Annotated in this window: 47 protein-coding genes and 1 tRNA gene; 21 read left to right on the plus strand and 27 right to left on the minus strand. The window is 54.5% G+C overall.

The window, feature by feature from the left end; translation table 11 throughout:
• The first annotated feature begins 364 nt into the window (after positions 1-364).
• The 5 genes from VNL73_05990 to VNL73_06010 are packed head-to-tail and all read left to right on the plus strand — an operon-like array spanning position 365 to position 8,414.
• Positions 365-1,369 (plus strand): patatin-like phospholipase family protein, encoded by a 1,005-nt coding sequence (locus VNL73_05990; GenBank protein HXF48958.1) that lies wholly within the window; start codon positions 365-367, stop codon positions 1,367-1,369.
• Positions 1,366-3,204: a long-chain fatty acid--CoA ligase gene (locus VNL73_05995; protein HXF48959.1), complete on the plus strand. Its 1,839-nt coding sequence runs from the start codon at positions 1,366-1,368 to the stop codon at positions 3,202-3,204. The genes VNL73_05990 and VNL73_05995 overlap by 4 nt, the downstream gene beginning before the upstream one ends.
• A complete protein-coding gene (locus tag VNL73_06000) occupies positions 3,201-5,456 on the plus strand; it encodes a 3-hydroxyacyl-CoA dehydrogenase/enoyl-CoA hydratase family protein (GenBank protein HXF48960.1) in 2,256 nt (751 codons plus the stop codon). Before VNL73_05995 ends, VNL73_06000 begins: the two co-directional genes overlap by 4 nt.
• Positions 5,456-6,637: an acetyl-CoA C-acyltransferase gene (locus VNL73_06005; GenBank protein ID HXF48961.1), complete on the plus strand. Its 1,182-nt coding sequence runs from the start codon at positions 5,456-5,458 to the stop codon at positions 6,635-6,637. The genes VNL73_06000 and VNL73_06005 overlap by 1 nt, the downstream gene beginning before the upstream one ends.
• A 1-nt stretch (position 6,638) precedes the next feature.
• Complete coding sequence (locus tag VNL73_06010) at positions 6,639-8,414, plus strand: acyl-CoA dehydrogenase family protein (GenBank protein HXF48962.1); 1,776 nt, start codon at positions 6,639-6,641, stop codon at positions 8,412-8,414.
• Between the two features lies 1 nt (position 8,415).
• Here VNL73_06010 and VNL73_06015 read toward each other — a convergent pair whose 3' ends face one another.
• From VNL73_06015 to pgsA, 8 genes are all read right to left on the minus strand, one after another.
• Positions 8,416-9,291, minus strand: a complete 876-nt coding sequence (locus VNL73_06015; GenBank protein ID HXF48963.1) for a decaprenyl-phosphate phosphoribosyltransferase — start codon at positions 9,289-9,291, stop codon at positions 8,416-8,418.
• Between the two features lie 30 nt (positions 9,292-9,321).
• On the minus strand, positions 9,322-10,041 hold the full coding sequence (locus VNL73_06020; protein ID HXF48964.1) for a sugar phosphate nucleotidyltransferase: 720 nt from the start codon (positions 10,039-10,041) through the stop codon (positions 9,322-9,324).
• The gene (locus tag VNL73_06025) at positions 10,038-11,024 is read right to left on the minus strand and encodes a GDP-mannose 4,6-dehydratase (protein ID HXF48965.1); all 987 of its coding nucleotides are present in this window, start codon (positions 11,022-11,024) and stop codon (positions 10,038-10,040) included. The genes VNL73_06020 and VNL73_06025 overlap by 4 nt, the downstream gene beginning before the upstream one ends.
• A 45-nt stretch (positions 11,025-11,069) precedes the next feature.
• The gene (locus VNL73_06030; GenBank protein ID HXF48966.1) at positions 11,070-12,542 is read right to left on the minus strand and encodes a potassium/proton antiporter; all 1,473 of its coding nucleotides are present in this window, start codon (positions 12,540-12,542) and stop codon (positions 11,070-11,072) included.
• Positions 12,543-12,642: 100 nt separating this feature from the next.
• Entirely contained in the window at positions 12,643-13,749 is a 1,107-nt protein-coding gene (recA, locus tag VNL73_06035; protein HXF48967.1) for a recombinase RecA, read from the minus strand.
• Between the two features lie 30 nt (positions 13,750-13,779).
• Positions 13,780-14,337, minus strand: coding sequence for an RNA 2',3'-cyclic phosphodiesterase (thpR, locus tag VNL73_06040; GenBank protein HXF48968.1), 558 nt, complete (start codon positions 14,335-14,337; stop codon positions 13,780-13,782).
• Positions 14,337-15,584 carry a competence/damage-inducible protein A gene (locus VNL73_06045; GenBank protein ID HXF48969.1) on the minus strand — a complete coding sequence of 416 codons (1,248 nt, stop codon included), beginning with the start codon at positions 15,582-15,584 and terminating at the stop codon, positions 14,337-14,339. The genes thpR and VNL73_06045 overlap by 1 nt, the downstream gene beginning before the upstream one ends.
• Positions 15,585-16,172 carry a CDP-diacylglycerol--glycerol-3-phosphate 3-phosphatidyltransferase gene (gene pgsA / locus VNL73_06050; protein ID HXF48970.1) on the minus strand — a complete coding sequence of 196 codons (588 nt, stop codon included), beginning with the start codon at positions 16,170-16,172 and terminating at the stop codon, positions 15,585-15,587.
• A 189-nt stretch (positions 16,173-16,361) separates the two neighbouring features.
• Between pgsA and VNL73_06055 the strand changes: the two genes are divergently transcribed.
• From VNL73_06055 to VNL73_06075, 5 genes are all read left to right on the plus strand, one after another.
• Positions 16,362-17,546, plus strand: coding sequence for a VCBS repeat-containing protein (locus VNL73_06055; protein ID HXF48971.1), 1,185 nt, complete (start codon positions 16,362-16,364; stop codon positions 17,544-17,546).
• A gap of 80 nt (positions 17,547-17,626) precedes the next feature.
• Positions 17,627-19,471, plus strand: coding sequence for a glutamate mutase L (locus VNL73_06060; GenBank protein ID HXF48972.1), 1,845 nt, complete (start codon positions 17,627-17,629; stop codon positions 19,469-19,471).
• Positions 19,472-19,540: 69 nt separating this feature from the next.
• Positions 19,541-21,199: an amidase gene (locus VNL73_06065; GenBank protein HXF48973.1), complete on the plus strand. Its 1,659-nt coding sequence runs from the start codon at positions 19,541-19,543 to the stop codon at positions 21,197-21,199.
• Positions 21,200-21,285: 86 nt separating this feature from the next.
• The gene (locus VNL73_06070) at positions 21,286-22,641 is read left to right on the plus strand and encodes a replication-associated recombination protein A (GenBank protein HXF48974.1); all 1,356 of its coding nucleotides are present in this window, start codon (positions 21,286-21,288) and stop codon (positions 22,639-22,641) included.
• Between the two features lie 31 nt (positions 22,642-22,672).
• Positions 22,673-22,846 carry a hypothetical protein gene (locus VNL73_06075; protein ID HXF48975.1) on the plus strand — a complete coding sequence of 58 codons (174 nt, stop codon included), beginning with the start codon at positions 22,673-22,675 and terminating at the stop codon, positions 22,844-22,846.
• A 6-nt stretch (positions 22,847-22,852) separates the two neighbouring features.
• On the opposite strand, the gene VNL73_06080 is transcribed toward VNL73_06075, so the two are convergent.
• The 7 genes from VNL73_06080 to VNL73_06110 all read right to left on the minus strand — a co-directional run bounded on the left by VNL73_06080 (position 22,853) and on the right by VNL73_06110 (position 27,572).
• A complete protein-coding gene (locus tag VNL73_06080; GenBank protein HXF48976.1) occupies positions 22,853-23,356 on the minus strand; it encodes a hypothetical protein in 504 nt (167 codons plus the stop codon).
• A 34-nt stretch (positions 23,357-23,390) separates the two neighbouring features.
• Positions 23,391-23,876 (minus strand): hypothetical protein, encoded by a 486-nt coding sequence (locus VNL73_06085; protein ID HXF48977.1) that lies wholly within the window; start codon positions 23,874-23,876, stop codon positions 23,391-23,393.
• Between the two features lie 5 nt (positions 23,877-23,881).
• Positions 23,882-24,226 (minus strand): DUF1801 domain-containing protein, encoded by a 345-nt coding sequence (locus VNL73_06090; GenBank protein ID HXF48978.1) that lies wholly within the window; start codon positions 24,224-24,226, stop codon positions 23,882-23,884.
• Positions 24,227-24,294: 68 nt separating this feature from the next.
• Positions 24,295-25,731, minus strand: a complete 1,437-nt coding sequence (locus VNL73_06095) for an NAD-dependent malic enzyme (protein ID HXF48979.1) — start codon at positions 25,729-25,731, stop codon at positions 24,295-24,297.
• A 156-nt stretch (positions 25,732-25,887) separates the two neighbouring features.
• Positions 25,888-26,301, minus strand: coding sequence for a ferritin-like domain-containing protein (locus VNL73_06100; protein ID HXF48980.1), 414 nt, complete (start codon positions 26,299-26,301; stop codon positions 25,888-25,890).
• Between the two features lie 104 nt (positions 26,302-26,405).
• Complete coding sequence (locus VNL73_06105) at positions 26,406-26,915, minus strand: cupin domain-containing protein (GenBank protein ID HXF48981.1); 510 nt, start codon at positions 26,913-26,915, stop codon at positions 26,406-26,408.
• 84 nt (positions 26,916-26,999) lie between these two features.
• Entirely contained in the window at positions 27,000-27,572 is a 573-nt protein-coding gene (locus VNL73_06110; protein HXF48982.1) for a GNAT family N-acetyltransferase, read from the minus strand.
• Between the two features lie 83 nt (positions 27,573-27,655).
• Here VNL73_06110 and VNL73_06115 point away from each other — a divergent pair, with 83 nt between their 5' ends.
• Complete coding sequence (locus VNL73_06115; protein HXF48983.1) at positions 27,656-28,000, plus strand: hypothetical protein; 345 nt, start codon at positions 27,656-27,658, stop codon at positions 27,998-28,000.
• 101 nt (positions 28,001-28,101) lie between these two features.
• Here the strand turns inward: VNL73_06115 and secA are convergent, their stop codons facing one another.
• The 5 genes from secA to VNL73_06140 form a co-directional block, all read right to left on the minus strand.
• Positions 28,102-31,110, minus strand: a complete 3,009-nt coding sequence (gene secA / locus VNL73_06120; protein ID HXF48984.1) for a preprotein translocase subunit SecA — start codon at positions 31,108-31,110, stop codon at positions 28,102-28,104.
• A gap of 104 nt (positions 31,111-31,214) precedes the next feature.
• Positions 31,215-31,670 carry a hypothetical protein gene (locus VNL73_06125; protein ID HXF48985.1) on the minus strand — a complete coding sequence of 152 codons (456 nt, stop codon included), beginning with the start codon at positions 31,668-31,670 and terminating at the stop codon, positions 31,215-31,217.
• Positions 31,671-31,705: 35 nt separating this feature from the next.
• The gene (locus VNL73_06130; protein ID HXF48986.1) at positions 31,706-32,539 is read right to left on the minus strand and encodes a hypothetical protein; all 834 of its coding nucleotides are present in this window, start codon (positions 32,537-32,539) and stop codon (positions 31,706-31,708) included.
• A gap of 258 nt (positions 32,540-32,797) precedes the next feature.
• Positions 32,798-33,322 carry a hypothetical protein gene (locus tag VNL73_06135; GenBank protein ID HXF48987.1) on the minus strand — a complete coding sequence of 175 codons (525 nt, stop codon included), beginning with the start codon at positions 33,320-33,322 and terminating at the stop codon, positions 32,798-32,800.
• A 172-nt stretch (positions 33,323-33,494) separates the two neighbouring features.
• Positions 33,495-33,567: transfer RNA gene (locus VNL73_06140), tRNA-Ala, on the minus strand.
• A gap of 115 nt (positions 33,568-33,682) precedes the next feature.
• Here VNL73_06140 and VNL73_06145 point away from each other — a divergent pair.
• A complete protein-coding gene (locus VNL73_06145; protein ID HXF48988.1) occupies positions 33,683-35,050 on the plus strand; it encodes a M20/M25/M40 family metallo-hydrolase in 1,368 nt (455 codons plus the stop codon).
• Between the two features lie 12 nt (positions 35,051-35,062).
• Here the strand turns inward: VNL73_06145 and VNL73_06150 are convergent, their stop codons facing one another.
• From VNL73_06150 to larE, 4 genes are read right to left on the minus strand one after another with little or no spacing between them, the layout of a single operon-like run.
• Positions 35,063-35,476, minus strand: a complete 414-nt coding sequence (locus VNL73_06150) for a hypothetical protein (protein ID HXF48989.1) — start codon at positions 35,474-35,476, stop codon at positions 35,063-35,065.
• Positions 35,466-35,879 carry a hypothetical protein gene (locus VNL73_06155; GenBank protein HXF48990.1) on the minus strand — a complete coding sequence of 138 codons (414 nt, stop codon included), beginning with the start codon at positions 35,877-35,879 and terminating at the stop codon, positions 35,466-35,468. The genes VNL73_06150 and VNL73_06155 overlap by 11 nt, the downstream gene beginning before the upstream one ends.
• Positions 35,880-35,885: 6 nt before the next feature.
• Complete coding sequence (locus VNL73_06160; GenBank protein ID HXF48991.1) at positions 35,886-36,098, minus strand: hypothetical protein; 213 nt, start codon at positions 36,096-36,098, stop codon at positions 35,886-35,888.
• Positions 36,088-36,954 (minus strand): ATP-dependent sacrificial sulfur transferase LarE, encoded by an 867-nt coding sequence (gene larE / locus VNL73_06165; GenBank protein ID HXF48992.1) that lies wholly within the window; start codon positions 36,952-36,954, stop codon positions 36,088-36,090. Before larE ends, VNL73_06160 begins: the two co-directional genes overlap by 11 nt.
• Before the next feature lie 88 nt (positions 36,955-37,042).
• On the opposite strand from larE, the gene truA reads away from it, so the two are divergent.
• Genes truA through pssA form a run of 4 tightly spaced genes read left to right on the plus strand, consistent with a single transcriptional unit; the run spans position 37,043 to position 39,896 of the window.
• A complete protein-coding gene (gene truA, locus VNL73_06170; GenBank protein HXF48993.1) occupies positions 37,043-37,753 on the plus strand; it encodes a tRNA pseudouridine(38-40) synthase TruA in 711 nt (236 codons plus the stop codon).
• Between the two features lie 19 nt (positions 37,754-37,772).
• Positions 37,773-38,423 (plus strand): fructose-6-phosphate aldolase, encoded by a 651-nt coding sequence (fsa, locus tag VNL73_06175; GenBank protein ID HXF48994.1) that lies wholly within the window; start codon positions 37,773-37,775, stop codon positions 38,421-38,423.
• 1 nt (position 38,424) lies between these two features.
• Positions 38,425-39,114 carry a phosphatidylserine decarboxylase family protein gene (locus tag VNL73_06180; GenBank protein HXF48995.1) on the plus strand — a complete coding sequence of 230 codons (690 nt, stop codon included), beginning with the start codon at positions 38,425-38,427 and terminating at the stop codon, positions 39,112-39,114.
• Entirely contained in the window at positions 39,114-39,896 is a 783-nt protein-coding gene (gene pssA / locus VNL73_06185; GenBank protein HXF48996.1) for a CDP-diacylglycerol--serine O-phosphatidyltransferase, read from the plus strand. The genes VNL73_06180 and pssA overlap by 1 nt, the downstream gene beginning before the upstream one ends.
• 19 nt (positions 39,897-39,915) lie before the next feature.
• Here pssA and VNL73_06190 read toward each other — a convergent pair whose 3' ends face one another.
• The 3 genes from VNL73_06190 to VNL73_06200 are packed head-to-tail and all read right to left on the minus strand — an operon-like array spanning position 39,916 to position 42,765.
• A complete protein-coding gene (locus VNL73_06190; protein HXF48997.1) occupies positions 39,916-40,950 on the minus strand; it encodes a hypothetical protein in 1,035 nt (344 codons plus the stop codon).
• On the minus strand, positions 40,947-42,059 hold the full coding sequence (locus VNL73_06195; GenBank protein ID HXF48998.1) for a three-Cys-motif partner protein TcmP: 1,113 nt from the start codon (positions 42,057-42,059) through the stop codon (positions 40,947-40,949). The genes VNL73_06190 and VNL73_06195 overlap by 4 nt, the downstream gene beginning before the upstream one ends.
• A 28-nt stretch (positions 42,060-42,087) precedes the next feature.
• Positions 42,088-42,765, minus strand: coding sequence for an XRE family transcriptional regulator (locus VNL73_06200; protein HXF48999.1), 678 nt, complete (start codon positions 42,763-42,765; stop codon positions 42,088-42,090).
• Positions 42,766-42,947: 182 nt separating this feature from the next.
• On the opposite strand from VNL73_06200, the gene VNL73_06205 reads away from it, so the two are divergent.
• The 5 genes from VNL73_06205 to VNL73_06225 all read left to right on the plus strand — a co-directional run bounded on the left by VNL73_06205 (position 42,948) and on the right by VNL73_06225 (position 47,620).
• Positions 42,948-44,252, plus strand: a complete 1,305-nt coding sequence (locus VNL73_06205) for a radical SAM protein (protein ID HXF49000.1) — start codon at positions 42,948-42,950, stop codon at positions 44,250-44,252.
• A 1-nt stretch (position 44,253) separates the two neighbouring features.
• The gene (umuD, locus tag VNL73_06210; GenBank protein HXF49001.1) at positions 44,254-44,670 is read left to right on the plus strand and encodes a translesion error-prone DNA polymerase V autoproteolytic subunit; all 417 of its coding nucleotides are present in this window, start codon (positions 44,254-44,256) and stop codon (positions 44,668-44,670) included.
• The gene (locus VNL73_06215) at positions 44,651-45,997 is read left to right on the plus strand and encodes a Y-family DNA polymerase (protein ID HXF49002.1); all 1,347 of its coding nucleotides are present in this window, start codon (positions 44,651-44,653) and stop codon (positions 45,995-45,997) included. Before umuD ends, VNL73_06215 begins: the two co-directional genes overlap by 20 nt.
• Before the next feature lie 362 nt (positions 45,998-46,359).
• On the plus strand, positions 46,360-47,100 hold the full coding sequence (locus VNL73_06220) for a hypothetical protein (GenBank protein HXF49003.1): 741 nt from the start codon (positions 46,360-46,362) through the stop codon (positions 47,098-47,100).
• A 151-nt stretch (positions 47,101-47,251) separates the two neighbouring features.
• The gene (locus VNL73_06225; GenBank protein ID HXF49004.1) at positions 47,252-47,620 is read left to right on the plus strand and encodes a hypothetical protein; all 369 of its coding nucleotides are present in this window, start codon (positions 47,252-47,254) and stop codon (positions 47,618-47,620) included.
• The last annotated feature ends 108 nt before the right edge of the window (positions 47,621-47,728 follow it).

Raw genomic sequence — 47,728 nt, forward strand, 5'->3', positions numbered from 1 at the left:
AAAGAAACAAAAAAAGGAAAGGCGTAGGGGCAGCCCCAACGGCCTGCCCCTCCCTCTCCTGCAATGACCTGACTTTCCCTGTTCCCCCTCTCCGTATCGGAGAGGGGGTCAGGGGGTGAGGTGTTTTAAAAATCCCCCCAAATTCACAACTTTTTTCCTCCCGTTTTTGCCAATCTCCAATCTCTAATCTCCAGTCTCCGCCTTATTTCCGCTCCGTTTTTGCCCCGCCGTAATTCCCGTCAAAAAGTGCGCTAAATCCCCGAATTTCCGATACATATAAGGGGGGTTTTGCTGTCCCTTTTTAGGCATCCATCAGAACCCCCGGCCTGATATATTGGGTTATAAATTTATGGAGATGGGAAAAATGGAACTCTTGCTCGGTAAACAGGAAATCCGGCTCGCCCTCCTCTTGGGCGGCGGCGGCGCAAGGGGCTTGGCGCATATCGGCGTATTGCGCGCTTTGGAAAATGCCGGCGTGCCGATAGCCGCCATAGCGGGGACATCGATAGGCGCCATCGTCGCCGCCGAGTTTTCCCGCAAGCAAAGCTCCGTTTGGTGCCAGAAGCTCTTCGAGCGGTTTGCCCGCTCCGATTCCTTCAAGGCCTTGGGGCTGGACAAGGTGAACAAGGATATGCAGCGCGGCCAGGGGTTCTGGAACACCATTCTCTCCGGCATTCGCGAAAACGTTTTGATCGCCATGGCTCTCCGCCGCGCCAGCATCGTTCCGCGCGAAAAAATCGACGCCGTGCTGACCGAATTTGTGGCGGATGGCCAGCTTTCCGAATTGCCGATACCCGTGCGCATCGCCGCCTCGGACTTGAAATCCTGCCGCACGGTCTGCTTCCGCTCCGGCTCAATTTTGGGAGCGGCAAGGGCGTCAACTTCGCTGGCCGGATACTTTCCGCCGATTCAGGAAAACGGGCATTTGCTGGTGGATGGGGAAGCCACCAGCATCATCCCGATTGACTGCCTCTCCGGTCTGGGAATCACCCACACCTTGGCAATTGACGTTTCAGGTTCGGTTTGGCCGGACTGGCAGATTACCACCGCCCTGCAGGCCTTGCTTCGCCAGCAGGAGCTGGAGCGGGCCTATTTTAGAAGTTATCTGCACCGGCTTTGCGACTTGGTGGTGCATCCGGAACTCCCCGGCGGCTTCTGGACCGACTTCGACCGGGTGGAAGAATTCGTGGAAGCCGGTTATAATGCGATGATGGCCGCCCTCCCCAAACTGAAAAACTTCCGCCCCCGCCAGCCCTTGCCCCATCTCGAAAACCCCCACCCGCCCCCCCTGTATCTCGAATTTCCGTTTTTAAAGGCCGGGGCGCTTCGGGAAGTTTCTCCCGGCAAGAAAGGGGAAAAGGCGGCATGAGCGAAAGACCGAAAAGTCTCCCCGCCCTTTTTTCCCAAACATTCACCCGCTTTTACCATCCCCGCCAGCTGGCGCGGAAATACCTGGGGCGCTGGGAGGCGGTAAGCACCACCGAACTGGCCGGGCAGGTTCGGCGTACCGCCTACGGCTTGGCCGACTGGGGAATTTACAAGGGGGAAAAGGTGGCCCTGCTTTCCGGAAGCCGCCCGGAATGGCTCATCGCCGATTTGGCGGTTCAATCCCTGGGCGCCGCCACCGTGCCGGTCTATCCGACGCAGACGCCGGAAATCGCCCGCTACATCGTGGAACACTGCCAGGCCCGGGCGATATTTGTCGAAAATTCCGAGCTCTGGCGAAAATTCGGCCCCGCCCTGGCCGATTTGAAAACCCTCGAGGTGGTGATTTTCTTCTCCAACGTGGTCCGCGAGCCGAAGGTCTTGGCCCTGCCGTCGCTGATGGAAATGGGGGATGAACTGGCGGAACGGCATCCCACTTTGTTTGCCGAAAGGCGGGATGCACTCTCCCCGGAGGATCTGGCCACCATCGTGTACACCAGTGGAACCACCGGCAATCCCAAGGGGGTGGAACTGACCCACGCCAATCTGCTCTCCAACCTCTTTGCCGTGGGGAAAAGGATGCCCCTCGATCCCGGTGAGGATATTGCCTTGAGCTATCTTCCCCTTTCCCACGCCTTCGAGCGGCTGGTGATTTATTACTACCTGGCCAGCGGCATCCGCATCTCCTTCGCCGGCGGCATTGAAACTTTGATGGCCGATTTGCGCGAAGTGCGGCCGACGATTATGACCACCGTGCCGCGCCTTTTGGAAAGAGTGTACGCCGCGACGGTGACCAAGGGGAATTCCGCCCCGTTTTTAAAGCGCTTTCTGTTCCAGCAGGCGATGTCGGTCGCCGGCAAATGGAAACCGGAAATGGAACAAAGCCGCCTCTCCCGGATGCGCCTCGGCCTGGCCCGCAGTCTGGTTTTCCGCAAATGGCACGAGGCGTTTGGCGGCCGCTTGCGCTATCTGTTCACCGGCGGCGCCGCCTTGGATGCCGAGCTGGCCCGGCTCTTTATGGGGGCCGGCATCCGGGTCTTTCAGGGGTACGGGTTGACCGAGGCCTCCCCGGCGGTTTCCACCAATTGCCCCGGGCTGAACAAAATCGGCACGGTCGGCAAACCGCTGGAAGGAATCGAAGTGAAAATCTCCGCCGACGGGGAGCTTTTGATTCGCGGCGAAAACGTGATGCAGGGGTATCACAAGGAGCCCGCCGCCACCGCGGAGATAAAATCCCCGGACGGCTGGCTTTCCACCGGCGATCTGGCCACGCTGGATGAAGAAGGGTATTTAATCATCAAGGGGCGCAAAAAGGAAAGCTTCAAAACCAACACCGGCGACTACGTCAACCCGTCCAAAATCGAGCAGGCCCTGAAGCAAAGCCCCTTTATCGAGGAGGCGGTGGTGGTTGGGGAATCCCGGTCTGCCCCGGCCGCCTTGTTGGTGCCGGACAAGAATTTTCTCAAGCAGTATCTCGAATTCAAGGGAAACGGCCAGACGGATCTGGAACAATTCATCCAGTCGCCGGAATTCAAGGCCCGTTTGATTCGCAGCATCCAGAAAATCAACCAGGGTTTTGCCCGCTGGGAAAAAGTGCGCTATTTTGCCCTCGTGCCGGAGCCGTTCTCCATTGAGGGGGGGCAGTTGACGCCGACCTTGAAGGTCCGCCGCAGCGTGGTGGAAGCCCGCTATAAAAATCTAATCGAGGCCGCCTACCGCGAAAAACCGCTGGAAATTGAGGCGGACGTGGCCGCCCCGGGCGAAAAAGTGACCCCATGAAATCCTTCCGCCTGGCCGCGGTATTGGGGGCGGGGGTGATGGGTTCGCAACTGGCCGCCCTTTTGGCCGGGAGCGGCGTAAAAGTCGAGTTGCTTGACATCCCCGGCCCTGACCCCAAGGAGCCGGAAGGAATCGCCCAACAGGCGCTAAAAAAACTTAAAGCCCAAAAACCCTCCCCTTACTTTCATCCTTCCCATCTGGACAACATCCGCCCCGGCAGTTTGGAGCATCATCTCGAGCGCTTGAAAGATGTTGAATGGGTGTTGGAGGCGGCGCCGGAAAATCTGAAAATCAAGCAGGAGCTTTACGCCAATGTTGCTCCGCTTCTGCCGGACGACTGCATCTTTTCTTCCAATACCAGCAGCTTGTCGGCATTTACACTTGGGAACGCACTGCCGGAGAAGTTCCGCAAACGTTTTTTCATCACCCATTTCTTCAACCCCCCGCGCTATCTGCGGCTTCTGGAACTGTTGCCTCATCCCCAAGCAGACATCAAGGCGAATTCGGCCTTCCTTTGGTTTTTGGACCGGCATTTGGGAAAAAGCATCGTGCCGGTTAAGGACACCCCGGCTTTCATCGCCAACCGGGTCGGCATTTTCGCCCTGTTGGATGCCCTGGCGCTGGCGGCCGAATTCAAATTCTCCCCGGCGCAGATTGATTTTCTCACCGGCCCGTTGATTGGCCGCCAGAAAAGCGCCACCTGTCGCACGGCCGATTTGGTCGGGCTGGATACGGTGATGGCGGTGGTCAAAATTGTGCGGGAAGGGGCGCCGGACGACCCGCGCCCCGACCGCTTCACCCCGCCGCCGATTTTGCAATCGCTCGTCGCCGCCGGAAAATTGGGGGAAAAGTCGGGCGGCGGCTTTTACCGCAAAGAGGGGGATGAAATTCAGGAAGCGGATGAAAACCTGAACTACACGAAACGGAGAAAAATGGAGTCGCCGCTTCTGGCCCAGGCCGGCGCCGAGGAGGATTTGGTAAAGCGGGTGCGTATGTTTTTTGCCGCGACGGACGACCTCGCCGGCGCTTTTGTTTCCCGTCACCTAATTTCTGTTGCCAGCTACGCTGCCGCCCTTTCCGGCAAAATCTGCGACCGGCCGGGGCGGATTGATGATGCCTTGCGCTGGGGTTTCGGCTGGCAAATGGGGCCTTTGGAGCTGGTCAAGGCAGTCGATTGCGACTTACTCGCGAAGGCCGCCGCCAAGTTTTCCATTCAAGCTCCGGCTCTGCCGGAAAAAATCGAATCCGGCGAACCCGGCCCGCTTTTGCTTCCCGCCAAGCCGGAACAAGTCGTGGCCGAGAATAAGGAAGCGACACTTTTGAATGCTGGCAACGGCATTGCCGTTCTGGTTTTTCATTCCAAGCTGAACGTCATCGGCGCGGGAATTCTGGGCCTCGCCCATAAAGCGTTGGAGATTGTTAAAAACGACTTCGACGCGTTGGTGCTTGCCAACGACCCGCAGGCGGAGGCCTTTTCGGCCGGCGCCAATCTGGGCTGGCTTTTGATGACCGCAAGCGAGGGGGATTTTGATGAAATTGCCCTGATGATTAAAAAGTTTCAAGCGGTGACGGAAGGAATGGCCAAAGCCCCTTTCCCGGTTGTGGCCGCTCCTTTTGGCATCACGTTGGGGGGGGGTTGTGAAATCTGTCTGGCCGCAACGAGGCGGGTAGCCCACCGCGAACTCTATATCGGCCTGGTGGAAACCGGCGTCGGCCTGCTTCCGGCTGGCGGCGGAACAACAAGAATGGCGGAAAAAATTGCTCTACGGGCCAAGGGGGGCATGCTTCTGCCTCATCTGAAAACCGTCTTTGAAAACGTCGGCCTTGCCAAGGTCAGCATGAGCGCCGATGAAGCGTTTGCGATGGGGTATCTCCAGCCGGAGGATTTGGTGGTTCCCAACCGCGGCCGCCTGACCGCAGCGGCGCTTTCCCAGGCCCGCCTTTTGGCCGATGCCGGAACCACCTCCAAACCGCCGGACAAGCTTCGCGTGGCCGGCAAAAATGGCTTGGCCGCCGTCGAGACCTTTTTGTATCTGATGCGTGAAAGTAAAATGATTACCGAGCACGATGCCACGGTCGGCCGCTCGCTGGCCAAGGTCCTCTGCGGCGGCGAACTTCCCGGCGAGCCGGAGGTGCCGCGGGAATATCTCTTGCGGCTCGAAGCGGAGGAGTTTCTGCGCCTGGTCGGAATGCGCAAAACGCAGGAGCGGATGGCGCACTTGCTTAAAACCGGAAAACCGTTGAGAAACTGATGAAGGAAGCCGTAGTCGTAGCCGCCAAACGAACGCCCGTCGGCAAGGGTTTCACCGGTTCGCTGGCCCAAGTCCATCCCGTCCAGCTCGGCGCCGTTCCCGTCAGGGCGGTCATACACAAGTTAAAGGGATTGGACCCCGGATTAATCGACGAGATCATCGTGGGATGCGCGATGCCGGAAGGGGAACAGGGGCTGAACGTCGCCCGGCTGGTCGGCTTGGCCGCCGGACTGCCGGACAGCGTTCCGGCGATGACCGTCAACCGCTTTTGCGCCTCCGGACTGGAAGTCATCAGCTTGGCCGCAAATCGAATCCGACTGGGCGAGGCGAATCTAATCCTCGCCGCCGGGATGGAATCGATGAGCGCCGTGCCGATGGGGGGAAACAAAATTGCGCCAGAATTGGATTTGGTGCGCGCCCGGCCGGAATCCTACATTTCGATGGGCCTGACGGCTGAAAACCTGGCCGAAAAATACAAAATCAGCCGCGAGGAGCAGGATAGATTTGCCTTGGAAAGCCACCGCAAAGCCATCGCCGCAATTGACAGCGGCGTGTTTGCCGGCCAGATAGCGCCGGTGGAAATACCCCGTCAGTCCCTGAACGAGCGAAACAAGGTTGAAACTTCCATGGCAACCTTCACAACCGACGAAGGCCCCCGCCGGGACACCAGCATGGAGGCGCTGGGCAAGCTTCAACCATCCTTCAAGAAGGAGGGCACGGTGACCGCCGGCAATTCCAGCCAGATTTCGGACGCCGCCGCCGCGGTGATTGTCGCCGAAGCGGAATTTGCCAAAAAGCAGGGCTGGAAGCCGCTGGCGCGCTTCGTCGGCTACGCCACCGCCGGTGTGGCGCCGGAAATTATGGGAATCGGGCCGGTGGAGGCCGTGCCCAAACTGCTCAAGCGAACCGGTCTTTCCCTTTCCGACCTCGACGTAATCCTTTTGAACGAGGCCTTTGCCGCCCAGAGTTTGGCAGTCATTCGCGAGCTTGGTTTGGACGCGAATAAAGTGAATCCTAACGGCGGCGCCATTGCCCTCGGGCATCCTTTGGGGGCCACCGGGACGAAGCTGACCGTTGAGTTGATGTATGAGTTGGAACGGTCGAAGAAGAAATATGGGATGTTGACGATGTGCGTGGGAGGCGGAATGGGTGCGGCCGGAATTTTTGAAAGGATTGCCTGAAATGTCAAACGAAAAGACGATGCTTGCTCCCGGTGGCGGTTTTTTAATCGGCCCGGCCAGCCCGGACTGCCTGATGACCCCGGAGCGCTTTTCCGACGAAGTCAAAACGATTGCCGAAACCGCCCGCGACTTTATGCTTAAGAAAGTGGTTCCCAAATCGGAGGCACTCGAGAAGAAAGAAGAGGGCTTGATGGTGGCGCTTTTCAAGGAGTGCGGCTCACTCGGGCTTTTGGGCATCGAAGTGCCGGAAGAATACGGCGGATTGGGAATGGGAAAAGTCGCCTCCGCAGCGGCTTCCGAAGAAATCGGCCGCCAGGCCTCCTTTGCCGTCACCTTCGGCGGGCATACCGGCATCGGCAGTCTGCCCATCGTTTATTTTGGAACATCCAAGCAGCGGGAAAAGTATCTTCCCAAACTCGCCACCGGCGAGTTGATGGCCGCTTATGCTTTGACCGAGGCGGGCAGCGGCTCGGACGCCCTTGCGGCGCGGACAAGAGCCGATTTAACGCCGGATGGAAAGTTCTACAAGCTTTCCGGCGGCAAGGTCTGGATTTCCAACGCCGGATGGGCTGATTTGTTTGTCATCTTTGCGCAAGTAGAGGGGAGCAAATTCACCGGCTTTATCATCGAGCGGAACACCCCCGGTTTTTCCATTGGCGCCGAGGAACGGAAGATGGGGCTGCACGGCTCATCCACCTGCGCCCTTTCCTTTTCGGATGCGACACTTCCGGCCGAAAACGTATTGGGGGAAATCGGGCAGGGGCATAAAATCGCCTTCAACGTCTTGAATGTCGGCCGCTTCAAGCTGGGGGCCGCCACGGTGGGGGCTTTGAAATATGTGTTGCAAATCGCCGCCGCCTACGCCGCCGGCCGCAAGCAGTTCGGCAAAACGATTGACAGTTTTCCCTTGGTGCAGGCGATGCTGGCCCGGATGGCGGTGCGCGCCGCGGTGGCGGAAAGCATCGTCTATCGCACCGCCGGGCTGATTGACGCCGCCGCCAAGGAGCGGGCAACCGGCAAGGACAAAATTGCGGCCGAGCTTTCCGCCGTGGAGGAATATGCCGTGGAATCCTCTATTCTGAAGGTCGCCTGTTCGGAGATGCTGGATCAAAGCGCGGATGACTGTGTGCAGATTCACGGGGGCTACGGCTATTCCGCCGAGTACCCGGCCGAGCGTTTTTATCGCGACAGCCGCATCAACCGGATTTTTGAAGGGACCAACGAAATCAACCGGATGCTGGTTACGGGGATGCTGTTGAAGCGGGCGATGAGCGGCCGGGTGCCGCTTTTGGCCGCGGCCCAGAAGGCCCAGCAGGCGCTTTTGGATTTGCCGTCCGGCGACGAAGCTCAAGGCCGGTTGGGAACTGAACTTGCTTTAGCCGAAGGCATTAAAAAAGCCGCTTTGCTTTTAGCCGGAGCCGCCGCCCAGAAATTTGGGGCGAAATTGGATGAACAACAGCAAATTCTGGCGGGCATTGCCGATTTGATAATCGCCGCCTACAGTTGTGAAAGTTTGACACTGCGCGCCTTGGCCGCAGGCGACGGGCCGGCCGGCATGTTTCTCTCAACAGCCGCCCGGTATCACGCCTCCGGCCTGCCGGAAAACCTGCTTTCCATCGGCCGTTCGGTTGCCGCCGCCACGGCGGAAGGGGACAACGCCATGCTTTTGGCCTCCGGCCTCAAACGTTTTCTGCGCTATCCGCTTTTCGACCGCTTCGCCCTCGAACGGGAACTGGCGGAGATGGTGAAAACTAAGGGCGGTTATCCGGTCTCTTAAGTTATTTGTAAATCAATAGAAACACCGAACCGGCCCACAAAATAATTCCCAAAACCAGCGGTAAATCGGAGAAAATCGTTTTGGTCGGGTCGCCTCCTTCGGTTTTCTGGTGAACCAAATAAAGATAACGAAAAATCCCGAAGAGCACAAAGGGGACGGTGAGGTAGAGATGGGTGGAGCCAAGCTTTTCCTTCACTTCCGGCGATAACGTATAGAAGGTGTAGGCCACCACGGTGGAGGCGGTCACCACGCCGATAAGCTGGTCCAATAAATAGGGGGAATAATGTTCCAAGCTGGCCCGGTGGCTTTTGGCTTCCCCCTCAAGCAGAACCATCTCCGCCCGGCGCTTGGAAAACCCAAGAAATAAGGAAAGCAGCAGGGTGCAGATGATCAGCCAGTCGGAAATCGGCGCGCCGATGAGCCAGCCCCCGGCGACGGCCCGCAACACAAAGCCGGTGGCCAGAAGCATGGCATCCAGAATCACGAACCGCTTGAAGAAAAACGAATAGGCGAAATTCACGGCGACATAAAGCCCGACGCCCAGCAGAAACTTCTCCTCGAGCGCATACGCCCAGGCCAGGGAAGCGGCCAACCCCAAAAAAGCAACCGCAAACGCGGCCGGGCGGGGAAGCTGGCCGGAGGCCACCGGCCGCTTGGATTTCAGGGGATGTTTGATGTCGGAAGAATAATCGATGGCGTCGTTCAAAATGTAAAGCGAGGAGGAGGCCAGACAGAAAACCAAAAACCCCCAGAAGTTTTTTATCAGCAAATCAAAATCGAAAAGATGCTTGGAAAAAATCAAAGCCGCAAACAAAAGGAAGTTCTTCGGCCACTGGTAGGGGCGGGCCGATTTCCAGAGGGCGGCAATGAATTTCATTTGGGAATCAACGCCAAAAAAGCTGAACGCTCATTTCGGCAGAAAGCGGGCGGGATGGGCCGTGAAAACCTGGGCGGCTCGGGCGTAATCTTCCGCCCGTCCGATATCCAGCCAGAAACCGGTGAACGGGAAGCTGGCCACTTTCTTTTTGGCCTTCAAAAGGGTCAAAACCAGCTGGGGAAAATCGAAACGCCGGTTTTTGGGAACGAAGCGCAAAACCTCCGGCGAGAACAGGTAAATCCCCATCGAAACCTGATAAGGGAGCGACGGTTTTTCGATGTAATTGGAGATGGCATGGTTGTGGTTGGTCACCACCACGCCGAAATCGACCCGCACCTCCCGGTGGTGGGTCGCCACCGTCGCCACAGCGCCGTTTTTTTGGTGAAAACCCCAGAGCCTGCGGTAATCCAAATCGGTCAAAACGTCCCCGTTCATCACCAGAAACGGCTCGGTCAAATCGGCCAGCATGGCCAGAGGCCCGGCCGTTCCCAAGGCCTTGGTTTCCACCAGATAATCGATGTAAAGCCCGTACTGCCGGCCGTCGCCAAAAAAGGTGCGGATAAGGTGCGAGAGATGTCCGGTGGCGATGGTCACCCGCCGGGTGCCGGCCTTTTTCAATTGGCGCAAAACGATTTCCAAAATCGGCATGTCCCCCACGGGCATCAGGGGTTTGGGGATGACCGCCGTATAGGGGGCCAGCCGCGTCCCCTTTCCTCCCGCCAGAATGACGGCCCGCTCCGGAAAGTTCATACTACATACTCTTTCGGAAAGAGGGAGCGGTTTCTTTTGTACCAGTCGATGGTTTTCAAAAGCCCCGTTCTGAAATCCAATTTCGGTTTCCAATCCAAAACCTCCTGTGCCAGCCGAGTGTCGGCCAGAAGCCGGTCCACCTCCGATTCAACCGGCCGCACCCGTTGTTTTTCCTTCTGCACGACCAGTTTTTTTCTAAGCAAAGAGCCAATCTGCTCCACCAGCTCGCCGACCGAAATTTCAGTCCCCATTCCGACGTTTACGACCTTCCCCAAAACCCCTTTGGCATGGGCGATGCGGACGAACCCTTCCACCGTATTGGCCACGTACGACAAATCCCGGGTGGGATAAAGCGAGCCGAGCCGGATTTTTTTCCCCGCCAACGCCTGGCTGATGATGGTCGGGATGATGGCCCGAACCGACTGCCGCGGCCCAAAGGTGTTGAAGGGGCGCAGAACCGTGACCGGCAGCCCGAAGGAGCGGTAGTAGCTCAAAGCGAGCTGGTCGGCTCCGATTTTGGAGGCGGCATAGGGGGACTGGCCGACTAAAGGATGCCCCTCGTCGATGGGAACATATTGCGCCGTGCCGTACACTTCGGAAGTGGAGGTGTGCACCACCCGCTCCGTTTTGTACTCCAAAGCGGCGTTCAATACGTTGGCCGTGCCGACCACGTTGGTATCCACGAATTCCCTGGGATTGATGTAGGAGTACGGGATGGCAATCAAGGCCCCCAAATGGAAAACGATTTCTTGCTCACGTACGGCTTTGCGCACGGCCTCCGGGTCGCGCAAATCCCCCAGAAAGATTCGCAAACGGGCCAGGTTTCCGTTGGAAAATGTGTCGATCCATCCTTTATGCCCCAGCGCGTTGTAGCGCAGAAAAACGGAAACCGCCGCCCCCTCCTCCAAAAGCCGTTCGGTCAAATGACTGCCGATGAATCCCCCCGCCCCGGTCACCAGAACTTTTGCGCCTTTCAAACTCATCGAGTCAGGAAAAGTAGGGGAAATCCGGAAAAGAGCAAGCGGTTGCTACCCGTCCGCCCCTTCGGGGGCCAGCATGGTCTCCACTTGAGGAAGATTCTTCTGCTCGGTCAAAAGATAGAGCAGGTCCCCCTCCTCCAAAACGGTCCGGCCGGATGGGGCGTTCATTTTTCCGTTGCGGGAAAGCAAAACCACCAAAGTACCCTCCGGAAAGCCGGCATCCACGATGCTGCGCCCGGCAATTTTGGAACCGTACGGAACCAAAAGCTCCAGCACGGAAAGCTCCTGGTCACCGGCGGTTGCCAGCTCCAGCGCGGTGGCCGCCGGATGCGGGACCGTGCGGGAAAGCCCCAAAAGCCGCGCGGCCAACCCCACCGTGGAGCCCTGCAAAAGGGCGGAAGTCAAAACCACGAAGAAAATCAAATTAAAAATCGCCGATGCACCGGAAAGCCCGGCCAAAAGCGGGTAAGTGGCCAAAACAATCGGCACAGCCCCCCTCAACCCGACCCAGGAGACGAAAAGTTTTTCCCGCCAGCCCATGTTTGCCAGCAGGAGGGAAAGAAAAACCGCCGCCGGGCGGGCAATAATCAAAAGAAAGGCCGCCAGCAAGAACCCTTTCGGAGTTACCGGCAAAAGCTGCGAGGGGAAAACCAAAAGCCCCAAGGTGACAAACATCCCGATTTGCGAAAGCCAGGCCAGCCCGTCATGAAAGCGCAAAAGTGTTTTCTTGACCGCCATCGGCTGGGAGGCCACGACCAGCCCGGCGGCATACACCGAAAGAAACCCGCTGCCGCCAAAAAGTTGGGTGGCCGAATAGCAAAAGAAAACGGCCGCCAGCGAAAGCACCGGATAAAGCCCTTCGTGGTCGAGCGAAAGCCGGTTCACGGCCCAAACCAAAACCCGCCCCACAAAGTAGCCGATGACGGCCCCCACCGCCATCTGCTGGATGAAAAGAAGCGTGAAATCCCAGAGGGTGAATTCCGGATGGAGGGCCCGCACCACCAAACCGATGACCAGAAAAACCGCCATCGGGTCGTTGGAGCCGGATTCCAATTCCAGAAGCGGCTTCAGTTCCCCTTTCAACCCCAGCTTTTTGGAACGCAAAACGGAGAAAACCGCCGCTGCATCGGTCGAGGAAATAATGGCCCCCAGAAGCAGGGCCTCGAGCGTGGAAAAACCCAGAACCGTGCGGGCAAAAAAACCGACCGCAAAGGCGGTCACCAGAACACCCAAACTGGAAAGGGAGAGCGCCTTTTTGAAAGAGGGTTTGACTTCGCTCCAGCGGGTATCCAGCCCGCCGGAAAACAAAATCAAGGCCAGCGCCAAATTGCCGACGGCCCGCGCCAGCCGGTAATCCTCAAAGGGGATCCCGCCCGGTCCTTCCGACCCGGCGAGGATGCCAACCAAAAGAAAAAGCACGAGGTAGGGAACACCAAGGTTGGAGGAAAGCTTGGTGGCCAAAACGCCCGCTCCCAAAAGCAAGGCGGCGGCCAAAAGCAAATATTCGAGCGGCAAATACATACTTGCAAAAAAGCCAATTTGCAATTCAAAGTAAATGATTTATTGGCGGAAAAAACAAAAAGCAGGCCGAAGGCCTGCTTTTGTTGGTCGATACCGAAAATTACCGGCGGGCGCGAACCGGCTCGCGGCTCTCTTTCTCTTTTTCCTTTTTTTCCGGTTCTTTGGCCGCTTCCCGGATGGCATCGACCTTGACCAGTCCCAACTGTTCCCGGATTTTGAGCCGGATATCCTCGGCGATGACCGGATTGTCCCGCAAAAACTGGCGGGCCTGCTCCCGCCCCTGCCCTATCCGCTCGTTGCGATAGGTATACCAAGCCCCCGATTTCTCAATGACCGGCGTGGCCCCTTCTTTAAGCGGGGTGGACCCCAAGTCCAAAAGTTCCCCCTCGCGCGAGATGCCGACCCCGTAAATGATGTCAAATTCCGCTTCGCGGAACGGGGGGGCGACTTTGTTTTTCACCACCCGCACCCGGGTGCGGGAACCGATGACGGTATCCCCTTCCTTGATGGAGGCGATGCGGCGGATATCCAGCCGGACGGAGGAGTAAAACTTGAGCGCGTTGCCGCCCGTGGTGGTCTCCGGGTTGCCAAACATGATCCCGATTTTCATCCGAATCTGGTTGATGAAAATCACGCAGCATTTCGATTTGCTGATGGTGCCGGTCAGCTTGCGCAAGGCCTGCGACATCAAGCGGGCCTGCAGCCCCATTTGCGGCTCCCCCATCTCCCCTTCGATTTCGGCTTTGGGCACCAAGGCCGCCACCGAGTCGATGACCACCACATCCACGGCCCCGGAGCGGACCAACGTGTCGGTGATTTCCAAGGCCTGCTCCCCCGTGTCGGGCTGGGAGAGAAGCAAACTGTCCAAATCCACCCCCAGCTTGCGGGCGTAGTCGGCATCCAAAGCATGTTCGGCGTCGATGAAGGCGACCGTGCCTCCCAGCCGCTGGGCCTCGGCGATAATCTGCAAGGACAGGGTGGTTTTACCGGAGGCCTCCGGGCCGAAAATCTCAATCACCCGGCCGCGCGGCACGCCGCCCACCCCCAAGGCATAGTCGAGGGCGATGGAGCCGGTGGAAATCGCCGGTATTCGTTGCGTCGGCGCTTCCCCCAAGCGCATAATCGATCCCTTGCCGTACTGCTTTTCAATCTGCAGGACCGCCTGTTCCAGAGCTTTTTTCTTTTCCCCAATCCCGTCGGTGGCCATTACTCCTCCTTTATGAATGCCCTCAAGTGCTTACTTCGCCAACTCAAAACGCTCCAGCGGCGTATAAACCGAACCCCCCGGCGCCAGCTCGCTTTGGTACAAAACCACTTCCGATACGATAATACCCTGGGCCTCAAAAGTGCAAGTACGTATTTTGGCCAAAAGCCGCTCCGAAAGATGGGAATCCTTGACCCGCCCCACGGTCAAATGGGCCGAAAACGCCCGCTCATCAGACGGAAAACCAAGCGGGACGGTCGCCTCTTCCACTCTTTGAGCCAGTTCAGAAAGTTCTGCCTTGCCCTCCGACACGCCAATCCAGACAACGCGCGCCCGGTTGAGGTTGGGAAAAGCCCCGGCGCCGGAAAGGGAAACGGTGAATGCCTTTGAACCATTCAAACCTGCCGCCAGGTTTTTCTTCAACCCCTCCAATTTTTCCAGCGGGGTTTCACCCAAAAATTTGAGTGTGAGATGCAAATTCTCTTTTTTGACCCAGCCGACTTTATCCCGCTCCCGCCGCCAGTCGTCGATCAATTTTCCCAGCGAGCTTTTGACTTCAGCCGGAAAGGGGACGGCCACGAAAAGGCGCATTATTTCAGTTTTCCAAGCAAATACAGGCGAATCATGTTCAACGCCGCCTGGGAGGCACGTATTCTATTTATTTCCCGGTCGCCGGAAAAAATGAACTTTTGCACCCAATAACTCTTGCGGTCGGCCAAACCAATATAGGTGAGCCCCACCGGCTTTGCCGCCGAGCCGCCCCCCGGCCCGGCGATGCCGGTGACGCCGATGCCGATGTCTACTTTTGCCATTTTTCGCACCCCTTTGGCCATCCGCTCCGCCACTTCAGCGCTTACTGCACCAACGGTTTTGAAAAGTTTCCGCGGTACACCCAAAAGCTCGTGTTTTGCCTCGTTGGCATAAGTGACCATTCCCCGCTCAAAATAGTCCGAGCTGCCGGGAACGTCGGTAATTCGTTTGGCGACCAGCCCCCCCGTGCAGGATTCCGCCGCCGCCAGCTTCTTCTTCCCCTTCAAAAGGAGCTGACCGACTATTTCCTCCATGGAGGTTTCCCCTTCGGCATACAGAAAATCCTCCAAGAGCGGCCGGATTTTGGCCAGCTTTTCGTTCAAAATTTTTTCCGATTCCTCCCTCTCCCGACCGAAAACTTCGAGGCGCAAATCGACCCCATAGTACGAAGGCAAAAAAGCGAAATGCAGCCCCTCCCCTTCCGGAATGACCCGCTGGATTTTTTCGTAGAGGGCCGATTCAGCGATGCCGGTGGTGCGCAGCCGGCGGCGGACCACGGCGGCGGAAACGCTCATCGTTTCCCGCAGGTAGAGAATCACTTCCTCCTCGAAGATACCCTTCATCTCTTTGGGCACACCGGGGAGTGCAATCAGCCGCTTGTCCCCTTCCTCGATTAAAATCCCCGGGGCCGTACCGTAATTGTTGGCAAACCATTTTGCCCCGGAGGGCAGAAGGGCCTGGTTCTGGTTTACAAGGGGCATCTTTTCCCCGCGGCGGCGGAAGCGCTCCTCCACTTTTTTCAAAATCTCTTCATGCAGGACGAGCGGCTTTCCCAAAACACGCGCTAAGGCCTTTTTGGTAACATCATCGTTGGTCGGCCCGAGCCCGCCGGTGCAGATGATGAAGTCAACCCGCCGCCGGGCCTCCTCTATCGCCTCGGCGATCGGTTCGACAGCATCCGGCACCGTCGCTCGGCGGGAAACGAGCACCCCGAACTCGGACAACCGTTCGGCCAGATAAGCCGAATTGGTGTCCAAGGTTGCGCCGGAGAGCAACTCGTTGCCGATGGTTATGATTTCCGCTTTCATTTATTTCAACACGCCCCGTAGAAGTGGCGCGTTTTTGACCAGATAGTCCACTCCGGTGGCGACGGATAGAAGCATGGCGGCAAAGACCAGCCCGTTGAAACTCTTGAACGTCCACTCCGAGGAAAAAATGGCCCAGTTGTGGCCGTTCGGCACCAACCAGATCTTCAACGTGGTGAATAGCAGAATCAAAGCGATCGTCGTCATTTCCAGAACGGTTTTGATCTGCGCCCAAAAGGAAGGGGTGATTACGATTCCCTTGTAAGCGGCCAAAAGCCGCAGCCCGGTGACCATAAACTCGCGAAAAATAATGACTACAACCATCCAGGCCTTGACATAGCCCAAAGCCACGAAAGAAATGAGGGCCGAGGTGACTAAGACCTTGTCCGCCAAGGGGTCCATGAATTTGCCGAACCCCGTGACCACCCCCGTCTTGCGGGCCAGATAGCCGTCGTATAAATCGGTCAGGGCCGCAGCCAGAAAAACGGCTAAAGCGGCCGTTTTGGCCCAGGCGGAATCGACCAAAAAAAAACCGACAAAAATGAAGGCCAAGATAATGCGGGCCAACGTCAATTGATTGGGAAGGTTCATACTTCTGGAGCAAAGTATGGATTTTGCCGGGGGGTGTCAACGCGGGGCGGCCGCAGGCGCCCGGGGCTCTCGGGGCTGGTCAAATTTCGGTCCTTATTGTATAAATTAGGGGGTTGATTTTATGGAAATCCATGATAAATTTTAACAGGGGCGAAAAACGGCGATTATCAAAGAAACCGGAGGTTGCGGGTGAGCTTTTTTGATAAGAAAACGAGAATTTATGGACCGGTCGTTCTTTCAGGCAAAAATGGCTTCGGTCTTTCCGGTTTGTTTTTACTTTTTTTTTCCGTTGCCCTCTTTCACAATGAAGTGCAAAGCCAAATCTCCCCGCGGCAAACGCCGACACAAGCCGAACGAGCAAAAGCCGCGGCCAAGCCGTTGGTGGTAGACAAACAGCTTTTTTTTCAAAGGGCTGCCTTGGGAACAATCACCGCGATTCACCTGGCAAAAACGCCCGCGGATTCCCAAACCGCTTTTTGGATTGCAGCGGAACGAGGGGCCGTATCGGTTACCGACTCCGGCAAACCCCTGCTTTCCGTCCGCTTTGAGCGGATGGGAGGAAAGGTCTCGCCCGTGGATTTGGAAGGGGACGGGAACTTCGAATTTCTAAGCCGGGGTGGGGGGCAGGAGGAAGCTTGCCTGTACAACCGCGAGGGTGGGCGGCTCTGGAAATACGGATTGGGAACGGATCCGGCCGTCCGGGAGGCGGCTTGCGGGGATCTGGACGGAGATGGCTGGTCGGAATGCGTACTGGCGATGAAAGGGAACGGGGGGCTGCGCCTGCTGGATAGAAACGGCCGCTTGCGCTGGACAGAACCGGAACAAAACGTATGGAATATTGAAATTTTGGATTGGGATGGAAATGGGAAAAATGAGATTGTGTATTCCAACTTCGCCGGACAATTGAGGATTCGGGACGGCGACGGCAAAATCCGGACGGAGTTGCCCGGGAACAATTACATAACCCTGTTCAGCCTGTGCCGCTGGCCGGACGCTGACAGCGGATGGTTTATCTTGAGCAACAACAAGTTTTCAGGAATCCAGCTTTATGATTTCAAAGGAAAGCACGTTGATTCCGTTCCTGCTCCGGTCAAAGGATATGAGGTTCTCGGCACACCCGTGCGTTTCGAGGCGGACGGATTGTACTATTTCGCCCTTCTGGTTTGCAATTCCACCCCGCGCCGCGACAGCCATCTTTTTATCTACAACCCGGAAAAGGAAATTATTTACCAGGAGAAATTTTTTCCTCCGCTGGCGGCTTTGCGGGCGGTGCGGGATGAGGGAACGGGCGAAGAATTCCTCTTGGTGGGGGAAGGGGAAGGGCGGGTCTGGAAGTACCGGCTGGTGCCAGCGGGAACAAGGGACTCTCACTAATCTCAAACCGCCGCCGGGCAAACAGTTTGCTTTGTCCATCCCCCTTTTTTATCTTGCACCACCTGACAGTTTTATAGAGAATGAAAAATTTACGACCCGAAGATATTAAAATCATCGTCGCCACGGATTGCGGCTCCACCACCACCAAAGCGATTCTCATCGAAAAGGAAGCGGATGGAAGCTACCGGCTGAAGGTGCGCGGAGAGGCCCCCACCACGGTGGAGGCCCCTTTTGAGGACGTGACGATGGGGGTTTTGAACGCCATTGCCGAGGTAGAGGAGCTTTCCGGTCGTAAAATACTGGACGAGAACGGAAAGATTATCTCCCCCGCAAAAGGGAACGTGGGAACCGATATCTACATTTCCACCTCCTCGGCCGGCGGCGGGCTGCAGATGATGGTGGCGGGAGTGGTTCGCTCAATGACCGCCGAGTCGGCCGAGCGGGCGGCTTTGGGGGCCGGGGCCATCGTGATGGACGTGATTTCTTCCAACGACCGGCGGCTTCCCCACCAGCAGATTGAACGTATCCGCCACCTGCGCCCGGACATGATTCTGCTTTCCGGCGGGGTGGACGGCGGCACCACCACCCACGTGGTGGAGCTGGCGGAACTTATCTCGGCGGCCGACCCCCGCCCGCGGCTGGGAACGGGTTACAAGCTGCCGGTGATTTATGCCGGCAATACCGACGCGCGGCCTCCGATCAAAGAAGCCTTGGCCCAGAAGACCGATTTGGTAATTGTGGACAATCTCCGCCCCGTTCTGGAGCGGGAAAACCTGCTTCCCGCCCGGGAAAAAATTCACGACTTGTTTATGGAGCACGTGATGGCCCAGGCTCCCGGCTACCGCAAGTTGATGGAATGGACGGACGCCCCGATTATGCCCACCCCTGGCGCGGTTGGCTTGATTATGAAAAAAATCGCCGATTTGGAAAAAATCGAAGTGGTCGGCGTGGACATCGGCGGCGCCACGACCGACATTTTCTCCGTCTTTCAAGGGGTTTTCAACCGCACGGTCTCTGCCAATCTGGGAATGAGCTATTCGATTTCAAACGTTTTTGCCGAGGCCAAGCTGGAAAACGTGATGCGCTGGGTGCCCTTCCCGATGGAGGAGCGGGATCTGCGCAACCGGGTGAAAAACAAAATGATCCGCCCCACCACCATCCCGCAGGAAATGGAGGAACTGATTTTCGAACAGGCGATCGCCAAGGAGGCCTTGCGGCTGGCCTTCATCCAGCACAAATCGTTCGCCACCACGCTGAAAGGGGTGCAGCAGCAACGCACGATTGCCGAGGCGTTCGAGCAGACCGCCTCCGGGCAGACCATCGTCAATATGATGGACTTAGATATGCTGATCGGCTCCGGGGGGGTGCTTTCCCACGCCCCGCGGCGCAATCAGGCGGCGATGATGCTGATTGACGCCTTTATGCCGGAGGGAATCACTCGCCTCGCCGTCGATTCGATTTTTATGATGCCCCAGCTGGGCGTTTTGACCGAGGTGCACCCCCAGGCGGCGCTGGAGGTTTTCAACAAGGATTGTTTGATTCATCTGGGTACGGCAATTGTGCCGGTCGGACTGGAAAAAGAGGGAAAAAAGATTCTGGACTACAGCTTCACGATGCCTGACGGCAAAATTGAGTCCGGTGAACTGAAATTTGGCGAAATGAAGCTAATCCCGCTGGGCCTGGGTCCGGACGAACTTCCGCTGAAGGCCAAAGCAAGTTTGAGCCCGACGCGCCATTTCGATGTCGGCGCCGGGCCGGGGAAAAAATGGGAAGGGGAAATCTCCGGCGGGGTGACCGGGATTGTTTTGGACGGCCGCGGGCGTCCCTTCAATTTGCCGGTTGACCCCAAAGTCCGCGTCCCGAAGCTGAAGGAATGGATGCTCGCTTTGGGCTGTTATCCCAAGGAGATTTTGGAAAGAAAGTAACCCAATTCTACGCGTGAACGGGCTCAGGGGATGCGCCCTTTTTGTTTCAAATCCAAAAAGGAGGGAACCATGCAAAAATTGAGGATGAGTGTTGCCGCGGCCGCTGCTTTTCTTCTTGTTTTTCAGCTTGCAAATGCGAAAGTCGACACAACCCGCATTACCCGCAGCCGGGTGGCGGCCGCCCAGCAGTTGCTTGGTCTCAACTTTACCCGCGCCGAGCAGGACAGCATGCTCTCGGTCTTGAAAGAGTATTTGACCGACTATGATTCGCTGCGCAAGTTTACAATCCCAAACGGCCTGGCACCCGTTTTGGTCTTTGACCCCATTCCGACCGGTTTTGAATTCAAGCCGCGCTCAAAGCAAAACCGTTTAAGTCCAATCGGGCGGGTGAAAAGGCCGGAACGGATGGAGGATTTGGCCTTTTATTCCATCCGCGAACTGGGGGAACTCCTCCGCACCCGGCGGGTAACTTCCACGGAGCTGACCAAGTTTTTCCTGGAGCGGTTGAAGAAGTACAACCCGATGCTCTTGTGCGTGGTCAATCTGACGGAGGAACGGGCCCTGCAGGAGGCGGCCAAGGCCGATGAGGAAATCGCCGCCGGGCGCTACCGCGGCCCGCTGCACGGTATTCCCTACGGCGCCAAGGACATTCTGGCCGCCAAAGGATACCCCACCACTTGGGGCTCGCGCATTTTCAAAGACCAAATGATTGATGAGGATGCAACGGTGGTGAAAAAACTGGCGGATGCCGGCGCGGTGCTTGCTGCCAAACTGACCGTGGGCGAGTTCGCTTGGGGGGATGTTTGGTACGGCGGAATCACCCGCAATCCCTGGGACACGGCCCAGGGTTCCAGCGGCTCTTCGGCCGGCTCCGCTTCCGCCGTAGCATCCGGCTGTCTGCCGTTTGCCATCGGCACGGAGACCTGGGGTTCCATCGTTTCCCCCTCCAGCCGCTGCGGCGCCACCGGCCTGCGCCCGACTTTTGGACGGGTCTCCCGCGCCGGGGCGATGGCCTTAAGCTGGTCGATGGACAAAATCGGCCCAATTTGCCGGGCAGTGGAAGATTGCGCCATCGTTTTCGATGCCATTCTCGGCCCGGATGGAGTGGATCGGGCGGTTCGCGATTATCCCTTCAACTATTCGGCCAACATAAATTTAAAAAAGCTTCGCATCGGCTATTTGAAAAAGGATATGGATAAAGATACCGCCCACGCCGAATTCAACAACGCCGTTTTGGAGACGTTCCGGCAAATGGGGGTCACCCTGCACGAAATCGAACTCCCCAATCTGGGCATTTTCCCGATGTCGTTTATCCTTACGGCCGAGGCGGCGGCCGCTTTTGATGAAATCACCCGCTCCAATCAGGACGACCAAATGGTGCGCCAGATTAAGGATGCCTGGCCAAACTATTTCCGCGCCTCCCGTTTCATCCCGGCGGTGGAGTACATACAGGCCAACCGCCTGCGCCGACTGGTTATCGAGGAAATGGAAAAGTTGATGGACTCCATAGACGTGTATATCGCGCCGCCCTTCGAGGGAGACAATTTGCTTTTGACCAACCTGACCGGCCATCCCTGTGTGGTTTTGCCAAACGGGTTTGACAAGGAGGGCCATCCCACCAGCATCACGTTTATGGGGCGCTTATACGACGAGGCAACCGTTTTGGCCGTGGCGAAAGCATATCAGGACGCTACTGATTTTCATAGAAAGCATCCAACGGGATTTTGATTTGTAGGGGCACGATATATTGCGCCCCCGCCTAACGGATTGCTTTTCCCTCTCCATTCCGCTATGTTTTCTCCATAGGATTCGCTATGACCGACCTTTTTGAAAAGCCAAAGGAAAAGTATATGGCGTCCGAGCATGCCCCGCTGGCGGACCGGATGCGCCCGCAAACGCTTTCCGAATTCGTCGGCCAAAAGCAACTTTTATCCCCCGGCCAGCCGCTTTATGAGGCGATTGTAAACGACAAAATGAGCTCTGCCATCTTTTGGGGCCCGCCGGGGAGCGGCAAAACCACGCTCGCCTATCTCATTGCCGCCGCCAGCAAAGCGGAATTTTTGCGTTTTTCCGCCGTCACCGCCGGCATTAAGGAAATCAAGGATGTGATTGCCGACGTGGAAAAGCGGCAGGTGATGTACGGGCAGAAAACGATTTTATTCATCGACGAAATCCACCGCTTCAACAAGGCCCAGCAGGATGCCTTTCTCCCCTTTGTGGAAAAGGGGGTAATCATTTTGCTTGGCGCCACGACTGAAAATCCGAGTTTCGAGGTCAACTCGGCGCTCCTTTCCCGTTGCCGGGTTTTTGTCTTGAAGGAATTGACCAACGACGAGGTAAAAACGATTGCCCGGCGGGCGCTGACCGACAAGGAGCGGGGACTGGGAAAACACAATCTGAAAATTACCGATGAGGCCCTCGAACGGATTGCCATCTTTTCCGACGGGGATGCCCGCATCGCCCTTTCGCTTTTGGAATTCTGTCTGAACATCGTCGGCAAAAACGGCGAAATCACACCGGAAGTCATCGAGAAAGCGTCGCAGAAAAAGGCGTTGCGCTACGACAAGGCCGGAGAAGAGCATTACAATATCATCTCCGCCTTGCACAAATCGGTGCGGGATTCCGACCCGGACGGGGCGCTTTATTGGCTGGCGCGGATGCTGGCTTCCGGCGAGGACCCGCTCTATGTCGCCCGGCGGATGGTGCGGATGGCCTCCGAGGATATCGGTAACGCCGACCCGCAGGCGCTTTCCGTAATGCTGGCGGCCAAGGATGCTTATCACTTTTTAGGCACGCCGGAAGGGGAACTCGCTCTGGCTCAGGCCTGCATTTATCTGGCAACGGCCCCCAAGTCCAACGCCGTTTACGCCGCTTTTGGCAAGGTTGGCGAGGATGTGGAAAAAACCAAGGCCGAGCCGGTGCCGTTGCATATCCGCAACGCCCCGACCGGTTTGATGAAGGCCCTGGGGTACGGCGCGGGGTATAAATATGCGCATGATTATGAAGAGCATTTTGTGGCGCAGGACCATCTGCCCGATTCGCTGAAAGGGAGAAAGTATTACCATCCCTCGGAGCTCGGCTTTGAGAAGGAAATCAAGAATCGGATCGAGCGCTGGGAAGAGCTGAAGCAAAAAGCCATGGAAGACGGTAAAAAAAGGAAGAAAACATAGGCGGAGGGTTTCAAACCCGCCGTACGATAAAATGACCGATTACATCTCCCCTTCCGAAGAGCTGGCCGAGTGGGCCGGGGAATTATTGTGGAAATGCACCCGCTGCGGTTATCAGTGGCACCGCGACGAACTGGCGGCGCTACCCGAAAAATGCCCCTCCTGCGGCGCCCCCAAGACCGAATTCGTCCGCGTGGCGGAAGATTAGATAAAATTACAGAATTTTAGAGAATTTTTCCCTTAACCACCCACTAATTTGTTCCTTATGCATCGGCTCAGACTGCTCATAATGAAACTTTGGAAATAATTGCGGGATTGCATACTGCCCATAATATTTTGCCAATCGCCTTGAAGAAACAAGATTGTTGTTTAAAAATACATCGCCCAAAATATGCAATAAGAAAATGTGCTGGTAGTTTATTTTTTCAATATTCCCAAGGATATATGGGAGGTATTTTATCACATTGTGGTCGGCTGACCCGGCTTTATCAACTTCAATGAATATGGAAAAAATTGCGTCCTCTTTTCCAATTACCTTAACCGCCCTATCGGAATCGAAAAGCTGATTATTTTTGAGACCCAGGCAAGGAAGAGAATATTCATCATATAATAATTTTCCGAGTGGTTTAATTACCCCCTTGTTTTGAAGCTCTTCTAAAACGAGATCCACTTCCTTAATTCCCCAGTTCTGTTTCTTTTCAGATTTTCCACCCATCATTCCTCCTTCGAGCTCTTTTCAAGGTACACTGGAATCACTCTTTTTGTAAAACCACCTTCAAAAACGGCTCTTTTTCCCCCTCTGCGTCGAGGATGAAACTTTCAATGAAAAGATGGTCGGCGGAAAGAAAATTCCAGATTTCCTGCGTCTGGCCGGCGGGCTTGCCGGAGGGGTCTTTCTGCAGAAACTCCAATTTTCCTTCGGACAATTTCCCCTGCCCATGCACGTTGGTTTGGGTGTACACCAAGGACCAGATTTCCTTTTCCAATCTTAACTGAACCGGCGTATCCAGAACGGTGCCGGATTCGAAATAGGAAACCATACTGCCGGAAATTTGTACGGGCGAGGCATCCGCCGCCCCTGCGTCCTTTGCGGCAAACGTCAGCTCCACCCGGTAATTCTGAACCCCCGCCGGGGTGTAGATTTTTCCCGGGCCAGCCCAGCGGCCAAGCAGGCGGGCTAAAATGTCTGTAGCGGAAAAAGTTTTTTCGGCTTTAACCCGGCGCGAAAAAAGCCCCATTCCCTCTAAACGTCGCGAACCCAGGCCTTTTTGGCCATATCGGTTACGTAGCTGTCCACCTGCTCCAGCTTGGAGATTTGAAAGTGGCGGCTGTGCTTGCCGGATCCCAGGAGCCGCTTCTTCGGGTCGGTCATTTTGCTGCCGGTATGAAAACCCAAATTGACCCCTTCCTTGTAGGGCCAGATGTAGGCAAATAGCTCCTTGCGCCGGTAGTCGAAGGAAAGCCGGCCGACCGTTTCGACGATCCCCTTGTCGATTTTGGCCATCTCCTCCCGCAGGCGCTGGATAATTTCGGTTACTTCCCTGCTCCACCCCACCAACAACGTTTTCGGATCCCCAACAGTTTGCATGGGTACTCCTTTCACTTCAATATACCACATCGGCGGGCTGAAAGGGGAATTTCTGCCCCCAAGCGGATTCAGCCGCTGATGGTCTCCGGCGTCTTCTTGAACTGTCGGGCGACCCCGGTGCGCACGGCGGCATCCCGGACGGCCTCCGCCACGGCGTCCGCCACTTTCGGATGGAAAATGGAGGGGATTATGTCCTCCTCGTCTAGCGCCTGCTCCGGAATAAGGGAGGCAATGGCGTCCGCGGCGGCCAGTTTCATCGCCTCGTTGATTTCCCGCGCCTTGCAGGCCAAGGCCCCCTTGAAGATACCGGGGAAGCAGAGGGCGTTGTTAATCTGGTTGGGATAGTCCGAACGGCCGGTGGCCATAATCCGCACAAAAGGCCCGGCTTCCTCCGGCTGGATTTCCGGCACGGGGTTGGCGAGCGCAAAAACGATGGCATCTTTGGCCATTTTTTGGACCGCCTCCAGCGGGATTACCCCCGGGCCCGAAACACCCAAAAGAAAATCGGCCCCGGAAGCGACATCCAGAATCGAACCCTTGAGGTTTTCCGGGTTGGTGGTTTTGGCAATCTCCTCCTTGGCGGAATCCATATGCTCCTTGCGGCCACGATAGAGCGCCCCCACCCGGTCGCAAAGCACCACGTTTTTCAACCCTTTGGCTTGCAAAATCCTAACGCAGGCCACCCCGGCCGCGCCGGCACCGACCACCACCGTTTTCAAATTCTCCAGCTTTTTTCCCACCAATTTGAGCGCATTCTGCAATGCCGCCAGAACCACCACCGCCGTGCCGTGCTGGTCGTCGTGGAAAACGGGTATATCCAGTTCCTGCTTGAGCCGCGATTCGATATCGAAGCAACGGGGGGCGGAGATATCCTCCAAGTTGATACCGCCGAAGGCGGGGGAAATCGCCTTCACGATTTTCACAATCAAATCCGAATCCTTGGTGGCCAGACAAATGGGAAAAGCGTTCACGTCGGCGAAGCGCTTGAAAAGCTGGGCCTTTCCTTCCATCACCGGCAGGGCCGCTTCCGGGCCGATGTCCCCCAGTCCCAGAACCGCCGTGCCGTCGGTGACGATGGCCACGCAGTTGCCTTTTATCGTGTAGTGCCAGACCAATTCCGGCGTTTTGGCAATCGCTTCCGAAACACGCCCGACGCCGGGGGTGTAGGCGATGGACAAATCGCTCCGCTTGGAAATCGGGATTTTGCTGGTGATATCGATTTTCCCCTTGAGGTGCGCCAGAAAGGTCTGGTCGCTGGCGGCAATCAGCCAGGCGCCGGGGACGGCGGCAATGGCCGCCAGAATCTCTTTTTGGTGGGCGGCGTCCCGCGCTTCTATGCCGATATCCCGGATGGTGGTGTGGTTGGTGGTTTCGACGGTGTCCACGGCGCCGATGACCCCGCCTACTTTCGCGACCGCCGAAAGTAGCGAGGCCAGCCGCCCGGCTTTGTGTTCCAGCTCCACCCGCACGGTGAGCCCGAAGCTGGGGGAAGAGGTGAGTTCCATATTAGCTCCTTTTCATAACCCAAAAACCTCACAGTGGAGGACTTCAGTCCACCACTCAAACGGAATAAAAAGAGATTGGGAGATTAAATCCAGCCCTTATTTGGCCAACAAAAAAGCCCTGCTTTGGCAGGGCTTTTTTTCAAGAGAATTCCGAGGCTATCCCAACAGCCGCTCAATCTCCTCGGCGTGGCCGGTTTCGTCGGCGATAAGCTCTTCCAGCTTCACCTTCAAACCGACTTCCCCAAGCTCGTCCGCTTCCTTGACGCGCTCTTTATAGTTTTTAATGGCATCCAGCTCCATTTTCAGCTCCCGCTGGAGCGCTTTCTTCGCATCGTAAATCGGGGTGGGATAGGCCGGTTTGACCTCCGGCTTGCCCCCCAAAGCCACGATCTTATCCGCCAAAAGCTTGGCGTGTCCCAGCTCGTCGGTTACTTCCGCTTCAAAAACCTCGCGCGCCTCGTGCCCGCCAAAACCGGTCATTATCGAGGCCTCCAGCATATAGCGCATCACCGCTTCCAGTTCCCGGTTCATATCGGCGTTCAGTCCGGCAATCAGTTTTTTCTTGTCCATTTTCATCCTCCTTTAACGGGCGGCGTCACCCACCCTGATTGTAAGGGCGGGGCATGCCTCGCCCCTACGGGAATATAGAATAGGAAGGGCGTATGGCAATATGCCTATCGCGCGGTATTCCGCGGGTCGTCTTCCGGGTGGACGTAGGTGACGGAGGCGGGGCCGGAGACGTGTTGATAGAACATCGCGTCCGTTTTGGCCACCGCCCAATGGGCTTTTCCGGCCGGGATGAAGCCATAGGCACCGGATGTCAAAACCGTCCCCTTTTCCTGGTCAATTTTATCTCCGAATCCCACCACCACCGTGCCGGAAAGGAGCAGCACCGATTCGTCCTGCTCGTGAAAATGGGGCTTGAAAGCATATCCCCGCGGCACTTTGACGAACTGGGCATACGGCTCCGAGGCCGGAATGCCGTGAACCAAGGCGACTCTGGCCCCTTTCCGCACCCCCGCCGGCGGATTCAACCAGTTCAGCTCGTATGAATTCACCAGCAACGGCCGGGAGGGTGTCTCCACCTTTGGTATGGACGGCTCTTCTTGGGCAAAAAGAAGAAGGCCGGAACAAATTAAAATCGCAATGACGAGCGAAAACCAGATTAAGATTTTCTTTGGCAAATTTCCTCCTTTTTTTGTAGGGGCGAGGCATGCCTCGCCCTTACGGATATACATTTTACCGTGGGGACGTATTGCAATACGCCCCTACAGATTCTTCCTAACCAAAGGCCGGGAATAGGACTGCCGTTGGACGATTTTGAAACCGGCCTCTTCGAAGATTCTCAAAGGCCCCGTCCAGGACCAGGCCGCCGGCAGTTTCTTTCCCGTTTTGGTCAAGGGGACCGGATACCCTTCCAAAATCTTGGCTTTATGCTTTTTGGCCGCCTTTAAGGAGGCCGCCAAAAGCCCCCGGGCAATCCCTTTATTGCGAAAACCGGATTGAATGAAAAAACAGGGAAGCGACCAAACCTCGGCAAAATCTTCAACGGCATACGCCTTGGCCGTTTCGAGCCGTGGAAAATCGGTGCGCGGGCCAAAGGTGGCCCAACCAACCGGTTGACCGTTGGCGTAGGCCAAGATGCCACGCGCCTGACCTTTTTTCACCAAGCCCTGAAACATCTTTTTGGCTTTTGCGCCGCGCGTTTCCTGCCACAGCTTTCCCCCTTTGTGCAAGCGCCACCAGATGCACCAGCAACCGGCACAGCCACCGTTCGGGCCGAAAAGTTTCTCTACATCCTTCCAGAGCGTAGGTTTGAGCTCTTTGTACTCGATTTTCATAGAGCCGCAAAGAAATTAAGCAAACTGTTTTGGGTTGTCCATCGGACTTGACGTCACGTCGTCTGCTTTGTTTTTTTCGTCCCATGGCCAAGAAAACCGGAGTGGTTCTAGCGCTCTATCAGGTCGCGAGCGAAAATGAAAAGGCGTTTTTGAAGCTTTTGCCCAAAAAGAGGCGCTATTTTTTGAAGGCGGGCTACGCCACCCGCCGTGCCCCGATTTTACTCCGCAGCCGCCATAATCCGGAGATTTTCATCGAGATTTTCGAATGGAAGAGTCAAGATGCTGTGGCCAAAGCGCATCAAGACCCGAAGGTACGGGCCATTTGGGATGAAATGGACAAACTCTGCAAGAAAATCGGGCAGGGGCTGAACGAAGTTCCGGAATTCGCCACTCCATTCCCCCATTTTGATTCGGTGGATATCTACTGATTCTGTTCCCGGAGCGGGGGCTCCGGGCCACCCAATTAAATTACCAGCGTAACCTCTTAAATTATCAGGGTGGCCCACCAGCCCCTGCTGGTGGGTTAATCTTACGCCGCCACGGCGCCGTGGCATTTCTTGTATTTTTTGCCGGAGCCGCAAGGACAGGGGTCGTTGCGGCCGATTTTCGGCTCCACGCGCACCGGTTTCTGTTTTTCCTCTCCCGGTTCCGAAGAAGCCCCTTCACCCATCAAGCCCATCCCGGTCGCCTCGGCGTGAACCGCGCGCACCGCTTCCGGCCTCGGTCGGCGGGCCTCGCGCGGAGCTCCCACCTGCAGCTTGTAAATCAGCTCGACGGCTTCGCGGTCAATCGCCCCGACCATCTCCTCGAACATGCGGAAGGCCTCTTTTTTGTACTCGATTAAGGGATCCCGCTGGCCGTAGGCCCGCAGGCCGATGCCGGTGCGGAGCTGGTCCATTTCGTACAGATGCTCCCGCCAGCGCTCGTCGATGGTGGAGAGGAGGGCGAATTTTTCCAGCTGGCGCATCACCTCCGGGGTGATGGCCGCCTCTTTCGCCCGGTACACCTGCAGGGCCATCTCTTTTATCTTTTCCACCAGCGTGTCAAAATCCAGTTTGGCGATTTCCTCCTGGGAAATTTTCAAATCGACCAAAAAAGTGCGGCGCAAATCGTCTTTCAAGGCCGTCCAGTTCCAGTTTTCCGGAATCTCCTCCTTATTGCAGTGGGCAAAAACGATATTTTCGGCCACTTCCTCGATAAGCCCGGCGACTTCCTCTCCCAAATCCTCTTTTTCCAGAACCTCCAGCCGGCGGGCGTAAATCACTTCCCGCTGCTTGTTCATCACGTTGTCGTAATCCAACAGATGCTTGCGGATGGCGAAGTTTTGCATTTCCACCCGCTTTTGGGCCCGTTCTATCGCCTTGGTTACCATCCGGTGCTCGATGACTTCCCCTTCTTCCAATCCGAGCCGGTCCATCACCGAGGCAATCCGGTCGGAGCCGAAAAGCCGCATCAAGTCATCTTCCAGCGACAAATAGAAGCGGGAGGAACCGGGATCCCCCTGCCGGCCGGAGCGCCCGCGCAACTGGCGATCGATCCGCCGCGCCTCGTGCCGTTCGGTGCCGATGATGTGCAGCCCGCAGGGGACCTTGGCGTAGCAGTCCAGCTCTTTCAAATGGGGACAGGGTTCAACGTCCGGGTCGGTGTCGATTAGGGCGCAGTGGGGATGCTTGACCACGCCGGGGCCCAGTTTGATGTCCGTGCCGCGCCCGGCCATATTGGTGGCGATGGTGACGGCGCCCGGCTGCCCGGCGCGGGAGACGATTTCCGCTTCCTGCTGGTGGTATTTGGCGTTCAAAACCGAATGTACAATCCCCTGCCGCTTGAGCATCCGCGACAAGGTTTCGGAAACGTCCACGGAGGTGGTGCCGACCAGAACGGGGCGCCCTTTTTGATGATATTCGGCAACTTCTTCGATGATGGCGTTGTATTTTTCCCGCTTGGTGCGGAAGACCTGGTCGTCGTAGTCGATTCGCCGCACCGGTTTGTTGGTCGGGATGGAGGTGACGTCCAGCTTGTAAATTTCGAAAAACTCCCCCGCCTCCGTGACCGCCGTGCCGGTCATTCCGCCTAACTTGCTGTAGAGCCGGAAGAAATTTTGCAAGGTGACGGTGGCCAAAGTCTGCGTTTCCCCCTCGACTTTCACCCCTTCTTTGGCTTCGATGGCTTGGTGCAGGCCGTCCGAATAGCGCCGTCCCGGCATCAAGCGGCCGGTGAACTCGTCCACGATTAAAATCTTGCCGTCCTGCACCACGTACTCCACGTCCTTTTCGAAAAGGGCGTAGGCCTTCAAAAGCTGGCTGATGTTGTGCACTTTTTCCGAGCGCTCGGCGTGCAGGGCGTAGAGTTTTTCCTTGCGCAATTGCTTTTCCCGCTCGGAAAGTTCCTCGTTCCCCTCGATTTCCGAAAGCCCCTCGGTGATGTCCGGGATGACGAACAGCTTCTGGTCTTCCGGCGAAAGCAGGGCGCGCCCCATTTCGTTCAACTCGCAGGTGTTTTCCCGCTCGTCAATGGAGTAGTAGAGCAAATCGTCAATTTCGTGCAGTTTTTTGTCCCGCAGGTAATCGGTCTCGACCCGGTGGATGAGCTTTTTTATCCCCGGCTCTTTCCCCAACTTCAAAAACTTTTTGTTTTTCGGCGCGCCGCGCTGCACGGCCAACAATTTGATACCGGCCTCGTATTCCTTTTCGCCGTCGCCGGTTTTCAAAAGCTCTTCCGCTTCGGCAATCAGCTTGTTGGTCAAAAGGGTTTGCCTTTTGACCACCTGCTCGACTAACGGTTTCATCTCGCCGTAGCGGCTGGTGGAATGGGTGACCGGGCCGGAGATGATGAGCGGGGTGCGCGCTTCGTCGATTAAAACCGAGTCCACCTCGTCCACGATGGCGTAGTGGAATCCACGCTGGACACGGTCTTCCAGCCGGACGGACATATTGTCCCGCAGGTAGTCGAAACCGAACTCGTTGTTGGTGCCGTAGGTGATGTCGCAGTCGTATTGAATTCTGCGCGTGGCCGGGTCCATTTCGTTCTGGATGCAGCCGACCGTCAAACCGAGGGATTGAAAGACCGGCCCCATCCATTCCGAGTCGCGCCGGGCCAGATAGTCGTTGACCGTGACCAAGTGCGCCCCCTTGCCTTCGAGGGCGTTCAGATAAAGGGGCAGGGTGGCCACCAAGGTTTTTCCTTCGCCGGTCGCCATTTCGGCGATTTTCCCCTGATGCAAAACGATGCCGCCGATAAGCTGAACGTCGAAGGGAATCATCTCCCAGCTGATGGGCATTCCCACCACCGGCCAGCTCTTGCCGCAAAGCCGCCGGCAGGCCTCCTTGACCGCCGCAAACGCCTCCGGCAAGAGGTCATCCAGTGTTTCCCCTTCTTCAAGCCGCTTTTTGAACTCGCCAGTCTTGTCCGCCAACTGCGTGTCGGACAAATCCTTAAGGGTTGGATAGATTTCGTTAATCTGTTCCACGAGCGGCATAATTTTTTTGATATCCCGCTCGTGCTTGGTGCCAAAAATGGCCGTAATCAAATTCATTATCATCGGTTTTTATACGCTCCAAGGTTTAAGTAACGATTTCTTAAGGGGAAAAACAAGGGGAGAGGGGAAAAGGTTCCTTTGGGCTTTTCTGACTTACTCACTCATGCTCAAGAGGGCCGGGTAGGTGAGACTTCAGTTGAAGAGCTTCGTCGTGCGTGTAGTAATTGAATTCTTAAATCTGAAGGAATCTCTTTATCGTTAACCAAACGAATATCAACATTTTTCGGCAACCGGCCTTTGTTGTGCTCCTTCTTACAAAGATCAAACATGTCTTGTTCGGTAAATACTAAAACCGGACTCTGGGCACCCGATAGGAGTAGAAAAAGCGCGTCAGCACGAATTTTTTGCAGTTTACCAGAACCACCCTTTCCAGAAACAGTTTTTGCATGGCTGGTTGATATGGTTACCAGCACATTTCCATCCTCGCTTACCGCATCGAATTCAAATTTACCTCCTGACAATAATTGCCGTTGTTTCTTGTAAAACTTTTGCCCGAATTGTTTAGGTAGCCAATTTTCTCGTAACCATTTCTCCACTTCGAGTTGTACCTCTGTATTTGCCATAATCTTGCTATTTTTAACAGTGCTTTAGTACTGCTTTACCAAGTTTCCTTCAGTTTGAGATGAATTGTGGCTCTGCCAGCGGGTTCGTCCCAACTTAGCACTACACTTTTCTCATATTTGGGCCCTACGATGTGCAATTCTCCTGGCCGATAAGACACCTGTCTCCCAAACAGATCTTGAGACCCCAATGGCCTCATGCTAAAAATTAATTCGAATCCGCAAATCCAAAATATAATACCTGTGATTTGATCCCCTTGACCAAATGGTCGGAGAGTTACGCCCATTCGACCACTAAATTCAGTACCCTTTGAACAGCAAACGTATAAACCCTGTCCTAATTCGAAACCTCTTAATCCGAACAAAACTTCAACCCACTTGTTGGGAATCTCCAACTTTACAGATGGGTCAAGTTTTAGGCTGTTTGACGCAATAAGTCCGCACAGAAACTTCAGCGACCAACGCTCTATATCGTGTCCATTAAATAGGCAAATAGTATCTTGAGTATTTCCGGCTAGGTTATCAAAGGCTCTAAAAAATTTTCCTGCTTTTGAGTCTAGTATCGAAAGAGATGCGTTGTGTCTTTCGCAAAGAATGCGCGCAGTAAGGGCTGTAGGTGGGAGCGATTGCAAATCCTCGTTTTTTTGCCACCGCAAGCCACCCACCCTAAGCCCACCGCGTTCCTTTTGATTCAAGATATTCAGGATATTTTCGGAAAGATAGTGCTCGTTCGAAAGTTTTCCTCCGCAATCATTAAGGAGCGTTGCATAACATCCTTCTCGCGAATAACCAGTTTTTGAATCTGGAGGAATAGTCGAAGCAGCCTTGGTCGCAATACCGCCGGGTGTTAGACAGCAAGAATTGGTTGGCAAACCACTTTCACATGGGCAAGGGGCTTTAAGAGGAAGGTCAAAGGAAACTACATTGTCCCGCTCGGTTCGAAAGGGTCGTTGGTTGATTTGCTCTGGCTCGTGTAGCATTGCTTCTTAATATAATAGTTATTTTTCTCCCTTCTACAAACTCGAAAACACCCGATAAGGAAAGGAACCAAAAGATTCCAAAGAAAAAGCCCGGGCGGGATTAATTTCGAACCCGCTCGGGCCCGTTAGGATGAATAGTGCGCGTAGGTTTTACTTGGTCAGCTTCGCCAATTCCTCTGCGGTAATCCGACGAAACGAAAAACGGTAACCGGCATATACGGCCAGCCCGTAAAACAGAAGGTCCATCGGCTGGAAAGTCACTTTCATCAGACTGGTCACGACCTCCGGATTCAAGCTGGAAAGCACCTGCGAAAAGGGAACTTGCTGCTGCTGGGAGATCATAATGCAGGTGGCCAGTAAATTTCCGGCCGCACATCCCAGAACCGAAATTGCGGCGCCGGCAATTCCAAAGGATTTGTCGATTCCTTTTCCGAACGTCCGCACGGCCATCCCCACTAAAAAGCCAACCCCGATGGCCATCCAGCCGATTTGATATTTGGTCAGCGCGGTGATAACTCCCCAAACGCCGGCCCCCACGATGGCGGCGGCAAGGCCGGCCAAGGTGCCGGACAACAAGCTTTGATTCTCTTTTATCTCCTGTATAAACCGCTGCAGGCGCAACGGGTCGATTTCAGGCGCTGTATTTGGTGTTTTTGTTTCGGTCTCTGTGCTCATTGTTCCCCCCCTTGTTAAAAGGTCACTTTCACAAATTATATCGACAAATACAGCCGCTTTTTGAGCTTTAAACTCGACCGGGCAGGGCTTATTTTAGAGATTCGAAAACACCCGATACACCACTTGATTATGCGGCGGGGTGGCGATGCGCACTTAAATCACAAAAACAAACTGGAGCCGAGGGGAGTCGAACCCCTGACCTGTACGTTGCGAACGTACCGCTCTCCCAGCTGAGCTACGGCCCCAAAGATGTGAGAAATATACGCGCCCCAGTGCCGTAGTCAATCACACTCGATAGTTGACGCTGAATCGCCGAACGACTATTCTTGCGTTATGCTTCGGAGATTGGTTTTTCTTTTCATGGCAACATTTGCCTTTCAACCGGCGTTTTCCCAAACCCCGTACCCCGCGGACAGCACGTTGGCTTTGCCGGAAGTCGAGGCGCTGGTCAACCCAAGAGTAGATGTGGCCGAAGCGACCCAGGTTGCCCCGCTCGAAACCAGTGAAAAAGAGTTTGTGAAGTTTTTGGACGGCAAAAAAGATGAAATGGTCGCCCTTTTAAAAGAAATCGTCGAAATCAATTCCGGCAGCCGGAATGCAGCGGGCATCGACGCGGTCGGCAAAATTCTTTCTGAACGACTAATCAAGCTCGGATTCAAAGAGGAACTCATCCCGGCCAAAGCGGAAACGCTGGATGTCGCCGGGGAAAGGAAAATTGAAACTTCCGGTCCTTGGCGGATTTTGCGCAAAGCCGGAAAAGGGAAAAAAGCGCTTTTGATGGGGCATTTAGACACCGTTTTCGAGCCGGAAAGCGGCTTTCTCAAACTTGTCCGTTTTGCCGAAACTCCGGAAGATTCAGCCGTCGGCCCCGGCGTGGCCGATATGAAGGGCGGTCTGGTCGTAATCGTTTTCGCCCTCGAAGCGCTGAACCAGACCGGGCTTTTGAAGAATAAAGATGTCACCGTTTTTTTCAACGGCGACGAGGAGACCGGCTCCAAATTCTCGCAGGGTAAAATGTTTGCCGAAGCCAAACGGGCCGATTTTTGCCTGAACTTTGAAGAAGGGCGGGATGTGCCGTACGGCGGCATAGTCGTCGCTCGTAAAGGCACTGCTGGTGCGACGATTACCTGTCATGGCCGCGCCGCCCACGCTGGAAATCAGCATTACTTGGGAATCAACGCCGCCCTCGAGCTTTCGCAAAAGCTTTTGGAACTATCCAAGCTTTCCGATTACAAGCGTGGCATCACGGCCAGTCCCGGCGTCATTGACTTGGGCCCTTTCGCCAAATCCAATCGCGTGCCCGATTTTGCCCGAGCCGAAGTCGATTTCCGCTATCTGAACCCAGCCGACACAAGCTACCTGCGCGCCAAAGTGGAGGAAATCTGCCGCCAAGTTTATCTGCGCAACCCTTGGACGGGAGAGGAGGCCAAAACCGAAGTGGAATTTGAACTCGGCTTTCCGCCGATGCGGCCGGACACTGCCCGCTACCGCTGGGCGGGCGAGGTCCTGGCCTTGGCGCGGCTTTTGAACGTCCCTGCCGGGGTCAAAGGTTCCGCCGGCGGGTCGGATGCCTCCGTGGCGGCGTTGGCCGGATGCCCGACTCTGGATGCTCTGGGCCCCATCGGCGGCGCCAGCCATACTACAGATGAGTGGGTGCATTTGAATACGCTGCTAGATCGCGCCAAACTGACAACGTTGATTTTATCCCGAATCTGGAAGAAAAAGTAACCCCCTGAGCTGTCATTCCGAGCGGAGCGAGGAATTTGGGCGGGGATGGGTGGTTTTTTTCCGACGAAACCAGCCCCAGAACCTGCTTTGTTTTCTCACGGCTTTTTCCTTTGCCAGCGCCTCGCCGTCGAACCGCTCAATCCGCACCAAAAGTTCCTCCACGTTGCGCCGATCTTCCATAAGGATGCGAATCTCGTCGTACTCGGCGACGTTGAAAACGGCCTTCACCATCGGCTCAAAGAAAACCATCGTCTGGCTGCCGATGTAGGAAAGCGGCTTGACCGTTTCCAAAAACATTATCGCCGGCACGGTCATCCGGTACTCCACCACCTTTTTTGCCAGCTTGTTCAAAAGCTCCGATTGCTTTTCGGTAAGTTTCGGCTTATCCCCTTCCGGATGCAGGGCAAAGGCGTCTTTAAACGACATTCGCTTCCTTTTTGGTAATCGCGTTCAATACAAACCGATCCACTTCTTCCTTGTTCCCATCATAGCGCACAAAAACACCGCGATAATGCTCCAGAAAGTTTTTGCGCGCAAAGGGAGAAAGAAAAATGCCGTTTTTCTCCGGCTCCGCCCGGACGAAGCTGTCCCATTTTTTGACCTGTTTGGTACCCAGAAATTCGACGGTAAGCCCTTCATCATTCAGGGTGTACTTAGTGGGAAAAAAGAACACGCCGAGCGAAGCGGTCAAAATCAACGCCGCCAAGAAAGCAAAGATAACGGATTGCGAATACCACAAAACAAAAAACCCGAAGGCCAAAATGACCGTGACCGCAAGTGCCGTTTTGGCTTTGTCTTTGGCCGCCGGATGGTAATACCAGGAAAGCATAAAAAATTACGGCTTCGGTTCGGTGCGGTAGCGTTCTTCGCGAACCTCTTTCAAGGCCTTCAAGAAATCGTCGGGGGAGATGATTTTCTTCTCGATTAGGACCTTGATCAGCGCCTCCTGGGACATATGCATGGAGAGGGCCAGCTCCTCATAACTGATTTGCCGCACTTGGTCGCCGGTGACCAGCTTGATGGCCGGCCTTTTTGGTTCATCCGCCATTTGAGGCCCCCTTTTTCAAAACCTCGTTCAAGCTGCCGGTGCGGTAGCCAACCAAGTCAAGCGTGACGTAAAGAAACCCAAGTTCGCGAAGCTCGTTCTGGATTTGCGCGCGTAACTCAAAATCGGAAAACCGGCTCCACTCTTCCGGCTCCACTTCGATGCGGGCGATTTTTTCATGATGCCGCACCCGCACCTGCCGGAAGCCGAGTTGGTGCAACACCTGTTCGGCCCGCGCCACCTGTGAAAGCTTTTCCACGGTAACCTCCTGTCCGTACGGAATTCTCGAAGACAAACAGGCCATCTGCGGTTTGTTCCAGAAACCCAAGTTGTGCGCCCGGGCAATCTCCCGTATTTCCGGCTTGGTCAGCCCGGCCTCCAAAAGCGGGCTTTTAATCCGCCATTTTTCTCCCGCTTTCCGTCCGGGGCGAAAATCCCCGACGTCGGAAGCGTTGAAACCGTCCAGAATGTGCGGAATGGAGTGCTCCTCTGCCAATTCGGACAACTTGGAATACAGCTCATCTTTGCAGAAAAAACAGCGGGAGGGTTGATTGACCCGATACCCCTCGATTTCCAGTTCCTGGGTTTCGATAAGCCAGTGATTGTTGCCGAAGCCGAAACTTTGTGCCAGTTCCTTCGCTTCTTTCAGTTCTTCCGGGGCCAAGCTGGCGGAAACCGCCGTTACAGCAAAAACGTTCTCCTTGGGCAAAACCTGGGAAGCTGCCCACAGCACAAAAGAGGAATCGACGCCGCCCGAAAAGGACACCAGTACTTTTTCATAGCCGCGGAGGTTATTTTTCAGCGTTTCAAACTTGTTTGACGCATCCATCAAGAAAAAGATAATAAATCCCCATGGCAAAAGACAGCGTTATCGGCCGTTTTCTCCCTTATTCAATTGACTTCCCCTTCAGCTTTCTCGATATTTTAACCGTGTGCCCAGGTATAGAATGCTAATCGAATACGATGGAACGGCTTTCGCCGGCTGGCAGTTGCAGCCAAGGGAGCGCACCGTTCAGGGGGAATTGGAGAAGGCCTTGCAGACGATTTTACAGGAAGAAATCCGGGTCACCGGCGCCGGGCGGACGGATGCCGGTGCGCACGCCAAGGGCCAAGTGGCGCATTTCGATGCCGCCCAGTCGCCAAACGGCATCAACTGGACCAAAGCCATAAACTCGGTTTTGCCGGAAGATGTCGTCGTGCGGGAGGTGGCAGAAGTAAAGTCCGACTTCAATGCCCGTTTTGCCGCCAAAAACCGCAGCTATCAGTATCGCATTCATCTCGGCCCGACGGCCTTGGAGCGCGCTCACTGCTGGACGGTTTTTTACGATCTAAATTTTTCTTTATTGGAGCAGTGTGCCGCTTCTCTGCCGGGTCAACACGATTTTTCCGCTTTCTGTTCTGAAGAGGAACGGGACAAGCGGGAGGCCATAGTTTTCGAAGCCGCATGGAAAAAAGAAGGGGATTTTCTTTGCTTTGACATCACGGCCAGCCGTTTTTTGCGCGGCATGGTGCGGATGTTGGTCGGCACGATGGTGGAGGTCGGCCGCGGATTTATGAGTTTGGAGCAATTTCAGAGATTGCTGCAAAACTCGTATGGAAAAAAGGGCGGGCCTTTGGCCCCGGCCGCCGGGCTTTTTTTAATGCGCGTGGAGTATTAATTTTGATAAAGGAGAGCAAATGAAGCTTTTTCTGGATACCGCCAACGTTGACGAAATCAGGGCCATAAACGACATCGGCGTTCTGGATGGCGTCACCACCAACCCGTCGCTGGTGGCCAAGGAGCGAGCCGATTTCCGTGGAATTTTGAAGGAGATTTGCGGGATGGTCAAAGGTCCGGTTTCCGCCGAGGTGGTGGCCACCGATTACGAGGGAATGATTAAAGAAGGCACGGAACTGGCCAAGGTGGCCGACAACATCGTAGTCAAAGTGCCGCTTTTGAAAGAAGGGGTCAAGGCGGTCGGCAGGTTTACCTCGCTGGGAATCAAAACCAACGTCACTTTGATTTTCTCCCCTTTGCAGGCGCTCTTGGCCGCCAAAAATGGCGCCTCCTACGTTTCCCCCTTCGTCGGCCGGCTGGATGACGTTTCCCACGAAGGGTTGCAGTTGGTGGAGGAAATCATCACTATTTTCGACCAGTATGAGTACAAAACGGAGGTCTTGGTCGCTTCCGTCCGCCATCCCCTGCATTTGGTGGATGCGGCCATGCTGGGGGCGGACGTGGCCACGATGCCCTTCAAGGTTTTCGACCAGATTTTCCGCCATCCTTTGACCGACGTCGGCCTGAAAACCTTTTTGGCCGACTGGGAGAAGGGGAAGAAGCAGATTTGAAATGGCCAAGGATGGCTGGCCCTTTGTTTTGCCTTTTGCAACCCTGGCGATTTTATCCTTCGCCGCCGCCTTCAAAACGGGCCGTCCCTGGCTCTGGTTTTTAAGCTTTCTTTTACTTTTTTTGACGCTCTTTTTTGCCTATTTTTTCCGCGACCCGGAAAGAAAAATACCATCCGATGATAACCTGATTCTTTCTCCGGCGGATGGCAGGATTGTCGCCGTTGAACCCGCCAACGAGCCGCTTTTTTTGAAAAGTCAGGCCCAAAAAATTTCGATTTTCCTTTCCCCTTTGGATGTGCACATCAACCGCATCCCAGTATCAGGCAAGGTGGACTATTTCTCCTATTTGCCCGGCAAGTTTTTAGCGGCCTACAAAGACAAGGCCTCAACGGATAACGAGCAGACCGTAATTGGCATTTCGTCATCTAATGGCAAAATCTTGTTTAAACAGATAGCCGGTATTTTGGCCCGCCGGATTGTCTGCCGTTTGAAATTGGGGCAGGAGGTCAAAGCCGGGGAAAAATTCGGAATGATTCGCTTCGGCTCGCGGGTGGATATTTTCCTGCCAGAGGGACTGGAGTTGAAAGTGCAAAAGGGCGATAAAGTAACGGGAGGGGAAACGATAATGGCCGTTGCTAAAACTTTAACCTCAAAGCCCGAAGTTCAAACGCCAATGGGAGCCAAAAAGTAATGCCCAACATCCGCCCTATTTTTCCCGGCGCTTTTACGATGGGGAATCTGCTTTTTGGGTTCCTCGCCGTTTTGTCCGCCTTCGACGGCGAGGCCTTGCAGGCCGCCTGGTTCGTGCTGGTGGCCGCTTTTTTGGACGGGCTGGATGGCACCGTGGCCCGCATTTCCAAGGCCACCTCCAAAATTGGCATTGAACTCGATTCCCTGGCCGATTTGATGTCCTTCGGCCTGGCCCCCGCTTTGATTTTCTATTCCTTCAAGCTTTTTGAGTTCGGCAAATGGGGGTTCGTCATCGGCTTTATCTATGTGATGTGCGGCGCGTTCCGCTTGGCCCGCTTTAACGTGCAGGTGAAATCGGAGGAAAAGCGGTACTTCACCGGCCTGCCGATACCGATGGCCGGCTCCACTCTGGCCGCCTACACCATTTTCTGCTACCAGATTTGGGGGGAACTGCGCTCCAGCGAGATAGTGATCACGATGATGGTGGTCTTTTCCGCCCTGATGGTTTCCACCGTGGAATACGAGGGGAAACCCCGCGGCTTCCGCACCTTGGCCGACCGGGTCAAGTGGCTTTCGATCTTCGTCGGCTCGGTTTTGGTCATCATCGAGCCGCGTTTGACCATTTTCCCCATCTGCGCCGGTTACATTCTCTTCGGCATCGGGCGGGAAATTTACCGTCTTTTCAAATCCGGCCAGGTGGCCCGTATCGCCCAGAAGGAAATCACCTTCCGCTCCCGAATAAAAGATGAGTGGAAGCCGCCGGATATGAAGTTTAAAGAGTAAAGAAGAGAACTTTAATTTCTTAGGTCTTTACTGTATAAATCTGCTTCCAAGCTCTATTTCCATTCCAACGGTCGGAAATAATCTCGTCTTTTTTGCCCAATAAGCAGTGACACCCCTCAAATTTAAGGCCAATTGCTTTCCAAATAGACGTATCCTCTTTGCAAAGGGCTACACTAATTTTTCTTTTGTCCAATCGGTCAACCGCAAATTTGAACATTTCGACTTGTGTTTCAAAGGGTAGTCGATATTTGAATCCGCTTGGATCCTTTTCAGAAAGCTTATCAAATATCGAGGCGTCCCGCCCATTACGAGCGGTGTGTGCCTGTAGGGTGTTAGAAGCCCGTAAAGCTCCAATTGTTACCATTTCCGGCCCAATCGAGTTTATTTGGTCAAGGGCCCAAGCATAACCCAATTTCCAATCATCGTAAGGCACCATCGGGTCCAACCGAAAGCGCACCGGCCAGCCCAGTTGTTTCATCTCCCATGCTGCCTGAAAACGTTTGGAGGGCGGTGGCGTACCGATTTCCCACTTTCTTCCCATTTCTTCCGAATTTACCGACCACGAAAACACGACCCTATCCGTAGGCGGTAGCTTTTTGGCAAATTGGGTCATTACCGATTTGGTGAGAAAAATCAGCCGGTGACGTTTTTGTTGAGCAAAAAGAGGGATGAGCATTTCGGTTATAGATTGACCGGCATATTTCTTGTAAACTCCATCAAAAACCAAACCGTCCTGTAATTCACCAATCAAAAGCATCCTCGGAGTGGGCCATTCCAGCCACTTTTCCACTTCTTCAATCATCTGTTTCCAATTTGAAAAGATTGTCCCCATCAAATTGTAGTGACCGAAAACAAACGATGGAACCGCCTGCAAGAAGCAGTAGGAACACCGATACACGCACCCCGCCGCCACCACCAATTCCCAGAATTTGAAGCAAACAATTCCAGAATCTTCGTCTGGTCCTGTAAATTGTTTTATAAAAGAACCTCGGTGGACAGCGGGCATTTGGTGATAACCACTGCCATTTGTTGAACGAATTTCTTGAGTCTTCATACGTGTGGAAGAATATATACTAAATCATTCTTTTGAAGACCATCCTTTTTAGAAAATACCCTTTCTATTTTTACTAATGGTGGTGACTCTCTTTCGAGTTTCTTTAAAACTGCCCTATAGTGCTTTTCAATAAACGGTATTTCCCACGTTTCTTCGCGGATTTCGTCAAAGGTCATTTTCTTATCAGAAAAGTTCTTCAACAGGTAGTCACGCAACTCATACTCGGTTGGTGAACTTGAAAACAAAATTCCCTGAGCCGAGCCGCCATAGTCAAAAAGCCCTTCTTCATCGCCAAGCCGCCACATTACTTCCTTCATGAGTAGGGCAGCTTTTACATGATTCGAGGCGTGTATTAAATAATATTTAGTTCTGTTCCCCCTAATTTTGTCCTCTACATCAAAACGTATTCTAAAATGAAGTTTAAACCTTGCTTGTAGCTTACCCTTAAAATATTCTAACATGCCAATTTCACGTTGAATTCCTCTATACCTTATAAATTCCTGCTTTTGCCATTCTTCGTCCCCAAACATTTTATTAAGCCGATCCTTCACTTTAGGATTATTAATATCCATATTGATTCTAAAAAACATAAAATTAATGAGTGCTTCCGTGTATTTTTGACTTAGGATTTGGTTAAGAATTGGAATTGTTAGAGGATGACCATAAGGATCAACCATAAAAAAAGTAGGAGCCAAATTTTTAAATACATTCAATAAATTAGGAATTAGGTCGGTACTATCACCAGGTTGAATATCTACAGTAAGATTTTTGGGATAAGGGTGCAGAGTCTTTAAAGCCTTTTGCAATAAAGTGAATTGCTTCGCATTATTTTCCACCAAGCCGACAGTCATTTCCTTGCCTGGATATTTTCTTAAGAATTCTTTGGCTGTTTGAACCACAATAAGAGGAGAACCCTGTTCTTTTTTCCCCTTGTATTCATAAAAACCAGGACCAGCGTAGCAATCGATATAATTAATACCATGCCAGAACGGCTGTGAGCCAAGAATTGTCTCCCAAACTGGCAGATATTTCTGCAAAATTGTGAGTTTAATCTTGGAGACCTGTTTTAGATGCTCAAGACTTTCCATCTCCTCATTCTTTGCAGTCACTTGCCCCTCCTGAGTCAAAGTCGTTGCCTCAAAACTTCCTCCACTGCCACACCACTTTGCCCAAGATGACGCCGTCTTTTTTCGGCACCAAAAGCGGGCCATTGGCGTCTTCCCAGTCCGGGTTGACGGCCTTTAGGTGGAAGTGGTTTGGCTTGTTTTTTAGCTGTTTAACCGTCACCTCCGCCTCTCCCAGCCGGCAGGCGACAAAGGCCCCTTCCAAAAGGGCCGGGTCTTTCTGTGAAAAATCGACCGCCACCACGTCGCCGGAGGAAAAAACCGGCGCCATCGATTCCCCCACCACCTTGATGCAGTAGCAGTTCTCCTCGTTGGGCAACTGGTCTTTCGGCACCACCAAGAATGCTTCTATATCCAGCTCGTTTATTTCCCGCCCGGAACCGAGCGAGGCGGCATCCGCAAAAAGCGGCAGCGTGGCCAAAAACTTGGGCTGGAAGCCGTGCGCCCCGCGCTCCGGCGGCACAATGTTCAAAACCACCGGCGGCCGCACGGCCGACTCGTCCGTAAAGAAGCGGGAGGGCTCCACCCCGATCCCTTTGGCGATTTTCGAAATTGTATCCGCCCGTGGGTCGGTTTGCCCTTCCTCGATTTTTTTCAAGGCCGTGTACTGCAGACCGGTCCGCCGGGCCAGTTGATACAAAGTCAGCCCCTTGGCCGTCCGCAGCGCTTTTATTCGTTCACCTATCTCCATTCTTTTCACCTCACTTTCATCTGTACTAACTTCCACATTATTATATAATACTAAAAAGCAATAGTCAAGAAAAAAGATAAAAAAATACTTGACTTTTGTACTACAACTTTATACTTTATAGTAAAATAGTATTATATGATAAATGAGTTTATTATTGAACAGATTGCAGAACAACAGATTATATGAGAAGATTAGGCCTTCTGGATAAGCTGAATATCCTTGGTGATACAATAACCCCATCGGATACCGAGGGTCGCCCAAGACGGACAATCCCCATCCGCCAAGCAAATCAGGAAGTTCAAAGCGACCTTTCCGGAGCAATCCCGCCAACAACGGCTAAAAAAGTTGCCCTGCCGGGAATTATGCAATTGGCGGGGGTTCACGGGAGAACCTTCAATTTGATGCGGGTTATGCAGACCAACGCCTGCAGCTTGAAATGCCGCTACTGCGCCACCCGCTGCGGCCGCAAACTGCGCCGCACCATCTTCCAGCCGGAGGAGCTGGCCTCCGTTTTCTACGCCGCTCACAAAAAGGGGTACACGGACGGCCTTTTTTTGACCTCCGGCATCCCCGGATCACCGGTTTCGATGATGGATAAGCTTTTGGCCACGCTCGAAATCTTGCGCAAGCGCTACAAATTCGGCGGCTACATTCATTTAAAAATCCTCCCCGGCGCCGAGCCGGAGCAAATTGTTCAGGCCGCCCGGCTCGCTTCACGCATCTCCCTGAACTGTGAAGCGCCGTCGGACGTCACCCTTTCCGAGATCGCCCCCGAAAAATCCCTTTCCAAAGTGATTTTGCCCTCCATCCAGAAAGCGGGGGAACTCTGGAAGGCCGGAAAACAGGAAGGGAAAAAGCTGGTGCCGATGGGGGTTACCACCCAGTTTATGGTCGGCCCGGGGCAGGAAAAAGACCGGGAAATCCTCTCGCTCGTTTCGCAGCTGGAAGGGAACGGATTCTTGCACCACGCCCATTTCTCCTCCTTTGCCCCGATGTCCGACACGCCGTTTGAGAATTTGGCCCCCACGCCGTTTACCCGCGGCTATCGGCTTTATCAGGCCGAGCACTTGTTGCGCATCTACAAACTTTCGGTCAGCGATATTCCCCTCGAAAAGGACGGCAATCTTTCACTCGAATTCGATCCCAAGCTCCACCGGGCGCTTCTGCATCCAGAACTCTTCCCGGTCGAAATAAAAACCGCTTCCTTTGAACAGCTTTTGACCGTTCCCGGCATCGGCCCTATCTCTGCTGGGCGTATTTTGACCGCCCGCCGGGAAGGGACGGTTTTTGAGCCGAAAGACTTGGCCCGGCTGGGAGTGCGCATCCGCCTGGCCAAAGAATTCGTCACCATCAATGGAGTGTACTTCGGCCAAACTCGGGAGGAAAGGCGGGAAGAGTATTTTCGGCAGCGCAAACCGGCCCGGCAGCTTTCACTTATTTCCCGCTATCCCATCGCCGGGGCCGTTTCTCCGGGGGCCTTTCGCTGAAATGACACCCTACGTCCCGATGTTCAACCAGCCCCCCATCCGGGTTGCGGACGCTTCCGAAGAGGCCCCGGCCGCCGTCGGTTTTCCCTCCCCGGCTGAGCCGTTCGCCGAAAAGGTTTTGAACTTAAATGCCCGTTTGATAAAGCACCCCGCCGCCACCTTTTTTCTTTCGGCCAAAGGGGATGCCTTGTTGGAGGCCGGTATCCGCCACGGCGATTTGCTGATTGTCGACCGCTCGCTGGAGTCCGCCCCCGGCCGGGTGGTCATCGCCGTAGTGGATGGCGAATTCACCGTCCAGTACTTCGAGCGGTTGAAAAAAAATCCCGCTCCCAAAAATCAGCCCAACGGCTCAAAAAGCCGTTCGGATAATCCCTTTGAAATCTGGGGAGTCGTCACCTATGTCATCCATCCTTTGTGAACCGGAAAGCCCGGCGGCTTGCGAGACACCGGCGGGTTTGGAGAGGCCGGAGAGAAAGGATACGCTCTTCGCGTTGGTGGACTGCAACAATTTTTACGTCTCCTGCGAGCGGGTTTTCAATCCCCGGCTCGAAGACCGGCCGGTGGTGGTGCTTTCCAACAACGACGGCTGCATCATCTCCCGCTCCAACGAAGCCAAAGCGCTCGGCATTAAAATGGCCGTGCCGTTTTTCGAGGTGCGGGAGTTGATTGAAAAAGCCGGGGTGGAGGTCTATTCCGCCAACTTCACCCTCTACGGCGATCTCTCCCGCCGGGTCATCAATACGCTGGCCCGCTTCACCCCCGAATACGAGGTCTATTCCATCGACGAGGTTTTTTTGAACCTCTCCGGCTTTGAGCGCTCCGGGTTTTCGGACTACGCCCGGCAAATCGTCGCCACGGTCAAAAAATGGACCGGCATTCCGATATCGATTGGCATCGCCCCCACCAAGACCCTGGCCAAACTGGCCAACAAGCTGGCCAAAAAAAGCCCCGAATGGGGCGGCGTTCTGGACTGGACCGCCGTTTCCGACCCGGAAGAAAAGCTGGCCCGCTTTGAAATCGGCGATCTTTGGGGGATTGGCAGACAAAGCGAAAAACGATTGCAGAAAGCGGGAATTTTCAGCGCGCTGGAACTCCGCAACGCCAACGACAAATGGATTTTGAAGGAGATGGGTGTCGTCGGCCGGCGTATCCTCTTCGAGCTGCGCGGCATCTCCTGTTTGCCCTTGGAAATGGTGCGCTCCGCCCGAAAAAGCGTGCTTTGCTCCCGCTCCTTCGGCCGGGCGGTGGAACGTTTGGATGAACTGAAGCAGGCCTTGGCGGAGTTTGTTTCCCAAGCGGCCGAAACTTTGCGCGAGGACCGGCTTTCAGCAAAATATCTGACAATTTTTTCCATTACCCGCCCCCATAGCGAACAGGCCCGCACCCATTCCTGCACGGTCGAGCTTCCGGTGGCCACCGACTCGACGCCGGAACTGATTCGCGCCGCCTTGCAGGAAGCCAAAAAAATCTTTTTCCCTGGCGGCCGCTTCAAAAAAGCGGGGGTGGCCTTTTCCGGGTTGGTGCCGACGGACGAGGTGCAGGCCGACATTTTTGACGGCCAAAACCGCGCCCGCGCCCAAAAGTTGATGCAAGCGTTGGACGAAGTAAACGGCCGGCTCGGTTCCGGCGCCCTGCGCTACGCCGCTTCCGGCATCCAGCAGCCCTGGCGGATGAAATCAAGCCATCGTTCCAAACGCTGCACAACCCGCTGGGAGGAGCTTTTGGAAGCGAGAACTATTGCTTGAAAAAAATCGAAAGGAGAAACAAAAATGAAAAAAATAAGCTGGTTGTTGGCACTTTTTTTGCTCTTGCCTTATTCAATTTAGAGAAAAAAGTTAAGAACCCGAAATCGTTTTGCCGATATAATCACTATACCGAGCTGCGAAGCTCTGTTCGATGAGCAGCTCACCTCCAAGGTGGGTTGTAAGGAGGGGCCCGTCCTCAACGGGCCTCTTTTTTTATTTTTTTTCGGATGACTTTACCTCATTGTCATTCTGAGCGAAGCGAAGAATCTGGGCGTGGTGCGATAAAAAAACCCCTCAACGCTTTTTCCTTTTTACCGATATAAGTATATAGAATGCGAGGACATGGGCGCGGCATAGCGGGCTTGGCCATTATTACGTTATTGGCTGCGGGCTGCAACTCCCCCGGCGGAGGGGGCACCGGCCCGGGCACTAACCGGCTTTTCGAAATCCACGGCATCTTCGTGCGGGACGCCAACTTGACTTCGACCAAGGACAAGGCCTATTTCGAACTGACCCGCAACGACACCCTTTTCCACTTGGCGGCACTTACGGTCGATACTTTTAAGGTGGACACGACCACGTTTAATACATATTACCGCCAGTCGCCCCCCGATTATCTGCGTCCGGGACAGAGTCACACCGTAAATTTGGTTTATGCGCCAGACAATCTGAATTTCACGACCTCGCTTTTAATGCCGGATACTTTTTCAATTGCCCTGTCGGGGATTAATCCCGACCATACTAATCCCGGAGGGCAGCCGGTTCAGGTGAATTGGACCGGCTCCGCCAATGCCGCCGGATATTTAGTAGTTTGCAACCATGACAGCGCTCTTATTGACACAAGCTTTTTTGTGACTACAGGAACGACTAGCACTAGTATTCCGGCCGATGCTTTTCGAACCGGCGGAAATCTGGTTCTCGGGCTGTACAATATTTTCCTCGTTGCTTATCGGGACGGGTTGTTCCCGTATCCCGGTATGCCTTTTAACCTTCCCTCCAATTACACTCCCTCTGATACGGCCTATTCCTCGACGGTTTCGGGTGTTGTCGCCGCAGCTTTTATCTGCAGGCTGGATACCGTCAGGGTAACAAGCGCACCGTAGTAGCTTTTTCTCTTAATATTCTCATCAAGTCTTGACTTACCCTTGCCGAGACGTTAAATTTACCTTGGTTTAAGCGATTACCTTCGAAGGGGGGCTAAATTTGTGAAAGGTTTTTTGTAGTCAAAACTTCAAACCTTTTGGAGGAGGGTTTATGTCCATTTCCTTTCGCTTTTTAGATCGGTCAAATCTGGCGTTGGCTGTTCTCCTTGCCGTTTTTTTTCCAATTTCTGTGGTATTGGGCCACTATTTTCCTAAGAACCAAAGAGATTCGTACAAGGAGAAGGAAAAAAATGTGAACTTCATTTGGTCAATTCCACCATTGAACAAAGACTTTTTATCTCGTCCATCGAGCGCCCCAATTTCCTTTCAGATTTCGACGTCAAAAGAATCAAGAGAAATCCGCTTAGAAAATCTGCAGGCTATAGTTTCTCCAAACATTCAAATTCATCCAAATTCCTCAATCCCTCAAAGTGAGATGAGTATAACGACTGTACTGCTCCCCTTTAGTCAAGCGGCCTGATATGGAGTCATCGGGCTGAGGTTATAGGTTTTCTCGAACCTGTTCGGCGGCTGGTAGCCCAGGGCCGAGTGCAGGTAGGTTTCGTTGTACGTTTCGATCCAGCCGTTC

This window comes from Verrucomicrobiia bacterium (genome assembly GCA_035574275.1).
Classification (GTDB): domain Bacteria; phylum Zixibacteria; class MSB-5A5; order DSPP01; family DSPP01; genus DSPP01.

Bases quoted from the DNA above. Each gene is read 5' to 3' on its own strand.
- fsa (HXF48994.1), top strand. From the start codon at position 37,773: ATGAAGCTTTTTCTGGATACCGCCAACGTTGACGAAATCAGGGCCATA.
- secA (HXF48984.1), bottom strand. From the start codon at position 31,110: ATGATAATGAATTTGATTACGGCCATTTTTGGCACCAAGCACGAGCGG.
- VNL73_06135 (HXF48987.1), bottom strand. From the start codon at position 33,322: ATGAGCACAGAGACCGAAACAAAAACACCAAATACAGCGCCTGAAATC.
- VNL73_06060 (HXF48972.1), top strand. From the start codon at position 17,627: ATGAAAAATTTACGACCCGAAGATATTAAAATCATCGTCGCCACGGAT.
- pgsA (HXF48970.1), bottom strand. From the start codon at position 16,172: ATGAACCTTCCCAATCAATTGACGTTGGCCCGCATTATCTTGGCCTTC.
- VNL73_06205 (HXF49000.1), top strand. From the start codon at position 42,948: ATGAGAAGATTAGGCCTTCTGGATAAGCTGAATATCCTTGGTGATACA.
- thpR (HXF48968.1), bottom strand. From the start codon at position 14,337: ATGCGCCTTTTCGTGGCCGTCCCCTTTCCGGCTGAAGTCAAAAGCTCG.
- pssA (HXF48996.1), top strand. From the start codon at position 39,114: ATGCCCAACATCCGCCCTATTTTTCCCGGCGCTTTTACGATGGGGAAT.
- VNL73_06145 (HXF48988.1), top strand. From the start codon at position 33,683: ATGGCAACATTTGCCTTTCAACCGGCGTTTTCCCAAACCCCGTACCCC.
- VNL73_06005 (HXF48961.1), top strand. From the start codon at position 5,456: ATGAAGGAAGCCGTAGTCGTAGCCGCCAAACGAACGCCCGTCGGCAAG.
- VNL73_06045 (HXF48969.1), bottom strand. From the start codon at position 15,584: ATGAAAGCGGAAATCATAACCATCGGCAACGAGTTGCTCTCCGGCGCA.
- VNL73_06180 (HXF48995.1), top strand. From the start codon at position 38,425: ATGGCCAAGGATGGCTGGCCCTTTGTTTTGCCTTTTGCAACCCTGGCG.
- VNL73_06015 (HXF48963.1), bottom strand. From the start codon at position 9,291: ATGAAATTCATTGCCGCCCTCTGGAAATCGGCCCGCCCCTACCAGTGG.
- VNL73_06095 (HXF48979.1), bottom strand. From the start codon at position 25,731: ATGGAACTCACCTCTTCCCCCAGCTTCGGGCTCACCGTGCGGGTGGAG.
- VNL73_06150 (HXF48989.1), bottom strand. From the start codon at position 35,476: ATGTCGTTTAAAGACGCCTTTGCCCTGCATCCGGAAGGGGATAAGCCG.
- VNL73_06000 (HXF48960.1), top strand. From the start codon at position 3,201: ATGAAATCCTTCCGCCTGGCCGCGGTATTGGGGGCGGGGGTGATGGGT.
- VNL73_06200 (HXF48999.1), bottom strand. From the start codon at position 42,765: ATGGAGATAGGTGAACGAATAAAAGCGCTGCGGACGGCCAAGGGGCTG.
- VNL73_06065 (HXF48973.1), top strand. From the start codon at position 19,541: ATGCAAAAATTGAGGATGAGTGTTGCCGCGGCCGCTGCTTTTCTTCTT.
- VNL73_06020 (HXF48964.1), bottom strand. From the start codon at position 10,041: ATGAACTTTCCGGAGCGGGCCGTCATTCTGGCGGGAGGAAAGGGGACG.
- VNL73_06030 (HXF48966.1), bottom strand. From the start codon at position 12,542: ATGTATTTGCCGCTCGAATATTTGCTTTTGGCCGCCGCCTTGCTTTTG.
- VNL73_06010 (HXF48962.1), top strand. From the start codon at position 6,639: ATGTCAAACGAAAAGACGATGCTTGCTCCCGGTGGCGGTTTTTTAATC.
- VNL73_06225 (HXF49004.1), top strand. From the start codon at position 47,252: ATGTCCATTTCCTTTCGCTTTTTAGATCGGTCAAATCTGGCGTTGGCT.
- VNL73_05995 (HXF48959.1), top strand. From the start codon at position 1,366: ATGAGCGAAAGACCGAAAAGTCTCCCCGCCCTTTTTTCCCAAACATTC.
- VNL73_06115 (HXF48983.1), top strand. From the start codon at position 27,656: ATGGCCAAGAAAACCGGAGTGGTTCTAGCGCTCTATCAGGTCGCGAGC.
- VNL73_06155 (HXF48990.1), bottom strand. From the start codon at position 35,879: ATGCTTTCCTGGTATTACCATCCGGCGGCCAAAGACAAAGCCAAAACG.
- VNL73_06025 (HXF48965.1), bottom strand. From the start codon at position 11,024: ATGAGTTTGAAAGGCGCAAAAGTTCTGGTGACCGGGGCGGGGGGATTC.
- VNL73_06125 (HXF48985.1), bottom strand. From the start codon at position 31,670: ATGGCAAATACAGAGGTACAACTCGAAGTGGAGAAATGGTTACGAGAA.
- VNL73_06090 (HXF48978.1), bottom strand. From the start codon at position 24,226: ATGCAAACTGTTGGGGATCCGAAAACGTTGTTGGTGGGGTGGAGCAGG.
- umuD (HXF49001.1), top strand. From the start codon at position 44,254: ATGACACCCTACGTCCCGATGTTCAACCAGCCCCCCATCCGGGTTGCG.
- VNL73_06075 (HXF48975.1), top strand. From the start codon at position 22,673: ATGACCGATTACATCTCCCCTTCCGAAGAGCTGGCCGAGTGGGCCGGG.
- truA (HXF48993.1), top strand. From the start codon at position 37,043: ATGCTAATCGAATACGATGGAACGGCTTTCGCCGGCTGGCAGTTGCAG.
- VNL73_06070 (HXF48974.1), top strand. From the start codon at position 21,286: ATGACCGACCTTTTTGAAAAGCCAAAGGAAAAGTATATGGCGTCCGAG.
- VNL73_06100 (HXF48980.1), bottom strand. From the start codon at position 26,301: ATGGACAAGAAAAAACTGATTGCCGGACTGAACGCCGATATGAACCGG.
- VNL73_06080 (HXF48976.1), bottom strand. From the start codon at position 23,356: ATGATGGGTGGAAAATCTGAAAAGAAACAGAACTGGGGAATTAAGGAA.
- VNL73_06085 (HXF48977.1), bottom strand. From the start codon at position 23,876: ATGGGGCTTTTTTCGCGCCGGGTTAAAGCCGAAAAAACTTTTTCCGCT.
- VNL73_06160 (HXF48991.1), bottom strand. From the start codon at position 36,098: ATGGCGGATGAACCAAAAAGGCCGGCCATCAAGCTGGTCACCGGCGAC.
- VNL73_06215 (HXF49002.1), top strand. From the start codon at position 44,651: ATGTCATCCATCCTTTGTGAACCGGAAAGCCCGGCGGCTTGCGAGACA.
- VNL73_06110 (HXF48982.1), bottom strand. From the start codon at position 27,572: ATGAAAATCGAGTACAAAGAGCTCAAACCTACGCTCTGGAAGGATGTA.
- VNL73_06190 (HXF48997.1), bottom strand. From the start codon at position 40,950: ATGAAGACTCAAGAAATTCGTTCAACAAATGGCAGTGGTTATCACCAA.
- recA (HXF48967.1), bottom strand. From the start codon at position 13,749: ATGGCCACCGACGGGATTGGGGAAAAGAAAAAAGCTCTGGAACAGGCG.
- VNL73_05990 (HXF48958.1), top strand. From the start codon at position 365: ATGGAACTCTTGCTCGGTAAACAGGAAATCCGGCTCGCCCTCCTCTTG.